The sequence below is a fragment of the Acinetobacter geminorum genome (genome assembly GCF_013009345.1).
Lineage (GTDB): Bacteria > Pseudomonadota > Gammaproteobacteria > Pseudomonadales > Moraxellaceae > Acinetobacter > Acinetobacter geminorum.
The window spans coordinates 1-57,089 of sequence record NZ_JABELE010000006.1 but is presented as its reverse complement, the minus strand read 5'-3'; the positions used below and the strand labels follow the sequence as shown (position 1 = coordinate 57,089).

General features: G+C 39.0%; 58 protein-coding genes, 4 tRNA genes, 1 other RNA gene and 1 riboswitch (1 of these 64 running past the window's edge). Of the genes, 36 read left to right on the top strand and 27 right to left on the bottom strand.

Annotated elements, in window-relative coordinates:
- Positions 1-637, top strand: partial view of an MFS transporter gene (locus tag HJG58_RS07135; protein ID WP_119685059.1) — the 3' portion only. 557 nt of this gene lie to the left of the window's left edge; 637 of the gene's 1,194 nt are visible here — the last part of the coding sequence; the start codon falls outside the window, past its left edge; its stop codon occupies positions 635-637.
- A 69-nt stretch (positions 638-706) separates the two neighbouring features.
- Here the strand turns inward: HJG58_RS07135 and HJG58_RS07130 are convergent, their stop codons facing one another.
- Together HJG58_RS07130 and otsB are read right to left on the bottom strand one after the other, a co-directional pair.
- Positions 707-2,140, bottom strand: a complete 1,434-nt coding sequence (locus HJG58_RS07130) for an alpha,alpha-trehalose-phosphate synthase (UDP-forming) (RefSeq protein ID WP_216076529.1) — start codon at positions 2,138-2,140, stop codon at positions 707-709.
- Positions 2,128-2,979, bottom strand: coding sequence for a trehalose-phosphatase (gene otsB, locus HJG58_RS07125; protein WP_170248388.1), 852 nt, complete (start codon positions 2,977-2,979; stop codon positions 2,128-2,130). Before otsB ends, HJG58_RS07130 begins: the two co-directional genes overlap by 13 nt.
- A gap of 356 nt (positions 2,980-3,335) precedes the next feature.
- On the opposite strand from otsB, the gene HJG58_RS07120 reads away from it, so the two are divergent.
- The 5 genes from HJG58_RS07120 (at position 3,336) to bioD (ending at position 7,991) form a co-directional block, all read left to right on the top strand.
- Positions 3,336-4,067: an alpha/beta fold hydrolase gene (locus tag HJG58_RS07120; RefSeq protein ID WP_170248475.1), complete on the top strand. Its 732-nt coding sequence runs from the start codon at positions 3,336-3,338 to the stop codon at positions 4,065-4,067.
- A gap of 93 nt (positions 4,068-4,160) precedes the next feature.
- Complete coding sequence (bioA, locus tag HJG58_RS07115) at positions 4,161-5,441, top strand: adenosylmethionine--8-amino-7-oxononanoate transaminase (protein ID WP_170248387.1); 1,281 nt, start codon at positions 4,161-4,163, stop codon at positions 5,439-5,441.
- 1 nt (position 5,442) lies between these two features.
- Positions 5,443-6,600 (top strand): 8-amino-7-oxononanoate synthase, encoded by a 1,158-nt coding sequence (locus tag HJG58_RS07110; protein ID WP_170248386.1) that lies wholly within the window; start codon positions 5,443-5,445, stop codon positions 6,598-6,600.
- Positions 6,597-7,346 carry a malonyl-ACP O-methyltransferase BioC gene (bioC, locus tag HJG58_RS07105; RefSeq protein ID WP_170248385.1) on the top strand — a complete coding sequence of 250 codons (750 nt, stop codon included), beginning with the start codon at positions 6,597-6,599 and terminating at the stop codon, positions 7,344-7,346. The genes HJG58_RS07110 and bioC overlap by 4 nt, the downstream gene beginning before the upstream one ends.
- Positions 7,347-7,991 (top strand): dethiobiotin synthase, encoded by a 645-nt coding sequence (gene bioD, locus HJG58_RS07100; RefSeq protein WP_170248384.1) that lies wholly within the window; start codon positions 7,347-7,349, stop codon positions 7,989-7,991. It begins immediately after the preceding gene.
- 60 nt (positions 7,992-8,051) lie between these two features.
- On the opposite strand, the gene rluB is transcribed toward bioD, so the two are convergent.
- The 5 genes from rluB to HJG58_RS07075 form a co-directional block, all read right to left on the bottom strand.
- Positions 8,052-8,975, bottom strand: a complete 924-nt coding sequence (gene rluB / locus HJG58_RS07095; RefSeq protein ID WP_016142048.1) for a 23S rRNA pseudouridine(2605) synthase RluB — start codon at positions 8,973-8,975, stop codon at positions 8,052-8,054.
- 41 nt (positions 8,976-9,016) lie between these two features.
- Positions 9,017-9,613: an SMC-Scp complex subunit ScpB gene (gene scpB, locus HJG58_RS07090; protein ID WP_086266038.1), complete on the bottom strand. Its 597-nt coding sequence runs from the start codon at positions 9,611-9,613 to the stop codon at positions 9,017-9,019.
- On the bottom strand, positions 9,610-10,401 hold the full coding sequence (locus HJG58_RS07085; protein ID WP_017387236.1) for a segregation and condensation protein A: 792 nt from the start codon (positions 10,399-10,401) through the stop codon (positions 9,610-9,612). The genes scpB and HJG58_RS07085 overlap by 4 nt, the downstream gene beginning before the upstream one ends.
- Positions 10,402-10,625: 224 nt before the next feature.
- The gene (locus HJG58_RS07080) at positions 10,626-11,243 is read right to left on the bottom strand and encodes an L-threonylcarbamoyladenylate synthase (RefSeq protein ID WP_170248383.1); all 618 of its coding nucleotides are present in this window, start codon (positions 11,241-11,243) and stop codon (positions 10,626-10,628) included.
- A 90-nt stretch (positions 11,244-11,333) separates the two neighbouring features.
- Entirely contained in the window at positions 11,334-11,996 is a 663-nt protein-coding gene (locus HJG58_RS07075) for an elongation factor P hydroxylase (RefSeq protein WP_171545249.1), read from the bottom strand.
- A gap of 96 nt (positions 11,997-12,092) precedes the next feature.
- Between HJG58_RS07075 and HJG58_RS07070 the strand changes: the two genes are divergently transcribed.
- From HJG58_RS07070 to lysM, 6 genes are all read left to right on the top strand, one after another.
- Positions 12,093-12,653, top strand: coding sequence for a YceD family protein (locus tag HJG58_RS07070; RefSeq protein ID WP_002120393.1), 561 nt, complete (start codon positions 12,093-12,095; stop codon positions 12,651-12,653).
- 74 nt (positions 12,654-12,727) lie between these two features.
- Positions 12,728-12,913, top strand: a complete 186-nt coding sequence (gene rpmF, locus HJG58_RS07065; protein ID WP_000290730.1) for a 50S ribosomal protein L32 — start codon at positions 12,728-12,730, stop codon at positions 12,911-12,913.
- 151 nt (positions 12,914-13,064) lie between these two features.
- The gene (gene fabD / locus HJG58_RS07060) at positions 13,065-14,051 is read left to right on the top strand and encodes an ACP S-malonyltransferase (RefSeq protein WP_170248382.1); all 987 of its coding nucleotides are present in this window, start codon (positions 13,065-13,067) and stop codon (positions 14,049-14,051) included.
- A complete protein-coding gene (gene fabG, locus HJG58_RS07055; RefSeq protein WP_002120395.1) occupies positions 14,048-14,782 on the top strand; it encodes a 3-oxoacyl-ACP reductase FabG in 735 nt (244 codons plus the stop codon). The genes fabD and fabG overlap by 4 nt, the downstream gene beginning before the upstream one ends.
- 84 nt (positions 14,783-14,866) lie before the next feature.
- The gene (gene acpP / locus HJG58_RS07050; protein WP_001279871.1) at positions 14,867-15,103 is read left to right on the top strand and encodes an acyl carrier protein; all 237 of its coding nucleotides are present in this window, start codon (positions 14,867-14,869) and stop codon (positions 15,101-15,103) included.
- Between the two features lie 186 nt (positions 15,104-15,289).
- Positions 15,290-15,763 (top strand): peptidoglycan-binding protein LysM, encoded by a 474-nt coding sequence (gene lysM, locus HJG58_RS07045; RefSeq protein WP_086266037.1) that lies wholly within the window; start codon positions 15,290-15,292, stop codon positions 15,761-15,763.
- A 44-nt stretch (positions 15,764-15,807) separates the two neighbouring features.
- Here lysM and HJG58_RS07040 read toward each other — a convergent pair whose 3' ends face one another.
- On the bottom strand, positions 15,808-16,575 hold the full coding sequence (locus HJG58_RS07040; protein WP_170248381.1) for a hydroxymethylpyrimidine/phosphomethylpyrimidine kinase: 768 nt from the start codon (positions 16,573-16,575) through the stop codon (positions 15,808-15,810).
- A 97-nt stretch (positions 16,576-16,672) separates the two neighbouring features.
- On the opposite strand from HJG58_RS07040, the gene HJG58_RS07035 reads away from it, so the two are divergent.
- Positions 16,673-17,347, top strand: coding sequence for an HAD-IA family hydrolase (locus HJG58_RS07035; protein WP_170248380.1), 675 nt, complete (start codon positions 16,673-16,675; stop codon positions 17,345-17,347).
- 58 nt (positions 17,348-17,405) lie between these two features.
- Here the strand turns inward: HJG58_RS07035 and ribB are convergent, their stop codons facing one another.
- Positions 17,406-18,065: a 3,4-dihydroxy-2-butanone-4-phosphate synthase gene (gene ribB / locus HJG58_RS07030; protein WP_005070969.1), complete on the bottom strand. Its 660-nt coding sequence runs from the start codon at positions 18,063-18,065 to the stop codon at positions 17,406-17,408.
- Between the two features lie 91 nt (positions 18,066-18,156).
- A riboswitch (FMN riboswitch) is annotated at positions 18,157-18,307 on the bottom strand.
- Between the two features lie 176 nt (positions 18,308-18,483).
- On the opposite strand from ribB, the gene HJG58_RS07025 reads away from it, so the two are divergent.
- Positions 18,484-20,268, top strand: coding sequence for a DUF2157 domain-containing protein (locus HJG58_RS07025; RefSeq protein ID WP_170248379.1), 1,785 nt, complete (start codon positions 18,484-18,486; stop codon positions 20,266-20,268).
- Positions 20,265-20,816 (top strand): GDYXXLXY domain-containing protein, encoded by a 552-nt coding sequence (locus tag HJG58_RS07020; protein ID WP_170248378.1) that lies wholly within the window; start codon positions 20,265-20,267, stop codon positions 20,814-20,816. Before HJG58_RS07025 ends, HJG58_RS07020 begins: the two co-directional genes overlap by 4 nt.
- A 55-nt stretch (positions 20,817-20,871) precedes the next feature.
- Here the strand turns inward: HJG58_RS07020 and panD are convergent, their stop codons facing one another.
- From panD to HJG58_RS06975, 9 genes are all read right to left on the bottom strand, one after another.
- Positions 20,872-21,252, bottom strand: a complete 381-nt coding sequence (gene panD / locus HJG58_RS07015; RefSeq protein ID WP_002120296.1) for an aspartate 1-decarboxylase — start codon at positions 21,250-21,252, stop codon at positions 20,872-20,874.
- Between the two features lie 131 nt (positions 21,253-21,383).
- Positions 21,384-21,965 (bottom strand): aminoacyl-tRNA hydrolase, encoded by a 582-nt coding sequence (gene pth, locus HJG58_RS07010; RefSeq protein WP_002120328.1) that lies wholly within the window; start codon positions 21,963-21,965, stop codon positions 21,384-21,386.
- Between the two features lie 20 nt (positions 21,966-21,985).
- Positions 21,986-22,282, bottom strand: coding sequence for a 50S ribosomal protein L25 (gene rplY, locus HJG58_RS07005; protein WP_002120443.1), 297 nt, complete (start codon positions 22,280-22,282; stop codon positions 21,986-21,988).
- A 96-nt stretch (positions 22,283-22,378) separates the two neighbouring features.
- Entirely contained in the window at positions 22,379-23,329 is a 951-nt protein-coding gene (locus tag HJG58_RS07000) for a ribose-phosphate pyrophosphokinase (protein ID WP_002120445.1), read from the bottom strand.
- A gap of 36 nt (positions 23,330-23,365) precedes the next feature.
- A tRNA-Gln gene (locus HJG58_RS06995) sits at positions 23,366-23,440 on the bottom strand.
- A 91-nt stretch (positions 23,441-23,531) separates the two neighbouring features.
- Positions 23,532-23,606: transfer RNA gene (locus HJG58_RS06990), tRNA-Gln, on the bottom strand.
- On the bottom strand, positions 23,605-24,438 hold the full coding sequence (ispE, locus tag HJG58_RS06985; RefSeq protein ID WP_032056901.1) for a 4-(cytidine 5'-diphospho)-2-C-methyl-D-erythritol kinase: 834 nt from the start codon (positions 24,436-24,438) through the stop codon (positions 23,605-23,607). Before ispE ends, HJG58_RS06990 begins: the two co-directional genes overlap by 2 nt.
- A gap of 18 nt (positions 24,439-24,456) precedes the next feature.
- On the bottom strand, positions 24,457-25,035 hold the full coding sequence (lolB, locus tag HJG58_RS06980) for a lipoprotein insertase outer membrane protein LolB (RefSeq protein WP_151747681.1): 579 nt from the start codon (positions 25,033-25,035) through the stop codon (positions 24,457-24,459).
- A gap of 4 nt (positions 25,036-25,039) precedes the next feature.
- Positions 25,040-26,749 carry a tetratricopeptide repeat protein gene (locus tag HJG58_RS06975; protein WP_216076537.1) on the bottom strand — a complete coding sequence of 570 codons (1,710 nt, stop codon included), beginning with the start codon at positions 26,747-26,749 and terminating at the stop codon, positions 25,040-25,042.
- Positions 26,750-26,837: 88 nt separating this feature from the next.
- On the opposite strand from HJG58_RS06975, the gene hemA reads away from it, so the two are divergent.
- Entirely contained in the window at positions 26,838-28,121 is a 1,284-nt protein-coding gene (hemA, locus tag HJG58_RS06970) for a glutamyl-tRNA reductase (protein ID WP_005803203.1), read from the top strand.
- On the opposite strand, the gene HJG58_RS06965 is transcribed toward hemA, so the two are convergent.
- Both HJG58_RS06965 and HJG58_RS06960 read right to left on the bottom strand, forming a co-directional pair.
- Entirely contained in the window at positions 28,118-29,986 is a 1,869-nt protein-coding gene (locus tag HJG58_RS06965) for a DNA primase (RefSeq protein ID WP_170248377.1), read from the bottom strand. The genes hemA and HJG58_RS06965 overlap by 4 nt on opposite strands.
- Positions 29,987-30,144: 158 nt before the next feature.
- On the bottom strand, positions 30,145-31,308 hold the full coding sequence (locus tag HJG58_RS06960; RefSeq protein ID WP_170248376.1) for an outer membrane protein assembly factor BamD: 1,164 nt from the start codon (positions 31,306-31,308) through the stop codon (positions 30,145-30,147).
- 71 nt (positions 31,309-31,379) lie between these two features.
- On the opposite strand from HJG58_RS06960, the gene rluD reads away from it, so the two are divergent.
- The 3 genes from rluD (at position 31,380) to HJG58_RS06945 (ending at position 33,920) form a co-directional block, all read left to right on the top strand.
- Complete coding sequence (gene rluD, locus HJG58_RS06955; RefSeq protein ID WP_057076694.1) at positions 31,380-32,432, top strand: 23S rRNA pseudouridine(1911/1915/1917) synthase RluD; 1,053 nt, start codon at positions 31,380-31,382, stop codon at positions 32,430-32,432.
- Positions 32,433-32,442: 10 nt separating this feature from the next.
- The gene (pgeF, locus tag HJG58_RS06950; RefSeq protein ID WP_170248375.1) at positions 32,443-33,180 is read left to right on the top strand and encodes a peptidoglycan editing factor PgeF; all 738 of its coding nucleotides are present in this window, start codon (positions 32,443-32,445) and stop codon (positions 33,178-33,180) included.
- A gap of 188 nt (positions 33,181-33,368) precedes the next feature.
- Positions 33,369-33,920 carry a flavodoxin family protein gene (locus HJG58_RS06945; protein WP_170248374.1) on the top strand — a complete coding sequence of 184 codons (552 nt, stop codon included), beginning with the start codon at positions 33,369-33,371 and terminating at the stop codon, positions 33,918-33,920.
- A gap of 49 nt (positions 33,921-33,969) precedes the next feature.
- Here the strand turns inward: HJG58_RS06945 and smpB are convergent, their stop codons facing one another.
- Positions 33,970-34,446, bottom strand: a complete 477-nt coding sequence (smpB, locus tag HJG58_RS06940) for an SsrA-binding protein SmpB (RefSeq protein WP_002120348.1) — start codon at positions 34,444-34,446, stop codon at positions 33,970-33,972.
- A gap of 134 nt (positions 34,447-34,580) precedes the next feature.
- On the opposite strand from smpB, the gene coaD reads away from it, so the two are divergent.
- The 5 genes from coaD to HJG58_RS06915 all read left to right on the top strand — a co-directional run bounded on the left by coaD (position 34,581) and on the right by HJG58_RS06915 (position 37,194).
- Positions 34,581-35,072 (top strand): pantetheine-phosphate adenylyltransferase, encoded by a 492-nt coding sequence (gene coaD, locus HJG58_RS06935; RefSeq protein WP_005070938.1) that lies wholly within the window; start codon positions 34,581-34,583, stop codon positions 35,070-35,072.
- A 1-nt stretch (position 35,073) separates the two neighbouring features.
- Positions 35,074-35,337, top strand: coding sequence for a YfhL family 4Fe-4S dicluster ferredoxin (locus HJG58_RS06930; protein WP_086266024.1), 264 nt, complete (start codon positions 35,074-35,076; stop codon positions 35,335-35,337).
- 27 nt (positions 35,338-35,364) lie between these two features.
- An RNA gene (gene rnpB, locus HJG58_RS06925) (RNase P RNA component class A) lies at positions 35,365-35,720 on the top strand.
- Between the two features lie 64 nt (positions 35,721-35,784).
- Positions 35,785-35,861: transfer RNA gene (locus tag HJG58_RS06920), tRNA-Met, on the top strand.
- A gap of 148 nt (positions 35,862-36,009) precedes the next feature.
- A complete protein-coding gene (locus HJG58_RS06915; protein WP_170248373.1) occupies positions 36,010-37,194 on the top strand; it encodes a porin in 1,185 nt (394 codons plus the stop codon).
- 53 nt (positions 37,195-37,247) lie between these two features.
- Here HJG58_RS06915 and HJG58_RS06910 read toward each other — a convergent pair whose 3' ends face one another.
- Complete coding sequence (locus HJG58_RS06910) at positions 37,248-38,228, bottom strand: LysR family transcriptional regulator (protein WP_170248372.1); 981 nt, start codon at positions 38,226-38,228, stop codon at positions 37,248-37,250.
- A 103-nt stretch (positions 38,229-38,331) separates the two neighbouring features.
- Here HJG58_RS06910 and HJG58_RS06905 point away from each other — a divergent pair, with 103 nt between their 5' ends.
- The 7 genes from HJG58_RS06905 (at position 38,332) to HJG58_RS06875 (ending at position 46,014) form a co-directional block, all read left to right on the top strand.
- Positions 38,332-39,444, top strand: a complete 1,113-nt coding sequence (locus tag HJG58_RS06905; RefSeq protein ID WP_170248371.1) for a tartrate dehydrogenase — start codon at positions 38,332-38,334, stop codon at positions 39,442-39,444.
- 20 nt (positions 39,445-39,464) lie between these two features.
- Positions 39,465-41,117 (top strand): BCCT family carnitine transporter, encoded by a 1,653-nt coding sequence (locus tag HJG58_RS06900; RefSeq protein WP_080631146.1) that lies wholly within the window; start codon positions 39,465-39,467, stop codon positions 41,115-41,117.
- A gap of 11 nt (positions 41,118-41,128) precedes the next feature.
- Positions 41,129-42,103, top strand: a complete 975-nt coding sequence (locus HJG58_RS06895) for an alpha/beta hydrolase (RefSeq protein WP_170248370.1) — start codon at positions 41,129-41,131, stop codon at positions 42,101-42,103.
- Between the two features lie 42 nt (positions 42,104-42,145).
- Entirely contained in the window at positions 42,146-43,261 is a 1,116-nt protein-coding gene (cntA, locus tag HJG58_RS06890) for a carnitine monooxygenase subunit alpha (protein WP_002120432.1), read from the top strand.
- A 63-nt stretch (positions 43,262-43,324) separates the two neighbouring features.
- Positions 43,325-44,776: an NAD-dependent succinate-semialdehyde dehydrogenase gene (locus tag HJG58_RS06885; RefSeq protein ID WP_170248369.1), complete on the top strand. Its 1,452-nt coding sequence runs from the start codon at positions 43,325-43,327 to the stop codon at positions 44,774-44,776.
- A 47-nt stretch (positions 44,777-44,823) separates the two neighbouring features.
- Entirely contained in the window at positions 44,824-45,780 is a 957-nt protein-coding gene (gene cntB, locus HJG58_RS06880) for a carnitine monooxygenase, reductase subunit CntB (protein WP_171545247.1), read from the top strand.
- Between the two features lie 157 nt (positions 45,781-45,937).
- A tRNA-Met gene (locus HJG58_RS06875) sits at positions 45,938-46,014 on the top strand.
- A gap of 43 nt (positions 46,015-46,057) precedes the next feature.
- Here the strand turns inward: HJG58_RS06875 and HJG58_RS06870 are convergent.
- The 5 genes from HJG58_RS06870 to HJG58_RS06850 all read right to left on the bottom strand — a co-directional run bounded on the left by HJG58_RS06870 (position 46,058) and on the right by HJG58_RS06850 (position 51,508).
- Positions 46,058-47,086 carry a hypothetical protein gene (locus tag HJG58_RS06870; protein WP_086266018.1) on the bottom strand — a complete coding sequence of 343 codons (1,029 nt, stop codon included), beginning with the start codon at positions 47,084-47,086 and terminating at the stop codon, positions 46,058-46,060.
- The gene (locus tag HJG58_RS06865) at positions 47,079-48,704 is read right to left on the bottom strand and encodes an NAD+ synthase (protein ID WP_170248368.1); all 1,626 of its coding nucleotides are present in this window, start codon (positions 48,702-48,704) and stop codon (positions 47,079-47,081) included. The genes HJG58_RS06870 and HJG58_RS06865 overlap by 8 nt, the downstream gene beginning before the upstream one ends.
- Positions 48,705-49,089: 385 nt before the next feature.
- Positions 49,090-49,650 (bottom strand): hypothetical protein, encoded by a 561-nt coding sequence (locus HJG58_RS06860; protein WP_170248367.1) that lies wholly within the window; start codon positions 49,648-49,650, stop codon positions 49,090-49,092.
- Between the two features lie 157 nt (positions 49,651-49,807).
- Positions 49,808-50,260, bottom strand: coding sequence for a protoporphyrinogen oxidase HemJ (hemJ, locus tag HJG58_RS06855; protein ID WP_002120291.1), 453 nt, complete (start codon positions 50,258-50,260; stop codon positions 49,808-49,810).
- An 18-nt stretch (positions 50,261-50,278) separates the two neighbouring features.
- Complete coding sequence (locus tag HJG58_RS06850) at positions 50,279-51,508, bottom strand: beta-ketoacyl synthase N-terminal-like domain-containing protein (RefSeq protein WP_002120440.1); 1,230 nt, start codon at positions 51,506-51,508, stop codon at positions 50,279-50,281.
- 300 nt (positions 51,509-51,808) lie between these two features.
- On the opposite strand from HJG58_RS06850, the gene HJG58_RS06845 reads away from it, so the two are divergent.
- The 5 genes from HJG58_RS06845 to HJG58_RS06825 form a co-directional block, all read left to right on the top strand.
- Positions 51,809-53,128 carry an EcsC family protein gene (locus tag HJG58_RS06845; RefSeq protein ID WP_171545246.1) on the top strand — a complete coding sequence of 440 codons (1,320 nt, stop codon included), beginning with the start codon at positions 51,809-51,811 and terminating at the stop codon, positions 53,126-53,128.
- A gap of 200 nt (positions 53,129-53,328) precedes the next feature.
- On the top strand, positions 53,329-53,703 hold the full coding sequence (gene rpsL, locus HJG58_RS06840) for a 30S ribosomal protein S12 (protein ID WP_002050319.1): 375 nt from the start codon (positions 53,329-53,331) through the stop codon (positions 53,701-53,703).
- A gap of 160 nt (positions 53,704-53,863) precedes the next feature.
- Positions 53,864-54,334 carry a 30S ribosomal protein S7 gene (gene rpsG / locus HJG58_RS06835; protein WP_001138055.1) on the top strand — a complete coding sequence of 157 codons (471 nt, stop codon included), beginning with the start codon at positions 53,864-53,866 and terminating at the stop codon, positions 54,332-54,334.
- 177 nt (positions 54,335-54,511) lie between these two features.
- The gene (gene fusA, locus HJG58_RS06830; RefSeq protein ID WP_002120436.1) at positions 54,512-56,650 is read left to right on the top strand and encodes an elongation factor G; all 2,139 of its coding nucleotides are present in this window, start codon (positions 54,512-54,514) and stop codon (positions 56,648-56,650) included.
- Positions 56,651-56,745: 95 nt separating this feature from the next.
- The coding region (locus tag HJG58_RS06825; protein WP_170248366.1) for a GTP-binding protein at positions 56,746-57,089 on the top strand (344 nt) is incomplete at its 3' end.

Here is a 57,089-nt window from a genome sequence, read left to right as displayed (position 1 = left end):
CGTTGCTATTCCTTCTTGTTTAACGTCTTTTGAACAGGATGAAAAGCCACATGAAGATACAACTCAAGCACCGAAAAAATTTTATCGTCCTGATGGCATTATTCTGCTTATTGGTATGATGTGCTTTATTGCCTTTTTATCAGAAGGTGCAGCAATGGACTGGGGGGGTATTTATTTAACAAGTAAATATCAGCTTAATCCTGCTTTTGCTGGTCTAGCTTACACTTTCTTTGCGCTTAGTATGACGACTGGTCGTTTTGCAGGTCATATCTTGCTTAAGCAATGGGGTGAAAAAAATATTGTGACTTATAGTGCAATTGGAGCCGCTATTGGTATGGCTGTTATTGTAACGGCACCCGTATGGCAAGTGGTTGTATTGGGCTATGCATTATTAGGACTAGGCTGTTCTAATATTGTACCCGTGATGTTTTCTCGTGTTGGTCGACAAAACAATATGCCTAAAGCAGCAGCACTTTCTTTAGTATCAACAATTGCCTATACAGGTTCATTAAGTGGGCCAGCTTTAATCGGTTTAATTGGAGAATGGACTGGTTTAAGTACGGTTTTAACAGGAGTAGCTGTATTACTATTTATTATTGCTTTACTTAACCGTTTTACATTAGTAAAGACAAATTAATTTATAAATAATAATCACCAAATAGCGAACCTCGAGAAATTTAATTTCTCGAGGTTCTTTTATTTAGATTTATAGAACCTGATAAATAGATTGATAATTATCTTGTAATAAGCGCTGAGGCTTCATTAGTAAAGTTGGTGTCTTTTCTAAATCATCCAAGAAATTGTTTCGCCAATTGGTAAGATCAGATGATGTTAATCCCTCTATCAATTGTTGATAACGATTAATACGCTCAGTTTTAGACATTTCTAAAGCCATTTTTAAAGTATCCATCATTGCGGCTCTATCTTGCGGATCAACAATCAATGCTTGAGACATCTGTTCAGCAGCACCAGCATATTTAGATAAAATGAGCACACCTGGATTTTCTGGGTCTTGTGCCGCAATATACTCTTTAGCGACTAGATTCATACCATCACGTAGTGAACTGATCCAGCAAATATCTGAATGACGATAAATGTGCATGAGATTATGGTGTTGTACCGTATCATAGCAGCAATCTACAGGTCTCCAGTCTTCATGTGCAAACTCTTCGTTAATTAACTCTAGCTTGGTTTTAAAACGTTGGTATAAGCGTTGATAAGCTGGAATATCGGTACGAGAAGGAATTGCCACTTGAAGATGTCGAACTAAGCCATGATATTCGGGGCTGGTTTCCAAAAAGGTTGCAAAGGTATTAAATCTTTCAAGTAAACCTTTTGAATAATCAATGCGATCAACTCCAATAATTGTCTTTTGACGTGGTATTTCTTCAAAATTAAACACCGAAGAGGTTGCCAAATCTTGTTGGGCTTGGTTTTGTATAAGTTCAGGCTGAACACCAATTGGGTACGATTTAATTAATATTTGACGTTTTTTGTAGCTAATACTGTTGCTTTGAATTTTTTGAGCTTCGAGTAAATTCAGACAAGTCTGCATGCAGGCATTTTGGTCAATCTGAGTTTGTAAGCCAATAACATCATATTGACTCAAGTCTTGAATTAACTCACGGGCTACCGGAATTTTGTGCCAAATATTTAGACTGGCAAAAGGAATATGTAAGAAGAAACCAATTTTGTTTTGCATGCCTAATTCACGGCAATAGCGAGCCACACTAAAAAAGTGGTAATCGTGCACCCAAATAAGATCTTCAGGCTGAGCAAGCTCTTTTAGCTTTTGAGCAAATAAGCGATTAACCTTTTGATACGTCTTATATTCTTCTGCATCATATTCAATTAGATCATCTCTATGATGCATTGCTGGCCACAAAACTTTGTTAGCAAAACCACAATAATATTGGGCATATTGCTGATGAGTGAGGGGACAGGTAATGTAGTCAATTCCTTGAGAATAAGCCTGCTCAAATTCTGGCGCTTCGCTATCGGTAATTTGCTGCCCATTCCAGCCTAACCAGATGCCGTTACTATCATTTAGTGCATCTTGTACAGCTACAGCAAGACCACCTGCCGAAGCTTTACCCGATGGCATACTTATTCTGTTCGATAATACGATTAATTTAGACATAATTTTTCTCCATTCTGATTTTGGCTAATTTTGACATATAAGCTTTTTATTTTGTTTTGAAATAAAAGAAGAAAATCCGCGACACTATCGATATCTTTTAATCTATATTTAGCTTGTGTTTCGCCTGGACCTACTTTAATACTAAGGCCAGCTTGCTGATTAATGTAAGTGAAACCAGATTCATCTGTTAAATCATCACCTATAAAAATAGGTAATACACAGGGTAAATTAAGGTGATTTAATATAGTCTCAATTGCTCTACCTTTATCAGCTTGGTTTGGAATTAATTCAATAACAAATTTTCCTCTATTTATTTTTAAGTGGGGATAATTGAGATTAATTTGCTGCATAATATTAATAGCATTATTTTCTAAATTAGGATTTTTACGATAATGTAAGGCAATAGAATATCCTTTGTCTTCGATTAATAATTCGGGGTGTTTATCACAATTTTTGAGAATATCTTGTTTTAATTTTTTGAAATTAATACTGCTTAAATCTGGTCGAATATAATTTCCTGAATCAAAATAAATATCTAAACCATGTAAACCAGCAATTGGAACTTCAATAGGATGTAGTAGTTTTCTTGCAGTATCTACATCACGACCTGTTACAGCAATAACAGGTATATTTAATTTAGTAATTTTTTTTATAACTTCTAATGTAGTCTGTGGAATAAAACTATGCTCAGGATTAATTTGAAAGGGTGCTAATGTGCCATCAATATCCAAAAATAAGCAGTAATTTTTATCGAAAGATAAGTTATTTATAATATCGTTGGGTGTAACAAAAGATGTATTTTTTTCTCTCCCATCAAATATTGTGTTTTGACTGTTCATATTAGCCTTCCTAATACTTTTTGATCAATAATTAATCTTCTAGCATTAAAATGAATTGATGAGTCATTTCTTTTAATAAAAAAACATAAGTATTAACATTAATTACATTGCATAATGGATTTATAGGTGAAGTGTGGAGTATGTTGTTTTTTGATTGGCTTCAATGTTTAGATAATTAAATTTTTGTATGTTTACTATGAATAATGCAGGTCTTGTTTATCAATATATTTCAGAATATTAAATACTCATAAATAGTTGATTTTACTTTTTGAAATCTAATTTTTATGTTGATTTTAAAAGATATTTTAAATCGATATTATTATATAATCCTTATAAAATCGGCTTTGAGCAGGCATATGAAGTTACAAAATAAAATTTTATTAATTACAGGTTGGGGAGTAGGTGTCGAACCTTTGCAATCCCTTAAATTGCATTTGGAAAAAATGGGTTTTGAGACGCAACTTATTAATATTTTTAATATTTTAGATAGTAACTTTCAAGCACAGCTTGATTTAGTGTCTGAGGTTGATGTAGTAATAGGTTGGTCTTTAGGTGGACAGTTAGCAACTCAACTGGTTGACAACTTTTATCAACGAACAGGGCAAACTAAAACGTTAATTACACTTGCTTCAAATCCTTGTTTTGTTGCACACCCTGATTGGCAAACTGCAATGCCTACTGATGTGTTTAGTCAATTTAAAGCTTCTTTTTTTCAAAACCCGCAAGTCACTTTAAAGCGTTTTTATTATTTAATTACACTCGGTTCATCTCAGGCCAAACAAGATTGGGTAAGCATACAAAACATAGCAAATCCTCCTTCAAGTGAATTGCTATCAGTGGGTTTGAAAATGCTTGAACAACTAAATTTGGTAGATAACATAAAAAGCTACCCAGGTCCGCAGCTTCATGTGTTTGCCGAGCAAGATAATGTTGTTCCTTGCAAAATTATTGAAAATTTCAAGAATATCACAACAGAAAACATGAATTATAAAGTGCTAGAAGGCGCTACTCATGCTTTTCCATATCTAGAAATGGACCGAACAATTGAAGAAATCTGCCAATTTTTAACAATTCATCAGCAAAGTTAATAAGCTTTGGTGGATCTCGCAATTTTCTTTCATTCTTAACAGGTTTAACATGTGCTAAATGAAAGATTTAATTGCTGTAAAAGGGTATAGAGGATGACCGATAATTTTGATTTGGAACATATTTGGCATCCATATACCTCAATGACCCAACCTTTACCAACATTTAAAGTTAAACGTGCCTATGGGGCAACGATTGAACTAGATGATGGTACAACTTTAATTGATGGTATGTCGTCATGGTGGTGTGCAATTCACGGCTATAACCACCCTGAACTCAATCAGGCAGTGACGGATCAATTACAGAACATGTCGCATATCATGTTTGGTGGTTTAACTCATGATCCTGCCATTGAACTTGGAAAAATTCTTTTAAAAATTACTCCACCGAATCTCGATAAAATTTTCTATGCAGATTCAGGTTCGGTTGCCGTTGAAGTTGCTTTGAAAATGGCTGTGCAATTCTGGACAGCACAAGGCCAACCACAAAAAACAAATTTTATTACTACGCGTTCTGGTTACCACGGTGATACATGGAATGCGATGTCTGTTTGTGATCCAGTGACAGGCATGCATCAGATTTTTGGTACAAGTTTACCGAACCGTCTTTTTGTAGCAGCACCGCAAACCAAATTTCATGAAGAGTGGAATCAAGAAGATATTGCTGACCTAGAACAAGCTATTCAGCAAAATCATGAAAACCTTGCTGCACTGATTATTGAGCCGATTGTACAAGGTGCAGGGGGTATGCGTTTTTATCATCCTGAATATTTACGTCAGGCGAAAGCACTTTGTGAACAATATAATCTGTTATTAATTTTCGATGAAATTGCGACTGGTTTTGGTCGCACGGGTAAGCTTTTTGCTTGGGAACATGCACAAGTTGAGCCAGACATTATGTGCATAGGTAAAGGGCTAACAGGCGGCTACATGACGTTATCTGCTACCTTAACGACAAAGCAGGTTGCAGAAACCATTAGTCGCGGTGAGGCTGGGGTGTTTATGCATGGCCCAACCTTTATGGCCAATCCACTTGCCTGTGCCGTTGCCTTGAAAAGTACGCAATTGTTAATTGAGCAAGATTGGCAGGCTAATATTGAGCGAATTGAACAACAGCTTAGCCAATATTTAACGCCTTTAAGTCAGCTTGATTATGTTGCCGATGTGCGAGTGCTGGGTGCAATTGGTGTAGTAGAACTCACCTTTAATGTTGATATGAAAACCTTACAGCAACAATTTGTAGACCGCGGAATCTGGATCCGTCCTTTTGGAAAATTGGTTTATGTGATGCCACCGTATGTCATCACGCATCAAGAGTTAAGCTATTTGCTCGAACAGTTGGTTGAAGTTGTTCAAACGATGCAGGGAGCGAATTAAGATGTCATTGCTTGATCATTTTTCTGCCGAATTAGATGAGTTAAAGCAACAAGGTAACTTTAGACAATTTACCCCAAATGTGCAGCACGGACGTTTTATTACAATTCAAAATAAAACGATGCTCAACTTAGCTTCAAATGACTATCTTGGGTTGGCTGCTGATATCAATCTTCGTCACGAGTTTTTAGATAGCTTTCCAATTGAGCGTAGCTATTTTAGTTCTTCATCTTCACGTCTATTAACGGGAAATTTTGACGAATATGAACAATTAGAAAATAGCCTAAGCCAAGCATTTAGCGGTCGAGCGGCACTATTATTTAATAGTGGCTACCATATGAATATTGGTATTTTGCCAGCTATTGCTGATAGTAAAACTTTAATATTGGCGGATAAGTTAGTTCATGCCAGTATGATTGATGGGATCCGTTTGTCTGGTGCCCAGTATGTGCGCTATCGACATAATGATTTGCAGCATTTAGAGCAACTTCTACAAAAGTATCATGATGATGACCAGATTGAACGAATCATTGTGGTCACGGAAAGTATTTTTAGTATGGATGGCGATGAAACAGATTTAACCGCTTTAGTCCAGCTTAAAAAACGCTTTTCTAAAACCATGTTATATGTCGATGAAGCGCATTCAATTGGCGTACGTGGACAGCAAGGTTTAGGGTGTGCCGAACAATATAATGTAATTCAGGAAATTGATTTTCTAGTTGGTACCTTGGGTAAAGCGCTAGCAGCAGTCGGTGGTTATATTATTTGCCATCCAATTATTAAAGATTATCTCATTAATAAAATGCGCCCGCTTATTTTTAGTACTGCTCAACCTCCGATTGTTATGGCTTGGGCAAATTTTATTTTTCAAAAAGTATTAAACGCTCAATCTCAACGTGAACATTTAAAAAATATTAGCCAATATCTTCAACAAGCAGTGGTGCAAAAGGGGTATGTGAGTCCATCGACCAGCCATATTATTCCAGTGATTGTGGGAGAAAGTCAGGCTGCTATCGATAAGGCGAAACAGGTTCAGGAAAGCGGTTTTTATGCCATGCCTGTACGTCCACCAACAGTACCTAAAAATAGTTCGCGTTTGCGTATTTCCTTAACATCAATGGTTGAGCAACATGAACTTGAAGCATTGGTGGGTTTTCTGTGAGTTTGAATAAAAACTTAGTTGCCCAGCGTTTTGCCAAAGCAGGACAAACCTATTCAGAGCATGCAATTGTTCAAAAGCAGATTTGCCAAAATTTAACAGGTTTAGTTCAGCAGTTCTGCCCGCGTATGATGTCGCGTGTTTTTGAAATTGGTTGTGGTTCTGGCAATTTAACTCGTCTTCTTGCTACATCTTTTCAGTTTGAAGAGTTAATTTTGAATGATCTATATGCAGATGTGCAGCAGCACTTTAGTCATCAAGAAAATTTAAAATGGTTGATTGGGGATGTTGAAACTTTAGACTTTCCCCAGCAGCTCGATATGATTGTTTCAGGTTCAGCTTTACAGTGGATGCAAGATTTACCGCACTTACTCAAACGTTGTAATGAGGCTTTAACTGAGCGAGGTTGGTTGTGCTTTTCAACCTTTGGATCTAAAAATTTATTAGAGATTAAAGAATTAACAGGACAAGGTTTAAGTTATTGGTCAGTTGAAAATTGGAATAGTGTCTTAATTCAGGCTGGTTTTGAGATTTTGCATTTGTCAGAATCAGAAACTCAACTCTATTTCGATTCACCTAAAGCCGTATTGCAACATTTAAAAGCAACAGGTGTAACAGCAACGGCGCAGCATCGTTGGACTAAGCAAACTTTACAACAGTTTTATCAAGATTATGATCGGTTTAAGTGTGTCGAGGGATATTCCCTAACATATCATCCGATTTATTGTATTGCCCGGAGAATGAAGTAAATGAGTGGCCAGATCTATTTTGTGAGTGGGATTGATACCGAAATTGGTAAAACCTACGCGACAGGTTTCTTAGCAAAATTATGGACTGAGCAGGGTAAAAAAGTGATTACCCAAAAACTCATTCAAACAGGTAACGCTGATATTTCTGAGGATATTGAAAAGCATCGTGAAATTATGGGGCAGGGCTGGTTTCAAGAAGATCATGACAAGCTAACCATGCCTGAAATCTTCAGTTATCCTGCTTCACCTCATCTTGCAACACGTCTTGATAACCGAGAAATTGATTTTCAAAAAATTGAAGATGCGACCCAAACATTGGCGGAGCGTTTTGAAATTGTATTGTTGGAAGGTGCGGGAGGCTTAATGGTGCCATTAACCACCAGTCTGCTGACCATTGATTATGTTGCTCAGCACCAGTTTCCCGTTATTTTAGTAACATCGGGTCGTTTGGGAAGTATTAACCATACTTTGCTTAGTCTTGAAGCACTTAAGTCTCGTGGGTTGAAATTACAAGCCTTGGTATATAACCTAAAAGATGAATCAAAAGATCCATTAATTTCTCAAGATACTTCAAATTACTTGAAAGACTATTTAACAATTCATTTCCCCGAAGCTGAATGGATTGAGCTGGCAAAAATGAATTAAGTCAAACGGCTATAAAAAACCGCTCAAATTTGAGCGGTTTTTTTACATCTTATGAATATTTTAGAATTTCTTCGAACCGCGGTTAAAACCAGTCGCTTTACGTTGGTTCCCTGTGTTAACAGGAGCTTCTTTTTCATCATCACGACGTTGTTGACGTAAGTAACCGCCACGACGTGCTGCCATTGGTTTTTCAGTCATACGATCAGTACGGCGTTTTGCCATACCAAATAGACCTGTACCTTGGCGTGGCTTTAACTCAACCGATTTGGCTAAGTTATCGATGTCAGTTTTGTCGAGTTCCATCCAACGACCAGTACGTAATTCGCGCGGTAAAATAACTGTACCGTAGCGTGTACGTAATAAACGGCTTACTTTAAGATCTTGCGATTCGAAAATACGACGTACTTCGCGGTTACGACCTTCTTTTACTACAACTTGGTACCAGCGGTTAATACCTTCACCACCAATTTCAGAGAATGATTCGAATTTGGCAGGACCATCTTCGAGCTCTACTCCGTTAACCATGTTTTGGCGTAGTTTTGGCGTTACCTCACCCATTACTCGAACAGCGTATTCACGTTCGATTTCATTAGATGGGTGCATTAAGCGGTTAGCAAGTTCGCCATCATTTGTGAATAGTAATAAACCAGTACTGTTAATATCCAGACGACCTACCATTACCCAGCGGTCATTGGCAATTTGTGGTAAATGATCAAATACGGTTGGGCGTTTTTCAGGATCATTACGTGAACAGATTTCACCCTCAGGCTTATAATAAATCAGTACGCGACGACGAATTTCGTCTTCAATCTGAAACTGAACTTTACGGCCATCAATGCGTAACTCATCGCCTGGTTCAATGCGCTCACCCACTTGGGCAACACGACCGTTTACACTCACGCGTCCTGCGGCAATAACCTCTTCCATATATCGGCGGGAACCTAATCCGATTCTCGCTAATACTTTTTGCAATTTTTCACTCATGACAGCACAACCTTAGACATAATGATCAACAGTCCACCTCTTTATGATTTCGGTGCATTTGCATCGAGAGCCATAAAGGCTTCCTTGGCGTTCTGTAGGGGAGGCAATTGGCCTAGAGAGGCTAGACCAAAAGCATTCAGAAACTGAGGCGTTGTAATTAGCAACGCAGGTCTTCCGGGTAAATCTCTAAAACCGGCTTCTTTAATCCAGTTCCAGTCAAATAGTGTTCTAAGAATCTGACTATTATTAGATACACCACGAATTTGTTCAATATCAGCTCGGGTAACCGGTTGATGATAAGCAATGACAGCCAGGGTTTCTAGTAATGAAGGCGACAGTTTTGTTGGTCGCTCTGGCCAAATTTGCGCAATAATACTACGATATTTAGATCTTACCTGAAAGCGAAACCCTTGTGCTGTTTCAATCAGCTCAATAGACCGACCATGTTGTAATAGCGCGAGCTGCTGCAAAAGCTGACGAAGCTGTTGTTTATTATATTGATTGTTAAATGCTTCTTTTAAGCGGGCAATTGAAACAGGTGCTTCACTGGCAAAGATAATTGCTTCAAGTTGTAATAAGACTTCATGATGAATGTCAGCTAATGACAAATCATTATTATTTTGTTCAAAACTACTCATATTGAAGATCCTTGAATTGCTAACGGGGCTTCAATACCAGTGGCAATAATTTTAATTTTCTGTTGGCGAGTCAATTCTAAAACTGCCATAAATGTAACAACCATTCCCATACGACCTTGCTGGGGATTGAGTAATTCTTTAAAACTTAACACATCACCAGACTCTAATTTCTCTTCAATATATGCAATACGTTCTTCGAGCAAAACAGGTTCTTGAGCGACAACATGGGTAATAGGTTCAGGGCGATTAAATACACAGAACAACGCATCATGTAGCGCTGAGATATCGTAACCTTCATAAACAGGAGAGATATGTCCTAAGCTTACATTGGCACTAAATGTATCGCGCTCAAGAATTGGCATTTGCCCTAAACGCTCAGCTGCTTGCTTAATGCGTAGATAGGTTTCAAGACGATCAATAAGCTCCTGCTTAGGGTCTTTTTCAATGCTTATAATTGTAGGTTTTGGTAAAAGTAGGCGAGACTTCAAGTCAGCCAATAAAGCAGCCATCACCATATAATCTGCTGTCAACTCGATATTTAAAGATTTCATGCTATCCATATAGGCCAAATATTGAGTCGCTATAGGAGCAATATCGAGTTGAATTAAATCGAAACCGTTTTTCTGAATCAGATAAATTAAAAAATCTAATGGACCTTCAAACCGCTCGAGTAAAATCTCAAATGCAGCTGGAGGTATATAGAGATCTTCTGGAATTTTGTCATGCCACTCATCTAAAACACGGATGTGTGGAGCGTCTTCCATGGATTGATGAAGTGATTGATTCATTACGATTATAAGCCACGCGAATTTTCAAAAGCATGAGACTTGTTATTCAAGTCCTAGACAGCTGTAAGTAGAAGAACAGCAGATAGTGAAAATCATTCTAAATGAATTGTGTCTTTTAATAAATTACTTAACGACTAAAGTGTAAAAAAAATCCAAAATAAATAAAGAGTATTTTTTTGAGTGATAATACTTTTTTTAAAACTATTGGTAAAAAATGTAAGTGCTTATTCAAAAGCACTTACGTTGCCAACACCACGACGGATAATTTCAGGATGTTCACCCGATAAATCAACAATACTTGTACTTGTTAGAGTTCCGAAACCTCCATCAATAAATACATCAATTCGTTTATCTAACTGATTTTCAATATCGTAAGGGTCATCTAGAGGATCTTCTTGACCTGGTAAAATTAATGTACTGGTAAGTAGAGGTTCACCAAGTTCTTTTAATAAAGCCTGACAAATTGGGTTACTCGGAATACGTAAGCCAATTGTTTTCTTTTTAGGGTGCATCAATCTACGAGGAACTTCACTTGTTGCAGGTAAAATGAACGTAGTAATAGCCGGTGTATTCGCTTTCAATAAACGATATGTCGCATTATCAACTTTTGCATAAGTTGCAATATCAGATAAGTCACAGCACATAATGGCGTATTGATGTTTAGGCCCTAAACCACGAATCTGTGCAATACGTTCCATGGCATTTTTATTACCGATTTGACACCCAATCGCATAGGCAGCATCGGTAGGGTAGACCACAACATCTCCTGCTCGGATACGTTCAACCGCTTGGGCAATGAGGCGTTGCTGTGGATTTTCAGGATGTACATGTAAATGCATCATATTTTAGAGACTCCATCAGGCCAGTGTTAAAAATAATTATTAGGCTTTTTAAATGGCCTAGGCAAGTAATTAACGTAGCTTTTTTGTCAATTAATCAAGGAGTTCACGTTTAAATTCATTTAATTGTAAAGATGTTCCCGAACGTGTACATTGGCAAATAAAACCAATAAATGCTGATGCATCACGTGGCAACTTGGCTTCACCCGAAAAGTAACGTTGCACTTGAGCATAAACGTTATCTTTAAATAGTTTGCCATCACCGCTATCACCTGTAAGGTTATCGAGTGAAACTCTAAATTTTCGACCAAAAGATTGTGCAAATAACCATTCAATTGCTTGAGGCTTAATTTCTACTTGTTCAAATAAAATTTGCTGTTCTTGGGTGCGACCATCAGGTGCATACCAATAACCTAAATCTGGTAATAGACGTCTTTTTTCGCCTGCAATAGACCAATGACTAATTTCATGCAAAGCACTATTAAAGAAACCGTGAGCAAATTGGATCTTGGCTGGTTCTTTATTTGTCGCTGGGAAATATTCAGGTTCAAAATCACCACGAACTAATGTCACATTATGGTGGGAAAACCAGTGATTAAAGTGTAAAATAAGCCAATCAACTTGCTCAGACTCCGATTTTGAGCTTGACCATGGTGAGAGTTGCACTAGGTCAGGTACAAGAGTGTTCTGATGAGTTGAATGGGTGCAAACGAGTAATGAAGTGTTAACTTCAGGTTGCGGCTGCAACAGGTGCATTGCTTAATTTACCCCGAGTTCTGTCTAAAGAAGTGCAAAATTGTATCTTAATCTTTGACAGAGTACCGATGAATTTGTAGAATTGCCGCCTTAATTATGTCAGCAAATACCTTTCCGGCACAGATTGAGCCGTTTAAATGGGCTGAACAAGGCTTTACATGGTCAGGTCAACTGCCCTTGTCTCGCTTTGCTCGTATCGCTCGTGAAGCTGTTGGATCAATTGATAACCAATTGATCAACATAGACTGTAAGCTATCAATGGATGCATATCATCGCATTGTGTGGATGGACGGTCACATGGACACGAAAGTTCCAATGGAGTGCCAACGTTGTTTGGAACCTGTTGAAATGCCTCTTGTCTTAGACTTCCATATTGCATTAGTGGATGATGAGTCACTGATAGAGCGCTTGGATGAGGATGCTGATTTCATCGTTTTAGGTGAAAGTGAGTCTTCGACGAAAGGCGATTATGATACGCCTGCCTCGATTAACTTACTCGCATTACTAGAAGATGAACTGTTATTGTTGATGCCTTTATCTCCCAAGCATGATGCTTGTGAACATAAACATCAACCTACCATTCAGAATGTTGTCGAAGAAAAACGGGATAATCCGTTTGATGTTTTGGCAGGTTTGAAGGGTAAACTTAACTCATAATTTGTGTTATAATTGTGAGATAAGACAACTGAATTTGTTCTGATCCATTTTTTCGATCTTTGTAAGGAGCCATCATGGCCGTTCAGCAAAACCGTAAAAGTCGCTCTCGCCGTGACATGCGCCGTTCACATGACGCTTTAACCGAGAATGCATTAACAGTAGACCAAGCAACTGGTGAAACTCATCGTCGTCACCACGTGACTAAAGACGGTTTCTACCGTGGTCGTCAATTATTCGCTAAAGCAGCTGATGCTGAATAATTGCATGATATGCATTAAGCGTGATGCTTAAGTATAGAAAAAATGGGAGCGAAAGCTCCCTTTTTTTGTTGTTTTTCGCAATTATAAATATATAAATAACATGTTAAATTTCCGCTCCAGAAATGAGTGAAAACCCAAAAAAGGATTTCTTATGTCTGCTAAACGTCTTGAACAAGTAGCTTTAGCCACAAAAACTGCGTTTGTGTTTCCTGGTCAAGGTTCACAAAAAGTCGGTATGCTTGCTGAACTAGCAGAACAGTTTAGTGGGGTCGGGCAAACTTTTGCAGAAGCTTCAGATGCTCTTGGATTTGATCTTTGGCATATTGCGCAAAGTGGCGAAGGTCTTGACCAAACAGAAAATACCCAACCTGTGTTATTAACTGCCAGTATCGCTTTATGGCGTGTATGGCTTGATTTAGGTGGTCTGGCACCTAAATTCCTTGCAGGACATTCACTAGGTGAATACAGTGCATTGGTAGCTGCAGGCTCTATGAGCTTGGCGGATGCAGTTAAATTGGTTAACTTGCGTGGCAAACTCATGCAAAGTGCTGTACCTCAAGGTCAAGGGGCTATGGCTGCAATCCTTGGTTTGGCTGATGAAAAAGTGGTTGAACTTTGTCAAACCGTGAGTGCGTCAGGTGAAGGTTCTGTAGAAGCTGCAAACTATAATTCACAAGGTCAAGTTGTGATTGCAGGAAGTACAGCTTCTGTACAAGAAGTCATGGCTTTGGCAAAAGAGCAGTCAGCTAAAGCAATTGCTTTACCAGTGTCAGTTCCTTCTCATTGTTCGTTGATGAAACCTGCCGCTGAGAAATTTGCAGAAGCTTTGGAACAAACTGCCATTGAGCTACCTACCATTCCTGTAATACAAAATGTCAACGCGGGAATAGCTACCGATGTTGCTCAATTGCGTCAGGCATTAACTGCACAATTGTACCAATCAGTACAATGGACACGTACCATGCAGTCTCTACAAGACCAAGGTATTCAATACATTGTTGAATGTGGTCCAGGTACAGTATTGAGTAACCTCGCAAAGCGTTTACCAAATATTGAAAAAGCTTTTTCTATTGATAGTAAGAGCAAAATGGAAGATGCCCTAAATGCTGTTTTAGTGGCAGAAGGAAAAATTGCATGACACAAGAACGCAAAGTTGCATTAGTAACGGGCGCGAGTCGGGGTATTGGCGCTGCCATTGCCCAGCAACTTATTCAAGACGGTTATTTTGTTGTAGGTACTGCGACTTCTGAATCTGGTGCACAAAAGTTAAGTGATAGCTTTGGTGAACAAGGTGCAGGTTTGGCGCTCGACGTGCGTAATCTCGACGAGATTGAAGCAGTCGTTTCTCATATTGAACAGAACTATGGTCCTGTACTTGTTCTAGTGAACAATGCAGGTATTACGAAAGACAATTTGTTGCTTCGTATGTCTGAAGATGATTGGGATGACATTCTCAACATTCACCTTAAAGCAGTTTATCGTTTATCTAAACGTGTGCTTAAGGGTATGACGAAGGCACGTTTTGGTCGAATTATTAATATCAGTTCTGTTGTAGCTCATTTTGCAAACCCAGGCCAAGCGAACTATTCTGCTGCTAAAGCAGGTATTGAAGCATTCAGCCGTAGCCTTGCAAAAGAGATGGGTAGCCGCCAAATTACTGTAAATAGTGTGGCGCCAGGTTTTATTGCAACAGAAATGACAGATGCACTTAGTGAAGACATTCGCAAAAAAATGAGTGATCAAGTGGCTTTAAATCGTTTAGGTGAGCCACAAGATATCGCAAATGCGGTGAGTTTCCTTGCAAGTGATAAAGCAGGTTACATTACCGGTACGGTATTACATGTAAATGGTGGTTTATACATGGCCTAACGCCGATGTATAAACTTTTAAAAATTTTTATATTCAATTAAACTAGTGGCAAATTAAACGCCACAAGCAATGAGGAGAATTCCTGTGAGCGATATCGAACAACGCGTTAAACAAGCGGTTGCAGAACAACTTGGTCTTAAAGCTGAAGAGATTAAAAACGAAGCATCTTTTATGGATGACTTAGGTGCTGACTCTTTAGATTTAGTTGAACTTGTTATGTCTTTCGAAAACGACTTCGACATCACTATCCCTGATGAAGATTCTAACGAAATCACTACAGTTCAATCTGCAATTGACTATGTAACTAAAAAACTTGGTTAATTCGCATATTGCTGAATAAAAAGAAGGCCACCGTAAGGTGGCTTTTTTTATTTTAGAAAAAATTTAAGAGATACATAATTTTACAAGATCAACCTCAATTGATAGCAGAGGCATAACTTTTTTGAAGTATAACAATAAGGGTCAGTTTAATGACTTTACTATAAACAATAATATGAGGACTAAAAGATGGGTCTTTTTGATTTTGTAAAAGGTATTGGCAAGAAAAATACCGCACCAGCAGAACCACAACCAGCTCCGGCAACACCAGCAGAACCTTCTGCACAAGAAGTTGCAAATAAATTATTAGGTTTAATTAAGAGTTTAGGCTTAGGGGTAGACGGCTTATCTGTAACCTATAACGGTACTACTGATACCGCAATTATCAAAGGACAGGTAAAAAGCCAAGCAGATAAAGAGAAAATTATTCTTATTGTTGGAAATATTGATCATGTTGCGCAAGTAGATGATCAGATGACAGTGGCAACTCCTGAACCAGAAAGCAAATTTTATACTGTGAAATCTGGTGATAATCTTTCAAAAATTGCTAAAGAATTTTACGGTGATGCAAATCAGTATCCAAAAATCTTTGAAGCAAATAAACCAATGCTAAAAGATCCAGATGAGATTTTCCCAGGACAAGTTTTACGTATTCCTCAATAATTGCGGTTAATAAAAAAGGCGCTTAAAGCGCCTTTTTTGTGTTTTTAAAAACGCTTTGGAATCTTTTGTCCATTTTGTACAGGGGCTTCTGCATTTTTTAAAACACCGAATAACCATGTTTCAGCATGTTGTACAGCAATTTTTAAAGAATCACCTAAAGCTAAGCGCCCTGCGATAAAGCTCGCTAAAGAACAACCTGAGCCATGATATTCACCTTCAAGGCGAGGACAGCTACTACTCGCTGCAAGCTCACCATTAATATACAAACTATTTTTAATATGATCTGGAGTATCTTCGTGTCCACCTTTAACTAGAACAGCTTTAGCACCCATTTCAAAGAGCTTTTGAGTGGCTTGATCTAAATTAGTAATACCTGTTAAAGCCCTTAATTCAACGGTATTTGGAGTAATAATTGTGGCTAGAGGAATAAGCTCAACAAAAGCTTTAACGAGAGTTGCCTGATCACCTAAAGAGCCGCCACTGTTTGCGACTAAAACAGGATCAAGTACATATTGATAGTCAGGGTGAGCACGTAAAAATTCAGCTAGTGCAGCAATATTATCTGTCGTACCTAGCATGCCAGACTTAACACATTTAATGGGTAAGTCACCTACAACTGCATTTGCTTGTGCTAATAAAAGTTCTTTTGAGGTTGCTTCAAAGCCAAATACTTGTTGTGAGTTCTGAATGGTGAGGGCAGTACATGCAATTGCTGCATGGGCTCCACTTTGTCCAATTGCTTCGATATCGGCTTGTAAACCTGCACCACCTGAAGGGTCTAAACCCGAGAAACAAAGTACGGTTGAACGCACGGTTATTTCCTTTTCAATTTAAATTTACGTTAGTATAAGAGAGTTTGATTAAACTCTCGACCAATTGAATTAAATACTTTACTGGGTTAGTGATTGAATGGCTATAAAACATATTTTGATTGATTTAGACGGAACCTTAACAGACCCAAAAGTTGGAATCCATACTTCAATTCGCTATGCAATGGAGAAATTAGGCTATCCATTGGCTGCCGATTTAAATATTGACTGGACAATTGGCCCACCATTAAAGCCATCACTAGCAAAATTATTGGCTACTCAAGATGATACTTTAGCTGAACAAGCTTTACTTGCTTATCGCGAGCGTTTTTCGGTGGTTGGCCTGTTTGAAAATGAAGTATATCCATCTGTTGCAAAAACACTTAGCGCATTAAAAAAAGAAGGATATCGGCTATTTGTTGCAACTGCTAAACCAACGATTTATGCCAAACGTATCTTGGACCATTTTGAATTAAGCCAATATTTTGTACATATCTATGGGAGTGAGTTAACGGGGGAGCGCACTAATAAAGCTGAACTCATTCATTATATTCTTGAGCATGAGCAATTAAACCCAGAAGAGTGTTTAATGGTCGGCGACCGCCAATATGATATTCTGGGTGCTCGTCATAATGGTATTGAGGCAGTAGCAGTATCTTATGGTTATGGAACACCAGAGGAACTTGCTCAAGCCCAACCAAAAGCAATGATTACGCAATTTTCTGAGCTTTTGGACTATGTTGAAGAACTGGCAGCACAAAAGAAAGTTTCTTAAATATTATTAAATTTTAATTTGAAGGTTTGGCTTTGATCTAAAGCCAAACCTTTTTTATTTAAATACCGTGTTGTTGGCGGTATTGAACAAGTTCTTCAATCGTAATCACCGTTAAGTGATGAGTTTGAGCATATGCTAAAACCTGAATGCCCGAAGCCATCGTGCCATCTGGATTGGTTAATTCACATAATACGCCAGCCGGTTTAAGCCCTGCTAGTCTCGCTAGATCAATTGTTCCCTCAGTATGACCACGACGAGTAAGGACTCCACCATTACGTGCACGTAATGGGAAAACGTGACCCGGGCGATTTAAGTCACTTGCCACAGCGCCATCTTTAATAGCAGTTTGAATAGTTGTTACACGGTCTTTAGCAGAAACACCAGTGGTAACGCCTTGAGCTGCCTCAATGGTCACTGTAAAAGCGGTATGAAACTGGCTTGAGTTTTGAGAAACCATCGGAGGAAGTTCTAGGTGATCTGCTAGCTCTTCTGTAAGGCATAAACATACAATACCTGAGCCATCGCGAATCATCCGTGCCATTGTTTCTACCGTTAAAGTTTCGGCTGCAACGATGAGATCTGCTTCATTTTCACGATCAAAGTCATCCATAACCAAAACAGGTTTGCCTTGACGGATATCTTCTAAAGCTTGTTGAATGCGTTGTTCAGCAGGAGAGAGGGCTGAGAAAAAAAGTTCTGGTTGAATTAAGCTAGACATAATGAAACGCTCTCGTAAAAAATACGGTTGAACATTTCAGGACTGATGTAAAAACAGGCTGGTACTGAAATAAAACGGATTTATCCCAGTTCGTCGTCTTCTTTCATCCGGACTATACCGTCGGCTTTGGAGTTTCACCAAATCTGCTCAAATTACACAATTTAAGCTCGTGGGCTTGTTAATCTATTTATAAAAATTAACTTTACCACCGGTGGGGAATTACACCCCGCCCTGAAGCGATGAGTTTTATTATAGCGCGCTTGATAAAATTGGCTAGATGCTTTTATAGAATGCTAAGTTTCTTTATGAATAAGCATTTTCATAAATCGAAATAGGCTTTTTAACAAGAGCTTACTTGTTGATATGAAAATGGAATGCTATGTTTTTTATAGAAAATTATAAATACAATAGGTGTTTCATGCAGATAAGAGATGATTACCCTCTTACCAATAGCTTATTTATTCAGCACCTCCATATTTTCAGTTATGTATTTATGGCGGTAAGTATTCTGTATTTAATTGCTGCTAACTGGTTGATGCTTCCACACAGTATTCAACTCGCTATCCCGCCAGTTATCTTGTTTGTGACAGCATGGTTTAGCATAAAAGATACTGTAAGTGATGGGGTTAGGCAGACCTTACATAGCGTTTGTGGTTTGATGATAGGTTTAAGCTTGGCTGTAATTGGACAAGTTTATCAAACTGGTGCAGACAGTTATTTGCTTTTTTTAATTTGGACATTGCTTTTACTACCGTGGTTATACAGGCCAAATATTGGAATCTTTGCTTTAATTTGTATTACTAGTCAACTTACACTTTTTTTATTTTTTAAACAGACTTTTTGGTCAGAAAAGTTTCCTTATTTATATCTATTCGCTCTAAATTTATTAAGCCTTATCGAGTTTTGGGTATGCATAAAGAAATATCGTGCATTAAGATTTATTTTCACCGCTTGGTTCGCCGTTATTTCGATTATTGGAATGGTTCAATATTTATCGAATGAGAATATTCCTTATCTAATTTCTGCTTTCTTTTCAGGAATAGTCGCTTTTTATTATTTCTTCAAAAAAGATGATCAGCTATGTGCCAGTTTGATGGCTGCTGTTCTAGGCGTGACCGCAACCATATGGCTTGTAGATGGGATTAATAACTTATTTAAAGATTCTAATGAGTTCATTTTTTTATTGATTGCAGGCATTATTTTTATTTGGTTTGCGCTGATTAGCTGTGTTTTGATAAAAATTTTTCGTCAAAGTCGCTTTTATATCATTCCATTGGCAATTGGTGCTTGGCTTGCTGGTTTAGCACTTGCAGCTTTTACACTCGTGTTTTGGGAGACTATTTCTTTAGTTATTGGAGTTGTTTTTGTTGGATTGGCGTTTATTTTTTTAAAGAAATCAAAAGGCTATTTCTTTCGTCAATTTGCATATTGCTTATTTATCAGTGGGCAGACTGCTTTCTTATTTCATCTTGGTTCAGAAACAGACCAAATTCTATGGGTTTTAATTGCTCAGATTTTTATTCTATGTATTAGTTATTTCCTTAAACCTCATTGGTTCTTCATTTTAATTCAAATGCTTGCTACGTATGGCATAGCTTTTATCTATTTGCTACAACTGGACCATTCATTGTGGTCACAACATTCTACTCAGACTTATTTAAATTTAACTTTGCTCAGTTACTTGGGTTTTAGTTTGGTGCTCTTACCTAAGAGAAAATCAATAGCTCTATATGAGCGTAGTATTTTTTTATGTGTGCTGGTCGTAATAGTAGTAGCTTCATTTTTTGATACTTTTATAGGTTTAGCTCTAGAAAGTTCGGTAGATCAGCAGTTATGGGTTTTATATTTGCTGCCTAGTGTCTGGCTACTTTGCTTTAGTGGTTTTCATTTATATAGGCAACTGCAGGGAGTCACTTTTTTCGCCTTTTTTATTTTTGGCGTGTTACTTATTGTATTGGGATATTTTGAAATTTTCATCCTGTTTATTATTTTAACGTGGGCATTAAAAAAGAAAGATTATATTGTGTATGGAGTGAGCTTAATTGTATTCGTTTTTGTGTTCTGGCAGCTCTATTACAACCTACAAATAACTTTCCTCGCTAAGAGTACATCAATTTTTATTACTGGCGTTCTTCTATTGGTTCTGTCATGGTTACTTCAACATGAAAATAAAAATGAGATTGTTAAGGGGGAGAAAGAATGAAAAAGTATTTTTCTCTTATTCTTGCCTTGATCACGTTATTATTTTTTGCAGGTTTAGTGGCGAAAAATGAATGGCATTTGCACCATAGTAAAAGTATTTTCATTGAGCTTAAGCCAGTTGATCCTCGTTCAATTTTACAAGGTGATTATATGGCATTGGCTTATGAATTAAATTTACAATCTCTTAAAGCTCTTGTTGGAAGTGAAGGTGAGGCTCTGGAACAGGTGATTTTTAATCGTCCTTCCGTTCCCGCAAAAGTTATTTTGGATTCACAAAATCGCGTAGTTCGTACCATTTTAGATATCAATAATTCATTGGCTGGACAGAGGTTAATTTTAAAAAATCCTGAAAATCGTTTGCAGGCTTTATATCCTGCCTCTCGCAGTTTCTTGTTTGCAGAAGGCTTGGCTCAATGTTATGAAAAAGCCAAATATGCTGAATTTAAGGTAAATCCTAAAGGAGAGGCGATACTGTTCGAATTACGAGGAGAACAGCTTCAACCATTAAATTGTGAAAAACAAAAGAACTGGTGGGAAGGAGCGATTTAGGATTTATAAAATGATAAAAGCCCGTCAATGCGGGCTTTTTTATTCTTGGAATAATTTAGGCAACTTGAACAGGAATGCAATTCGCTGTGTGGTTGACTGTATTATTTGGGTTAGCATATACCAAACGTGGTTTATGAATATTTGCTTCAGCTTCAGTAAAATCACCAAATGTAGCAATAATTACTAAATCGCCAACGTCTGCTTGATGTGCAGCACCGCCGTTTACTGAAATAATTCCAGAGTTATCTTCACCACGAATCGCATAAGTTGTGAAGCGTTTGCCATTGGTTACATTCCAAACATGAATTTCTTCATATTCACGAATACCAGCTAAGTCCATCAATACGCCATCAATTGCACAAGAACCTTCATAGTGAAGTTCAGCATGGGTTACAACTGCACGGTGAATTTTGCATTTTAATAAACGAGATAGCATGGCTAGCGTCTCCTGAGTAGACCTAAGATGTAGATCTTATGGTGAAATCTTTAGCTTTTGCGGTTGGCAAAGTGGCTGATGGGCATTTTGCTCCTAAAAAAGCAAGATAGCAAGCATGATTGTTCAACAATTTAAGTGGGTTTATATGCATTAATTTGATTCATGGCCTGTGGAACTTGTCCTTGAACAAGTAGCTTCACTTTAGAAAGGGCATGATCAATTGCTGCATCCATCAGACTTTGTTCACTACTTGGTGCTTTTCCAAGTACGTGACCTGAAACTTTCTCTTTCGAGCCAGGATGTCCGATACCAATACGTAAACGGTGAAAATTTGGACCAATATGAGGGACAATGTCACGTAAACCGTTATGACCACCGTGTCCACCGCCTGTTTTAAGACGAATTACACCTGGGTTCATGTCAAGTTCATCATGAGCAATCAAAATTGCTTCGGGAGCAATTTGATAAAATTTTGCAAATGGAACTACACTTTGTCCAGAACGGTTCATAAATGTAGTGGGTAGAAGTAGACGGACATCGTGTCCTTCTATATTACCACGTCCACTGATTCCGTGAAATTTCGGATCATTTTTTAATGTAATGCCATATTTATCAGCAAGCTGTTCAATGAACCAAAAACCTGCATTATGGCGGGTTTGGGCATATTCTGAACCAGGATTGCCCAAACCAACAATTAGCGAAATATTTGACACTAATCTACGCCTTTAAACACTTATGCGCGTTTGAAGTCAGCGTGCATAGGAGTGTTTTTAGATGGGTGACGTTGTAACGCTTGGATTTTAACGTTTTCAACTTTGTCGCCCACTTTGATTTCTACAACTTCTTCAAAGAAAGCATTGCTTTCTAAAGCTTTTACAAGCTCACGAAGTTCTAAAGTAACAGTTACAGGCTCAGCGTTGCCACCATAAATGATAGCTGGAATTAAAGCTTCGCGACGAAGGCGGCGGCTCGCACCTTTCCCTTGTTTGTCTTCAGCACGCGCTTGAGCGTTTAATACGAAGTTTGCCATGAGTAAATCCTCATTAAAGTTTAAAAGACTAAACTTGCGACCAGTTTAGTGATAGAAAACCCCAGCCAAGGCTAGGGTTTATAAAAAGCTGCAATATTATAAACTATCGAACATTGCACTGATAGACTCTTCGTTATTAATACGACGAATCGTTTCAGCAACCATGCTAGCAACAGAAACCTGACGGATCTTGCCTAAGGTCAATGCTTCTTCAGAAAGAGGAATGGTATCAGTCACAACCAGTTCATCAATAACTGAATTACGTAAGTTTTCAATAGCCTTACCTGATAGTACAGGGTGAGTTGCGTATGCAACTACACGACGTGCACCAAATTGCTTAAGCGCATCAGCTGCTTTACACAATGTACCAGCAGTATCAACCATATCGTCTACGATAACGCAATCACGATCTTTTACGTCACCAATTAAGTGCATAACTTGCGACTCGTTGGCTTTTTGACGACGTTTATCAATAATTGCTAAATCGATGTCACCCATCTGTTTGGCAACAGCACGAGCACGTACTACACCGCCAACGTCAGGAGAAACCACCATAAGGTTGTCATGTTGTTGTTGACGTAAGTCAGCAAGCAAAGCAGGAGTACCGTAGATGTTATCGACTGGAATATCGAAGAAACCTTGAATTTGGTCAGCATGTAAGTCGATCATCACAACACGGTCAATACCAACAGTGGTAAGCATGTCTGCAACAACTTTAGCTGTAATCGGCACACGTGCAGAACGTGGACGACGGTCTTGGCGAGCATAACCAAAATAAGGGATAACAGCGGTAATACGACCAGCACTTGCACGACGCAAAGCATCTGCCATAACCAAGATTTCCATAAGGTTATCATTGGTAGGGGCACAAGTAGGCTGAACGATAAATACGTCTTTACCACGAACATTTTCAGTAATTTCTACTGAAATTTCTCCATCAGAAAAGTGACCGACTGATGCAGCACCTAGAGGGATATGTAAGTGACTTACGACTTTTTGAGCGAACTGTGGATGAGCATTTCCACTAAAAACGACAAGATTGGGCATGAAGCACCCTTGGCGGTTGGTATGTAATGAAATAGATGGCAGGGGCGGCTGGATTCGAACCAACGGATGCCGAGATCAAAACCCGGTGCCTTACCACTTGGCGACGCCCCTAATGCGGCAGAACTTTAATATTTTTGCAATGCAATGTCAAGATTAATCAACAAAAAGCATAGCAATTAAGTCTGTCTTTAAAATAAGAGAATGGCAGGGGCGGCTGGATTCGAACCAACGGATGCCGAGATCAAAACCCGGTGCCTTACCACTTGGCGACGCCCCTAACGTGTAACTTTAAAATGATTAAGAGGAGATTCTTTTAAACTATTTACCAAGTAAGATTTACATGGTGAATGGTTAAGAATTTCGTCAATATTCATTTCATTTGTTACTTCAGTAAAAACACAAGCACCTGTACCTGTAAGCTTTGCTTGACCAAACTGATCTAAATATTGCATTGCTTCTTCTACTTTAGGGTATAACTGTCGAGCCAGTGGCTCAAAGTTATTTCCAAAATTAGAAGGCTCTAACTGATAGGCGCAAAATTTAGTGGTCTTAGAGTCTCTTGTCAATGTTTTTTGTGAAAAAAGCAATTGAGTGCTGATAAAACAATCAGGTTTTAAAATAATGAACTGTTTTTGATCTAAGTCTATGAATGATAAATGTTCACCGATGCCTTCGGCCCATGCGTTTTTACCATAAATAAAAATAGGAACATCAGCACCGAGCTTAACACCGTAGTCCGCAAGTTGTTCTTGCTCCAGACCACATTCCCATAATTGATTTAACACAATAAGCGTGGTGGCGGCATTGGAAGAACCACCGCCTAGACCTGCGCCCATTGGAATATTTTTTTCAATTTTGATGTGTACACCACAAAACTTTTTTGCATGTGGCTTTAGTATTTGCGCTGCCCGATAAATCAAATTTTCTTCAGGACGAATTTCACTTAACCCATCAATTTTGATTTCTTCATTTGAAGTCAGGGTAAATGTCATCCAGTCATATAAATCAATAAGTTGGAAAATGGTTTGTAGCTCATGGTAACCATTTTCGCGTCGGCCTGTAATATGTAAAAACAGGTTGAGCTTAGCAGGGGAAGGAACTCGAATCATAGATTTATATAATTAGACTTAGCGGTTTTGGATGACCATTGTAATACGGTTTTCTTTATCTTCAGCAAGAGCTTGCTTTAAAACCAGTTTGTTTGGCAAAGTTTGTTCACCATCGTAACTGAAATTAACCGTCCAGCCATCTTCAATGAGTTGGCTCACTCGATTTGCAGCGTCTTTCGTAATTTGAGCATTTAGCGTTGCTGGTTTTGCTAAAATCCAGCTCGTTAAGTGTGTAATCGGTGCTTGCCAACCCGTTGCACGTTCTAAAAGTTCTTCTGGAGAGGCAGCGGTAATAAGTCCTGTTTTAGAACTGTTTAAAGTTACTTCGCCTGGTTTACCCTGAATTTGGGTTTTTCCGACGCCTAAAATGCCGCTTAACTCGATATCAAAATTATCTTGCTGTTGAAGCCAAGTAAAAAAAGCACTACCGGTTTGTTGTGGTGTGCGGACTCCAATCTTACCTTGCAAATTAAAGTGTTTTTCATCTTGAACTTGTTGGGTAACCGCTGGCTTGGGTTGAGTAAAATGCTGACAACCGGTTAGAAATAATACACTTGATCCACAAATCGCTGTGCACAGTTGGGCAAATTTGCTCATATATTTAACTCTTTTTTGCAGATGTAGGTAAAATTAACGCATCAAGCTGTTGTAATTGTGGATCATTGGCATGTTTTTGTTTCAGTTGTTGTAACACTGCGCTAAATTGCGTGAGTGACCCTTGCATATACAAAGCTTTAGCATAACGAACGCCAATATTTATATTATGGCTAAGTTCATATGCTTTGCCTAAGGCTTCCGCCGCAGCTTCATAATCGTTCTGTAAAAATGCAATATAACCTAGCGTATCAAGGATTGAAGCTTGTTCAGGTGCATATTCTAATGCTTGCTCTGCATACTGACGTGCTTCTTTTAAACGACGGTTTTGCAGTGCCAGTGTATAAGCGTATGCATTTAGGTACGTTGGGCTGTTGGGCTCAAGTTGTAATAATTGTTTTAATGTTTTGTCCAGCTTGTCACGATCCGTATATGGATCAAGTAATAAAACTTCCGCATAAATCAGTTCCGGATCGTCGGGTAAGTTTTTAATTGCTTCATCTAATAGATTTAGTGCAGCTTTTTTATTTCCCATTTTCTTTAAGATTTCAGCTTGGGCTTGATATAAGAAACTTGCATGTTGAGGATAATTTACTCGTTCTTGAGTAAGGAACCGTAAAGCATCGTGTAAGTTTTCTTGTTTATCATATATTGCGATCAAATTTCGTCTCGATACCACATATAAACTGCCATCAACTAAACGATAGTAAGCTTTTGCAGTTTCATAATGCTGTTTACGCTCTGCATTAATGGCTAAGTAGTAATACGCTTCATTTTGATATTTTGCCGAGTTTCGTAGGTCAACAAGATATTGTTCCGCTTTGTCATATTGCTTTAAATCAATACTTGTTAAGCCTGCAATAAATAAGGCTTCTTCAGCTTTAGGGTTGGTTTCTATAATCTTTTCAAGTTTTTCTAACGCAAGCTGAGATTGGTTAATTTGTATGAGATAGCGGATTTCAGCTAATCGAATATCTAAATTTTTCTTATTTTTACGACTCGACTTTGCATACCATTTAAGCGCGCCTTCTTGATCGCTGAGAGCAATAAGTAAGTTTGCTTTCATTAAAATAAAGCTCGTTACTTTAGGACGTCGATGTAATGCTTTGTTAATGTTGGTTAGCGCAGTTTGTAATTGGCCATTTTGAGCTTCTAAATTGGCGATGAGTGCCAAAATAGAAGGATTGTCTTTTTCTGCGCTAGAACGTAAAGCTGTTAATAATACTTCTCGATCTTGCGCATTTTCTGGAGCAATGCTAGCTAAAATTTGTTCTAAATCGGCAGTGGGATCTATCTTTAAAATTTTATCTAATGTCTCAGCAGCAAGCTGATATTCGTGCGTTTTTAAAGCAATATGTGACAAATAAAATAAAGCTGGTACATCTTTAGGTTCTTGAGCTACCCAGTGTGTAGCAATATTTAACGCAGCTTGTAAATCATTATATTCAAGTGCAACGTCTAAAGCTCTCTGCTTAATTGATGTAGAGTTGCTTTTAATTGCGAGCACTGTGTAATTATGCAAAGCGTTTGGAATATCGTCATAAGCTAGAGCAAATTCAGCGACCATCGTTTGCTCTAGTGCCTGATCAAATGAATGCACGGCATAGGTCTCTTGCACAGGACGTGCATAGACATACGAGGACATGCTACCTAACAACAAGAATGTGGTAGAATACTGTCTTATCGAAGCACCGTTAAAATTAATACGGCTATTCATTTGACGCAATTTTTATTGATCCAAAGTAATGCTTTTTATGACACCGATGTTGCACAATAGCATAAATTTAGCGAAATGATGATCTGATATGTCTTTCTTTGCATTGGGTGTCAACCATCAAACAGCTTCTGTAGAACTCCGCGAACAAATTGCTTTCAATGCAGAGCGATTAAGTCGTTTGCTTGCCGAACAACGCCATCACCAAAACTTAAAGGATTTGGTGGTCGTCTCGACCTGTAACCGTACAGAAGTTTATGCCATGGCAGAAAACGCCGAAAGCCTTCTAAAATGGTTAGCCGATGCCAATAATATTGATGTAAAGCAGTTAATTCATCATGTTTATCGTTACGAGAATACGCAGGCGATTACACATTTAATGCGAGTGGCGAGTGGTCTAGACTCTCTCATGCTTGGTGAGCCACAAATTTTAGGGCAGGTCAAAAGCGCTTTGGCATTGTCTAAAGAAGCGCAAACGGTCTCTCCTGAATTAAATAGTGTTTTTGAATACGCTTTCTATGCAGCTAAACGGGTACGTTCCGAAACAGCGGTAGGTAGTCATGCTGTTTCAATGGGTTATGCGGTTGCACAACTGGCTTTACAGGTTTTTAGTAAGCCTGAAAAACTTACCGTAATGGTTGTTGCTGCGGGTGAAATGAATAGCTTGGTTGCTAAGCACTTGGCTGAAATGGGTGTCGCGAAGATTATTATTTGTAATCGTAGCCGTGAGCGTGCTGACCAGCTGGCTCAGGAGATTGCACATCAGGTTGAAGTTGAAATTATTGAGTTTTCAGCATTAGCAGAAAATTTATATCGTGCTGATGTCGTGTCGAGCTGTACTGGTAGTTTATATCAAGTTATTGCTTATTCTGATGTTAAGGCCGCATTGAAAAAACGTCGCTACCAACAAATGTTAATGGTTGATTTAGCGGTACCACGTGATATAGATCCTAAAGTTGAAGCACTTGATGGGGTCTATTTATATGGTGTTGATGATTTACAAAGTGTGATTGATGAGAACCTTGCCCAACGTCGTCAGGCGGCTGTTGAAGCAGAGGTCATGGTTAATCAATTAGCTACTCAGCTTATTACGCATCAAAAGGTTAAAGAGGCGGGTAGTACAATTCATGCTTACCGCCAGCACAGTGAAGAGATTAGTCAACAAGAGCTTACACATGCGTTAGAAGCTTTGCATCATGGTGAGAATGCCGAACAGGTGTTACAGCAATTTGCTCACCGTTTGACGCAAAAACTTATGCATCCCACATCTATCTTGTTACGTGAAGCTGCTAAAGCAGAAAATCCTGATTATTTTGAATGGTTACAACAGCATTTACAGGATGTATTTGATCATGAGCGTAAGCCAAAACATTAAGACAACAACTTTAAGCTAATTTGTTTTGTTAATTCATTCAATTGTTGTCTTAGATTTCTTGATTCAATTAAAGAAATCGGTGATTTCAGCTTCTGACGTAAATATCTTTCTTGCAGACTTAGCGAATATTCCTTAGCTAACTTGTCAGCTACCTCAGGTGCCTGTGTTAATGCCTGAATATTGGTTCTTTGCATAATATCGGCGATTTCATGACAGTAACTACTACAAGCACCAAGCACATAATAAGTTGCCAGCTCTTGGTCATCTGGTAAATCATCAAAAATACGATTTAAGATAGCCAGTACTTTGGCTAATAATTCATCTTGGTGAATATAAGCCCGTAATCCTTCAAAATGAATATAAAGAAAAGGATGATGCATTAAAATTGCAATCGCAAAGTCTTCATCTTTTGTATGGATGTTAAATGAGAGCGAGGCATCGTGGCTGATTTGTGGGGTAAAACGTTTACCTAGTCCGAGTTTTTCACGGAAAGATTGAGTAAGTAAGTAACGGAAAGAACCTTGTTTTGGCAATAACTCAGTGAGTTCTCTGAGTTCTCCCATGACTAAGCTTTTCCCTTCAGGCGTACTGATATCGTGTTGACCTGTTAAGTGCGCAAAAACGAAATCGGACAGAAGAGGAGCTTGTTGTAATAGTTTTTGGAAATTTTCGAGTCCTTCTCGACGGATGAGAGAGTCGGGGTCATGATCATTCGGTAGAACAAAAAATTTAAGTTCGCGACCATCATTGAGAAGGGGTAAAGCAATTTCTAAAGTTCTACGTGCAGCTTTTTGACCTGCTGTATCACCGTCAAAAGCAATCGTAATACGACTATTTTGTTTAAATAAAATATTAAGGTGTTCAGTATTACTTGCAGTCCCTAACGTTGCTACAGCTCCAGTAATGCCATATTGCTGAAGCGCAATGACATCCATATAGCCTTCAACCATTAACCAATCGCTAGATTTAAGCTTTCTACCTTCATAAAGTCCATAAAGTAGCTGATTTTTATGAAAGACTTCTGAGTCCGGCGAGTTAATGTACTTAGGTTTAATTTCGTCATTTAAGGCGCGCCCACCAAAACCAACTACTCGGCCTTTAGGGTCGCGAATTGGGAAAATGACACGATCACGTAATAAATCAAAATCACGACCATTATCGCTTGAGCGGATAAGTCCAAGTTGTTTTAAGCCGTCAATGTCATAAGGAAAAGCTTTTTCTAAGTGTTGCCAGTCTTCTGGAGCATAGCCTAAGCGCCAAAACTGAATCGTCTGATTGGTTAGTCCACGCTGTTTAAAGTAATTTTTGGCTTTTTGACTATGAGGTAATTGTTGTTCATAGAACTGCGCAACATTTTCCAGTAAGTCATATAAATTACCTTCTTGAACTGGCTCATCAAAGCTAAACGGCTGTTCGAACTGAGCAAAAGGGTCATCAAAAAATACAGGTTCAAGTGTGTTGTAGCTCTCATCACTTGGTTGTTGTGGAGTTACAGGCTCTGCCGCATTTGTTTTAGTAACGGGTGGCTTTGTAACCTGACGGGTATAAGATAGTTTTTTATTTTCAGTATTATCTTTAGGTAATTCAATTCCGGTACTGCTCGATAACTCTTTCATTACCTCAATAAAGTTTCGGTTATCAATATCCATAAGAAAACGGATTGCATTTCCGTTAGCCTGGCAACCAAAGCAGTGATAATACTGCTTGTCGCGATAAACATGGAATGATGGCGTTTTTTCTTGATGAAAAGGGCAACAGCCGGAATATGTACGTCCGGTTTTTTTCAATTTCACACGCTGACCAATCAGATCGACAATATCTGTGCGATCTAGAATTTGATCAATCGTATGTTGTGGAATTGCCATAATTCAGATAACCGTATTAAAACTTGATGAGACAGCGAGTCAGAATATTCTGACATGATGAATCGAGATATGCCCAATAAATATTTTAATATTTTATAAAAACAAACAGGCAAGTGATATCACTTGCCTGTTTGTTGATGTTTTTTTAAAGCTTAAACTTATTGAGCAGCGTTATCCGCACCTTGTGTTGCCTCATCTGATTGAACATCGGTTGAAGCTTCAGTAGAGGTGACAGCTGGCGCAACAGTTGTATTTTCTGCTGCTTGTGGTTCAGGTTTGTCTAATAAACCGAAGCTTAAACGGTTTGTCCAACTACGTTCAGACTTAGGAGCTTCAACAGGTGCTTGTTCTGGTGCTTCAGTTTCTTCTTTATCTGAATTACCAATTAAACCAAAGCTAACACGGTTGAGGAAACCACGTTTTGGAGCTTCTGCTTCAGTTGTGCTCTCTGGCGTTGCAGCAGTCGATTCACGACCAAAAATACCTAAAGTTGCACGGTTGATCCAGTTGCCTTCTTTACGAGCAGCACGCATGTTAACTGTGCCGTCTTTTTTCACAAGGCTTGGGTAATTAAGCTTTAAAACTTCAATATATTGTTGCGACGTAGCTTTATCACCTAACTTGTCATAGCTATATGCCAAAGTGGCTAAAGCTTCTGGAATTTGAGGTGTTTGTGGATAGTGTTCAATCACCCATTGCGAACGTTCTGCAGCGGCGATCCAAGCTTTACGTTTAACGTTGAAGCGGGCAGCAGTCATTTCATTTTCGGCAAGTTCTTGCCCAATGAATTTCATACGCTGAGCAGCATCAACAGAATATTGGCTACTTGGGAAACGACGAATTAAATCAACAAAGTTTTGATACGCAACTTTTAAATAACTCACATCACGATGTGACTGTTGCAAAGACGTATAGCGCAGCAAGCTGTCGTAGTTTTGCTCCATATTGGCAACAGCACGAACATAATAAGCATAATCCACATTTGGATGTTGAGGATTTAAACGAATAAAACGTTCTGCTAAGGCAATGGTGCCTTCATAATCTTTTTGTTTAAATTTCGAATATAGAAGTTCAAGTTGTGCTTGTTGAGCGTATTGTCCAGTCGGATAATAAGTATCGATTGCCTCTAAAGACTTGGTCGCATCAAGATATTGACCACGGTCAAGCGACTTTTGGGCCTTTTCGAAGTAAGCTTGTTCACTAGATTGAGGGCCAGTATCGACCACTTCTTTTTTACTTGGATTGCTGCTACAGCCCACAAATGCAGACGCTACGCCTAAAGATAAGGCAAGCATCGTAATTTTATAACGTGGTAGCGACATAAAAACTCCTCTGTTATGTTGGGCAATGAGCTACAATTGCGCTATTAAACCACTTTTATCTCAATGATCAAATGACTTCAGCACAATCTTCAAACACAAACTTCTCTGAAACCGACTTCAATTTACTTGAAGATTCTGAGGATGCAGATAACCATACTTCTGATACAACTGCAACACGTTTATCGTTGCAAGTTCAGCTAGATGAAACCTATCTGGGACAACGTATCGATCAGGTAGCAGCCTTGGTATGGAGCGAGTTTTCACGTGAAAAGCTCAAGCAATGGTTGAAAGATGGCCATCTGTTGGTGAATGGTAACATTGTCAAGCCTAAACACCGTTGTGAAGGAACTGAGCTGCTTACGCTCGAAGTAGAGCTCGAAGCCCAGACGACGAGTCAACCTGAAAATATTCCACTTAATATTGTCTATGAAGACGATGATATTTTAGTTATTAATAAGCCGGTAGGCATGGTGGTACATCCAGGAGCAGGCAATAGTTCTGGAACTTTAGTGAATGCTTTGCTTTACCACTTCCCAAAATTGGCAGAACTTTCGCGTGCTGGTTTAGTACACCGTATTGATAAAGATACCAGCGGTTTACTGGTTGTCGCTAAAAGCCTAGAAGCTCAATTTTCTTTAAGTAAACAATTGGCGAATAAATCGGTTTACCGTGTATATGACTTGATTGTTTATGGAAATATTATTGCTGGTGGTACGATTGATGAACCAATCAAACGCCATCCAGTTGATCGTGTAAAAATGGCAATTTTACCGGGTGGGCGAGATGCAGTAACTCACTACAATGTAAAAGAACGTTTTAAAGATTTTACCCGTGTACAAGCTCGCCTTGAAACAGGACGAACACATCAGATCCGTGTGCATTTTAGTTACATTGGTTATGGCTTAATTGGTGATCAGGTTTATATGAACCGTGTGCGTGTGCCAGCTGGTGCATCTGAGCTGCTCATTGAAACTTTACGTGGTTTTAAACGTCAGGCATTGCACGCAGCTAAATTGGGCTTAAAACACCCTCGTACTGGTGAAGAAATGCTATTTGAAGCGCCGTGGCCTGAAGATTTCACACATTTAGTGAATGTGTTACGTTCAGAAAACGCTGCATATTAAGGACGTGCATATGGAATTTGTTCAAGGTTTACCTCAAGGCGTATTTGTAGGGCAGACACGTGTTCAGCATCCTTTGGCATTGCCAACAGATCAGGTTGAGTTATCTGGCTTTAATCTGGCTTTACATGTCAAAGATGAGCCACAGCGTGTTCAACAGCATCGAATGATATTGTTAGATGAGTTTGCGAAATTTGGTGTTAAAAAAATGACATGGATGACCCAAACGCATAGTACGATTTGCCATACTGTAAATGAACAAATTCCTTTTAAAGCTTTAATCGGCGATGGTTTGGTCACCCAAACAAAAGGTCATGCTTTAATGATGATGACGGCTGATTGTTTACCTGTCGTTTTGGGAAATGCCGAAGGAACCGAAGTCGCTAATTTGCATGCCGGTTGGCGTGGTTTAGCAGGTGGCATTATTGAAAATACGGTTACGGCTATGCAAAATCCTCCAACTTGGGCATGGTTAGGAGCTGCAATTAGTCAACCTTGTTTTGAAATTGGGGCCGAAGTAAAAGCTGCCTTTTGTGATAAATATCCAGAGTTGGAAACAGCTTTTGTTGAGGGCGTGGCTCCAAATAAATTTCATGCAGACTTATATGCCATTGCACGCTTTATTTTGCAAAGTCTAGGTGTGCAAAAAGTCTTAGGTGGAGATCAATGCTCTTATCAACAGGATGAAGAGTATTTTTCTTATCGTCGTGATGCGAAGACAGGACGTATGGCTACGTTTGTTTTTATGTAAGTTTTGATCACCGTCTTAAATGACTCTCTTATTTTATATTCATTAGAATAAGAGAGTTTTTTATTTAATTTGAAAATATTTCTATAGTATGCGTTAGTGAAAGCCTTATATTTCATATTTATAGATGAAGGTTTAGCAAGCGTTAATAAAATGATAAAATAGAAAAAATCGCTAAAAATTTTAAACTTATGTCTTTGCCTGAAAAACATCTCTCTATTGTTTACCACAGTCCATATGGTCATACCGCGAAGGTAGCTTCCGCTATTGCTGCTGGTGCAGAGGTAATGGGGGTAAAAGTATATTTAATGAATATTGAACATATTGATTGGGATGCGCTTGATGCATCGCACGGTATTATTTTTGGTTCGCCTACTTATATGGGAAGTATGACTGCCGACTTTAAAAAGTTTATGGACAGTACTTCTAAACGTTGGAAAAATCGTTTATGGCAAGGCAAGCTTGCAGCTGGCTTTGCAAATTCAGGTGGATTGAGTGGCGATAAACTAGCGGTTTTACAACAATTAAATATTTTTGCGATGCAACATGGCATGCTTTGGTCCGGGTTACCTTTGATGACTACAGGTCATAGTGAAAAAGATTTAAATCGATTATCGAGTTGTTTGGGTTTAATGACGCAGTCAGATAATGCACCTGTTGAAATTACTCCTCCACAAGGCGATTTAGATACGGCTAAATGGTTTGGTGAATATCTTGCTGGACTCTTATATAGATTAAATTAATAAAATTCAAAATGTAAAAAAGCCTCTAAAGAAGAGGCTTTTTATTTAATTACTTATGAAATATACGAGCTTTATCACGCTGCCAATCGCGATCTTTTTCAGTCGCACGTTTATCGTGAAGCTGTTTACCTTTCACAAGCGCGATTTCAAGTTTAACCAAGTGACCTTTCCAGTAACATGCCAAAGGAACACATGAGTAACCTTTTTGGTTAACTGAACCTGTTAGCTTTTCTAGTTCTCGGCGCGATAATAATAATTTACGTGTACGTGTAGCTTCAGGTACTACATGAGTAGATGCTGAAAGGAGCGGTTGAATTTGTGCACCAAATAAAAACGCTTCACCATTCTTAAAAATGACATAACTTTCTGTCAAACTCATGCGACCAGCACGTAAAGACTTTACTTCCCAACCTAGTAAAGACATACCAGCTTCAAATTTTTCTTCGATAAAATAATCATGGCGGGCACGTTTGTTTTGTGCGATGGTTCCGCCATTATGTTTTTTCACTACTGTCGCTTTCGCCATAATTCAAACTTCCACAATTATGCCTATTGTGCCGTAAACTGATGCTAAGGTGAAGTTTTTCCTGCACGTCAATATTTCGCCTGATGTATAACTTTTGCTAAAATAGGTTCACAATACAATTAGAGTACTAGCGGATGTCTAAAACGCGTGTAATTTATCCTGGAACATTTGACCCCATCACGAATGGACACGTTGATTTAGTTACTAGAGCATCAAGAATGTTTGATGAGGTTGTAGTAGCAATTGCAATTGGACATCATAAAAACCCTTTGTTTAGTCTAGAAGAGAGAGTTGAACTGGCCCAAACTTCATTAAGCCATTTATCAAATGTTGAATTTGTCGGCTTTGATGGGCTGCTAGTTAATTTTTTCAAAGAGCAGAAGGCAACAGCAGTACTTCGTGGTTTAAGAGCAGTTTCTGATTTTGAATATGAATTTCAACTTGCCAATATGAACCGTCAACTTGACCCACATTTTGAAGCAGTATTTTTAACGCCATCTGAGCAGTATTCATTTATTTCTTCGACATTGATTCGGGAAATTGCTCGTTTAAAAGGGGATGTAACCAAGTTTGTTCCGCAAGCTGTGGTTGAGGCCTTTGAACGTAAACATCAACAAGGTTGGTAAAGTGTCGTTATATATCACCGATGAATGCATAAACTGTGATGTTTGTGAACCAGTTTGCCCAAATGAAGCTATTTTCATGGGTGAAGTGATTTACGAAATTCATCCAGATTTATGCACTGAATGCGTTGGTCATCATGACCAGCCGCAATGTCAGTTATTTTGTCCAGTAGACTGCATTCCTAAAGATCCGCAGCATGTGGAAACGGAAGAACAGCTATTAGACAAATATAAAAGATTAATTGCTCAAAAAAGCACAAGCAATTAGTAAATAAATTTGTTAATATGCGCCCCTGAGGTGAGCTGGATGGTCGCTGCTGTGGAGGTCTTCGTGACTGAAGCAGGGGAGGAAAGTCCGGGCTTCATAGGGCAGGGTGCCAGGTAACGCCTGGGCGGTGAAAGCCGACGGAAAGTGCAGCAGAGAGTAGACCGCCTCATTCGTGAGGTAAGGGTGAAAGGGTGCGGTAAGAGCGCACCGCGTGTCTGGTAACAGTTCACGGCATGGTAAACCCCACCAGAAGCAAGACCAAATAGGAATCCTGAGGTACGGCCCGTACTGGATTCGGGTAGGTCGCTTGAGCGTATGAGTGATTGTACGCCTAGAGGAATGACCATCCTCGACAGAACCCGGCTTATAGGCTCACTTCACCTCATTTTATTTAAAATTTTTCTTGACGTGCGTTAAAGAAGTTAAGATAATGCGCGCACAGTTTTCGGCTATGTAGCTCAGTTGGTTAGAGCACCGCACTCATAATGCGGGGGTCACAAGTTCAAGTCTCGTCATAGCCACCATTTTATAGACCACGCTCCTGCGTGGTCTTTTTTTATGCTCATTTTTTGATTAAACACAGTTTGTAAAGACCGACTTTATAGTTGTGGCATTGTTTGTCTAGACCAATTTCTTCATGTTCTTATAACACTTAACAAGGATGTTGAAGACATGAAAAGGTCATTATTATTTTTAGGAATTTTAAGTTTAACTGCGGGAGTAGAGGCTTCTGCGGCTGATTTGAGTTGGGGAGATCCAACTTTAGATTCGGGTCAATTTAAAGTGTCTGGCGCAGTACGTTCTCGTTATTTGCATAAAGATTATGTGGTTGATGCAAATGAAGGGTCCCAAAATGATGATTGGCGGTTAACTGATATTAAATTAGTATTAGGTTATGAAAATCCAGATTGGATTGCAGGTGCGGATGCCCGTTGTTATCAATATGATCGCTTGTGTGATGCGATTTTTCTAAAAAAAGCTTGGGTAGGTTATAAATTATCTGATCAGCAGAGAATCACGGCAGGTTTGCAACCCGTTGATTTTGGCTTTGGCGAATTTTGGGGAAGTAGCTATTACGAAACTCTTTTAAATACTGGCGGTTTAGAAGATATCGATAATCTGGGGATTAAATATAAATTTGCAGATGATAAATATAATTTGACCCTAGGATTCTATCCCACTGATGGCGGAAATTATAAGGGAACTTCAAAGGACTCAAGCAGATACAGTGGTAACTTTGTGGAAGCTGATGATTTAACCACAGGTACTAATATCGAAGAAAAGAATATGTGGATTGCTCGAGGATCTAGAAAATTTGAACTTGATAAAGCTCAAAAATTTTCGACCGAGTTAGGTGGTTCAGTTTGGTACTCTGATTTAGAAAATAAAAGAACTGATGAAGACGGTCATCGCAAATCATGGAACATTTTTGCTCAAACGCAATATCAGGCATGGCAATGGATGTTTTTAGCTGGTAAGCAAGATGTGACGAATGGGGATGATTTATTGCCAAATAGCTCAACCATTGGAGCATTTGATTATCCATATCAAGTTGCCAATAAAGGTAAATATTTGGTTAATGAAATTAACTATACCTTTGCTAAGCCATTCCACAAACTTGAAAATATTAAGCCTTATATTTCTCATAGCCGCTTTTTTAAAGACGAGAATGGCTATAAAGATTCTGAACGCTTAATAGCAGGGGTTTATTTTAATTACAAAGCCATTGGTATTCAGGGGGAATATATTATGAGTAAAAACGACCCAATGGTTGGTGGTGGGGCTGATGGCCTTGCACAAGGTATTAGTAATCATTGGGATAAATTATTTTATCTTTCAATCGGGTACTATTTTTAAAATTTAAAAGCAATTTATTGCCCTAAGTGAACAGGCGTAACTTAGGGCTTTTTTTATAGAAAGACTTTTTCTGGCGGTGGTTCTCGCTTAACTGCCGGAGAAATGAGTTGTCCTCGGGTTAGGTTTTGAATGTGCTGTAAACGATTGAGCAATTCGTTTTGAATAAACAAAATACAGGTTTGTAATTTAGATGAGCTTTTGAGTCGTGATGGATAAACCGCCCATATATCTGCATCTTGCCAATATTCAGGCAAAATATGCTGGAGTTGACCTGTAATTAATTCATCTGCTACATCCCAAATTGAACGGAAAATAATGCCATGACCTTCTATAACAAGCTGATGAATAATTTCGCCGTTGTTAGAAACAAAGCGTGGTTTGATATGTACTGCGACATCTTCAGAGGCATGCCTAAATTTCCATAAAACTGAAGATTGATCGCGTTCACTAATCGTTAAGCAATCATGTGACTGCAAGTCTTCAATACAGTCCGGTACTCCGTGTTTAAGTAAATAACTTGGCGCCGCACACAAAATTCTAAAATTAGACGCCAGCTTCTTCGCAATCATATTCGGTGCGATTTCATTACCAATTCTAATGTCCAAATCAATACTGTGTTGAATCAGGTCTTTGGTATTGTCGATGGTGTCAAAATGAATTTGAAGCTTTGGATAGAGCATCATTAATTTAGACAGAATCGGTGCGATATGTTTTCTGCCAAAACCAAAGCTACTAATAATATCCATACGACCCGTAGGTGTACTCAGTGGGTTATTCACCAGTTCGCATACTTCATCAAATTCTTCAAGAATATTTGAAACTCTTTCAAGGATGAGTTTGCCATCTTCTGTCAGACTAACGTGACGCGTACTGCGATGAAAAAGTTTGCAGCTCAACGTGTTTTCTAAAATATTAATTCGCTTGCTAATAAAAGCTGGCGAAGTCCCGAGTTCCTCAGCAGATTCGACAAAACTTTTTAGTTTGGCGACTGTGCAAAAAACCTTTAAATCCGATAGGTTAGGTAGATTATTCACGATCCGTGTCCATTGGAGTGATAGTTCTGTTGTTGATCATTTTTGCTTAAAACATCATGTTTAAGCCATACAAGGATATTAGTCGAAGGTGTGAAGGAAGCTTATGGCAAAAAGATATAAAGTTGCCACGATTGCAGGCGATGGCATTGGTTTAGAAGTTCTACCAGAAGGCATTAAGGTTGTAAAGGCAGCAGCAGAGAAGTACGGCATTGAGCTTCAGTTAGATGCATTTGAATGGGCAAGCTGCGATTACTACCTTGAGCACGGCAAAATGATGCCAGATGACTGGTTTGAAACTTTGCAGGGCTACGATGCAATTTATTTTGGTGCTGTAGGCTGGCCAGATAAAGTACCTGACCATATTTCACTTTGGGAGTCGCTACTCCAGTTCCGTCGTGGTTTTGACCAATATGTGAATTTACGTCCAGTGCGCTTAATGTCGGGTGTTAAATGTCCCTTAGTAGGTAAAAAACCGGGCGACATCGACTTTTACGTGGTCCGTGAAAACAGTGAAGGTGAATATTCAGCTATTGGTGGTAAGGCTTTTGAAGGAACAGATCGAGAGTTTGTTTTACAAGAAGCTGTATTTACACGTCATGGCGTAGATCGCATTTTGCGTTATGCATTTGAGTTTGCAAATCAGCGTGATGCGAAAAAACTTACCGCAGCGACCAAGTCAAATGGTATTGCCGTTAGCATGCCGTACTGGGATGAGCGTGTTGATGCGATGGCAAAACAATATCCACAAATTCAGGCCGATAAACAGCACGTTGATATTTTAGCAGCTCGTTTTGTTTTACAACCTGAACGCTTTGATGTGGTTGTAGCATCGAATTTATTCGGCGACATTCTTTCCGATTTAGGACCTGCATGTACGGGAACTATAGGTTTAGCGGCTTCGGCAAATTTAAACCCAGAAAGGAAATTCCCATCATTGTTTGAACCGGTCCATGGTTCAGCACCAGATATTTACGGTAAACAAATTGCCAACCCAATCGCTGCGATTTGGTCGGGTGCCATGATGTTCGAGTTCTTTGGTGAAGAAGACGAGCGTTGCATCCAAGCAGGTCAGGACATTATGCAGGCGATTGAGCATGTATTAATTAATGGGCCAAAGACAGCCGATATTGGTGGTCAGGCAAAAACTTATGAGGTAGGAGATGCAATTGCATCGTGTGTAGCCCAAATTAAAATGGACGTGTTCGCTATGGAATAACGCCATCCAAAAATGGATGTATGGATATGGATAATCAAAACACAAAAATTTATACGGATAAAGTTCTTGCCGTAACCAGTTTACTGTTTGTATTTATTTCAGTTGCTGGTTTGGCGATTTATTCGCAAGAGTCGATAAAGATTGCTGCAACATGGATGCAGTGGACGACATCGGTATTTACAACTCCAGTATTACTGTTTGCTTTTTTAGCCATTATTTTTACTTTTGGTCTAGCTTTTAGTAAATACGGCAAAATCAAACTAGGTGAAGGGAAACCTCAATACACCACGATGTCATGGATTTTTATGTTCATCTTGTCTGGTATTGGGTCTTCTACATTGTACTGGGGCTTTTTGGACTGGGCCTACTATTATCAAACTCCGGGTTTGAGCTTACCGCCTGAGTCAGCAGAAGCATTGAAATATAGCGTGGCTTATTCATTTTTTCACTCAGGTTTAAGTGCATGGGCAATTTATGCTTTGGCATCAATTTCTTTGTGCTACAGCTACCATGTGAGAAAAAACAAAGGCTTAAGTTTAGCTTCTGTAATTGAGGCTGTAACAGGCTTTAAATCAACCGGTGTGGTTGGGCGTTTAGTCGACTTAATGTTCTTGCTTTGCATGTTTGGTGCATTAACGATTTCGCTTGTACTCACTGCCGTGACATTTACCAATATTTTGTCTCAGCTCACGGGTATTCCAAATACCTTTATGACCAAAGTCATCATTATTTTGGGTGTTTCGGTTCTGTTTGCACTTAGTTCGTATGTAGGTATGGATAAAGGCATGCAGCGTTTAAGCCACATGGTGTGCTTGGGTGTAGTGCTGTTTGCAATTTATGTACTTTGCTTTGGTCCGACTCAATTCATTTTGAATAATTCATTAATGAGTTTTGGGTTAATGGCAACCAACTTTGTTGACATGAGCTTGTTTACCGACCCAATGGGCGATGGCAAGTTTACTCGTGAATGGACTGTATTTTATTGGTTGTGGTGGATTTCATATGCACCCGGTGTGGCACTGTTCGTAACGCGTGTTTCTAAAGGCCGTACTATTAAAGAAGTGATCTTTGCCATGGTAATTGGCGGTAGTGTTGGTCTTTGGTTCATCTTTGGTGTGTTTGAAAACTACAGCGTTTATAGCTTTATTCATGGGGCTGTAAATGTGCCACAAATCTTAAGCCAACAAGGTGGTGAGGTTGCGATTGGTCAATTGCTCAGCCTGTTACCTGCTGGAAAACTCATGATGTGGATTTTCCTAGGCATCATGGTGGTATTCTTGGCAGCACATATGGATGCGGTCGGATATGCGGTTTCAGCAACATGTACACGAGGTTTAAGTGAAGGGCAAGATCCATCACCAAATGCCCGTTTGTTCTGGTGTGTCATGCTGACTTTGGTTCCAATTGCCATGATCTTTAGTAAAGCACCGTTAGACACCATGAAAACTGCAACCATTGTTACAGCTTTACCATTCATCGTGATTATTCTGATTCAAACCTATGGCTTAGTGAAATGGCTGATTCAGGATTATGCCAAAGTTCCATCGCATTTAATTGAGCAACAAGGTTATGATGATGCGGAAATTGGTTTAAACCAGTCTCAAGATGAACATGCAAAACGGATGCAGCTTGAGCTTGCAAGCTCAATCAAACTGGACAGAAAAACCAGCTAGAGGGAACGGTAATGACGACACGTGAACAGACTACTTATGCCTTAAGTGAAGAAATGCAAAGTCTAGTGTACTGGAGCAGCATTTATTCACCAGCAGATGCAGGTATTGACTCAGTTCGTGCAGCATATGACGCAATGTGTCGACACTATACTTTGCCTCGTGATGGCAAGATCGAAGTCGAAGATCGAGTTGTTGCAAATGCAGAGCATTCAGTACCTATTCGCATCTATTCACCAAAAACTAAAGGACCTGAAGCTGGTTGGCCATGTGTGTTGTATTTACATGGTGGTGGTTGGATGGTGGGTGGGCTCGATTCACATGAGTTTATTACCAGTTATTTATGTCAGGACTTAAATGCAGTTGTCATTGGTGTGGATTACCGCATGGCACCAGAGCACCGCTTTCCAGTAGCTTTTGAAGATTGTTTAGCAGTCTATCAATGGCTTAAACAGCATGGTTTTGATTGGCAAATAGATAGTGAAAATATCGTTCTAGCAGGCGATAGCGCTGGGGGTAATTTAGCAGCAGCCCTTGCAGTGCATCTACAGCATAGTGGTTTGCAAGCTCAAGGGCTGGCATTGGTTTATCCATGTTTAACGACAGCATTTGATACCCCAGCCGTGCAAAAGCACGCCCATGCGCCGTTGTTAACGGCTGAAGATATGCATTTTTATTTAAAGGAATATGCACCGAATTCACAAGATTGGCAGGATTTACGTCTAGCACCTTTATTGGCAACTGATTTTTCAGATATGCCTGCCAGTTTTGTAGCCGTTGCAGAGTATGACCCTTTAAGTGATGACGGTTATTTCCTTACCCAAAAATTGCAACAAGCAGGTATCCCGAGCGAGTTCCATTTAGGCAAAGGTTTATTACATGGCAGTTTACGTCTCATGCGTGACTGCCCAGAAGTTCAACAGTTATATCAAAACATGCTTGGTGCGATACGTCGCATGTTTGGCAGTGTCGAAAAGACATCAATTTAATATCGAGTCATTTGGACGAAAAGAATTTAATGGAGTAAAAACATGAGTGCAGTTGAAAAATTACCTGAAGATTTTTGTGCAAACCCAGATGTTGCATGGACTTTTCCTAAAGTTTTCTATACTTCATCGCAAGTTTTTGAGCATGAGAAAGAAGCAATCTTTGCTAAAAGCTGGATTTGTGTTGCACATGGCAGTGAATTGGCACAACCGAATGATTATATTACCCGTAAAGTAATTGGTGAAAATATTGTCATCATTCGTGGTAAAGATAGCGTTTTACGTGCGTTTTATAATGTATGTCCGCACCGTGGTCATGAACTTTTAAGTGGCAGTGGTAAAGCAAAAAATGTAATTACTTGTCCATATCATGCTTGGACTTTTAAGCTAGATGGTAGCTTAGCTTTGGCACGTAATTGTGATCATGTTGAATCTTTCGATAAAGAAAACTCAAGCATGGTGCCTTTAAAAGTCGAGGAATATGCAGGCTTTGTTTTCATTAATATGGATGAAAATGCGACATGCGTAGAAGACCAACTTCCGGAATTTGCTGAACGTTTAAATCAAGCATGTAGTGTAATTAAAGATTTAAAACTGGCAGCACGTTTTGTGACAGAAACTCCAGCAAACTGGAAAGTGATTGTTGATAACTATCTAGAATGTTACCACTGTGGGCCTGCACATCCTGGTTTTGCTGATTCGGTACAAGTTGATAAATATTGGCATACCACACATCAAAACTGGACATTGCAATATGGCTTTGCTCGTTCATCAGAGAAATCATTCAAGCTTGATCCATCAGTAACAGATCCTGAATTTCATGGTTTCTGGACTTGGCCTTGTACCATGTTCAACGTACCACCGGGCAGCAATTTCATGACTGTGATCTATGAGTTCCCAGTTGATGCAGAAACGACTTTGCAGCATTACGATATTTACTTCACCAACGAAGAACTTACTCAAGATCAAAAAGATTTGATTGAGTGGTATCGCAATGTATTCCGTCCTGAAGATTTGAACTTGGTCGAAAGCGTACAACGTGGTTTGAAATCACGTGGTTATCGTGGTCAGGGCCGTATCATGACGGATAAACAACGCTCTGGAATTAGTGAGCATGGTATTGCTTACTTCCAGCATTTAGTGGCGCAGCATCACAAATAAAACAAATGGATTTATTCAGGTGTAAAGATGACTTACACCTGATTCTTCAGTTAGGAAGATGATATGTCGAGTTTACAAAGTACTGAATTATTTCAGCAACAAGCCTATATTAACGGGCAATGGCTAGCTGCACAGTCAAATGCAACGGTTCCGGTGAGTAACCCTGCAACAGGCGAAGAAATTGGCACAATTCCAAATATGGGAGCGGTTGAGGCGACTCAAGCAGTTGAGGCTGCTTATACGGCTTTACAAAGTTGGAAAGCTTTAACTGCCCAAAACCGTGCAGATATTTTATTAGCTTGGTACAAACTGGTTCTCGATCATACCGATGAACTTGCTTTAATCATGACCATTGAACAAGGTAAACCTTTGGCAGAAGCGAAAGGTGAGGTGCGTTATGCTGCATCATTTATTCAATGGTTTGCCGAAGAAGGCAAACGTATTTATGGTGATGTAATTCCAACCGTAAATAACCAGCAGCGTTTTATTATTAGTAAAGAACCTGTTGGTGTGGTGGCTGCAATTACGCCGTGGAATTTTCCAATTGCTATGATTACGCGTAAAGCAGCACCAGCTTTAGCAGCGGGTTGTACGATAGTGATTAAGCCAGCGAATGAAACGCCTTACTGTGCTTTAGCGATTGCGAAACTTGCCGAAAAAGCAGGTATTCCAGCTGGTGTGATTAATATTGTTACTGGTAAATCTCAAGAAATTGGTTCGGTATTTACTTCACATGAAAAAGTGAAAAAATTAACCTTTACTGGCTCAACTCCAGTAGGTCGCCTACTGATGCAGCAGTGTTCAAGCACCATTAAAAAATTAGCGCTTGAGTTAGGCGGTAATGCTCCTCTGATTGTCTTTGATGATGCCGATTTAGATAAAGCTGTACAAGGTGCGATTTTTGCAAAGTTCCGTAATGCGGGCCAGACCTGTGTTTGTGCTAACCGCATTTATGTCCACGACAATATTTATCAAGCTTTTGCCGAGAAGTTTGTACAAGAAGTACAAAAGTTTAAAGTCGGTAATGGACTTGAAGATGGCGTGCAAATTGGCCCATTAATTAATGAAAAGGCTGTTTTGAAAGCACAGCAGTTGATTGATGATGCAGTTAGTAAAGGCGCTAAAGTCGCTTGTGGTGGCAAACAGCATGCTTTAGGGCAAACCTTTTATGAACCATCTGTTTTAACTAACGTTGATCGTACGATGGAAATTGTCCAAGAGGAAATTTTTGGTCCAGTTGCACCCCTCATTCGCTTTACTGATGAGGCTGATGTTGTTGCTCAAGCAAATGACACCATCTTTGGTTTGGCTGCTTATGTTTATAGTGAAAATATCTCACGTTTATGGCGAGTATCAGAACAGCTTGAATATGGAATGGTCGGTATGAATGCTACAGCAATTTCAAATGAAGTTGTACCATTTGGCGGTGTGAAACAATCAGGTGTTGGGCGTGAAGGCTCAAAGTATGGTCTTGAAGAATTCATGACCATTAAATACATGTGTTTAGGGCTTTAAGGATAAGCCCTAACAACAAGAATATGCGGTAAAAGAAGGATTCTAATATGGCTAATCATTATGAAATGTTCCCAGCGGTTGTTACTCAAGTGGAACAGCTAACCCCTTTAATCAAACGGTTTACGTTCAAACGTCAAGATGGGCAGAACTTTCCTCGATTTAGTGGGGGAAGCCATATTATTGTCAAAATGAATGAACAACTTTCAAATGCGTATTCACTAATGAGCTGTACGCAAGATTTATCGACTTATCAAGTCTGTGTTCGTAAGGATGTAGAAGGTAAGGGCGGTTCAGTTTTTATGCATGATCAATGCAATGAAGGCTGTGAAATCCAGATTTCAGAACCAAAAAATTTATTTCCATTAGCTGAAACAGGGAATAAACATATTCTAATTGCAGGTGGAATTGGCATTACACCATTCTTACCTCAAATGGATGAGCTTGCAGCGCGTGGTGCTGAGTATGAACTACATTATGCTTATCGCTCACCTGAACATGCGGCCTTGTTAGATGAGTTAAAGCAGAAACATGCAGAACATGTGTTTAGTTATGTTGACTCAGAAGGTTGCTCATTAAATCTGGATGAACTGCTTTCATCACAACCTAAAGGCACACATGTCTATGTTTGTGGGCCGAAACCCATGATTGATGCTGTGATTGATTGTTGTAACAAGCATCGTTACCGCGATGAATACATTCACTGGGAACAATTTGCCTCAACAGTTCCTGAAGATGGTGAAGCATTTACGGTGGTACTTGCTAAGTCTAATCAAGAAATTGAAGTACAAAGTAACCAGACGATTTTACAAGCCATCGAAACATTAAATATTGATGTGGAATGTCTATGCCGAGAAGGGGTTTGTGGTACATGTGAAACTGCTATTTTAGAAGGCGAAGCAGAGCATTTCGATCAATACTTAAGTGATGCCGAAAAGGCTTCACAAAAGAGCATGATGATTTGTGTATCAAGAGCTAAAGGTAAGAAACTGGTATTAGATCTTTAATATATTTCTGTGGACGATCAATTGCTTAAAGTATAAGTTTGCTAAAAAACGAACAAATAATGATGATCTGAATCTTATTTGTTCAATTGATGGACATTAAGGGTTTTTACCTATTGACCTGCTATATATAACTATAGATAATGCGCACACAGTTTACGGCTATGTAGCTCAGTTGGTTAGAGCACCGCACTCATAATGCGGGGGTCACAAGTTCAAGTCTCGTCATAGCCACCATTTTAAAAACCACGCTCCTGCGTGGTTTCTTTTTATCTACTTCTTACTCATTGAAATGTTTTTCAATTATATCGAGTGTTTTTGAGCTTTGATAAAAAGGAGCTAGTAGTGCTTGAAGTAACGGTTCTAAAATACCGTGCTCATTGAAGGCATCCATAACCTTCGGATAAAAACGTAAAGCTTCTGTTTGTAAGTCGCTTTCGGTTAAACCAATTTCACTTAATACTTCAAATAAACTTTGGTCTTTATAAAAATCATAAAAAACTTCAACGCCATACAAAATAAGATCTTGCATAAATTCTGATTGACGTAATTCTTTCCAGTATTCGTATATTAAAACAAAGAACTCTTCAACATCGAGAGGAGTGAGTTGTTTCATAAACTCATACATTTTTTTATGTCTGATATCTTCCCAAACATGACGCACTAGACTTTCTAAATCTTCACTCGATAAAAGACTTAATTCTGTAAGTTGCTCGTGAATAAAACTGGCAATCCAGGTTTCAAGTTTATGCTCAAGACGTTGCTGCTGCAAAAAGGAAAATTTTTTGAGTTTATGTTGCCATTCAAAATGATAGTCATCCACTCTAGAGGCAGTTAGAAGTTTTGGTAATTTTTGTTCTAGAGTCGAGGTTGCAATATATTGGCAAAGCTGTTGTACAGAAGGGCTAGTTCTTAAAAACTGGTTGAGATAATGAGGAATATGTTCCATTTCCAAAAATTTGGAGAGCCACATTTCAAATTGGTGGTCAGAGACCAAATCTTGTAACTGAATTGGCGATTTCATCGCAGATAAATAAATACGCTGCGCGATTTCCCCAATAAACTCAAGTAAACCAGCACCTAGCTGCATTTCAAAAGCATAGCGTTTCACAACGGCTTGTAGTTGCTCTAAATCAACAACTTCATGAAGCTTGATTTCGTCAGCATGTTGCATAAACAACTGAATGAATTGCTGGAAATAAATAGGTGAGTTTTCTATAGATAATTGTTTTTTGAAAAATTCCACCTGCTCAAGCAAAAGTGCTTGAGCAAGTGCTGTAGTTTTTGATGAGTTTTTCTGCTCAGTCATTCGCTGTCCAACCGTTGACAATCGGATAACGTCGTTCGCGACTAAATGCACGAGAGGTAATTCTCGGGCCAATCGCACCTTGACGACGTTTGTATTCATTACGATCAACTAAACGGATGACTTTTTCAACAACTTCTTTATCAAAACCTTTGGCAATAATATCGGCCTGACTTAAATCTTCTTCAATGTATGCGTAAAGGATGGCATCCAATACATCATAAGCTGGTAAAGAGTCTTGGTCTTTTTGATCTGGGCGAAGTTCTGCAGAAGGTGGGCGGGTAATCACACGCTCAGGAATCACAGGGGTTTCGCTTAAGCTGTTACGGTATTTTGCTAATTCAAATACGATAGTTTTATAAACATCTTTTAGAACAGCAAAGCCACCAACCATATCGCCATAAAGCGTACAGTAGCCAACTGAAAGTTCAGATTTATTCCCTGTAGCAAGGACTAAATTACCAAATTTGTTTGATAAGCCCATAAGCAATGTGCCACGAGCACGCGCTTGTAAATTTTCTTCAGTTGCGTCAGCTGGTGAATTACCAAAGAAAGGATACAAGGTTTGCATGAAGCTATTTACGATTGAGTGAATTTCAGCAATACCGAAAGTCACACCCATACGGCGAGCTTGTTCAGCCGCATCTTCTACACTAATTTGAGAAGTATAAGTGTAAGGCATCATTACAGCTTGCACTTTTTCTGCACCGATTGCATCAACAGCAATCGCAAGTGTAAGGGCAGAGTCGATACCACCAGAAAGACCCAAAATCACACCAGGAAAGCCTGAGCGCTCTACATAGTCACGAGTTGCCATGACTAAACCTTGATAGATTTCTGCAAAGGTTTCTAAAGCAGGAGCAGACTCAGTGACTTTATATAACTTTGTATCACGATCAAATTCAGCAATATAAATGTCTTCTTTAAAGCTCGGTGCTTGTAAGGCAATTTCACCATTTTGATTGCTAACAAAACTTGTGCCATCAAAAATTAAATCATCTTGTCCACCTACTTGGTTAACATAAACAATATTTAGATGAAGTTGTTTTGCAAGTTCACTTAAGGTCTGTATACGGTGTTGTGGTTTGCCGACTTCATATGGTGATGAGTTGAGTACAAGAGCAGTATCAACATTTAATTGGCTTAACTGTTTTACAGTATTAATTGACCAGATATCTTCACAAATTAATACACCAAACTTATGCCCAAGATATTCAAAAACTAAGTGCTGATGGCCTTTTTGGAAATAGCGTTTTTCATCAAAGACGCCATAGTTTGGTAAATTGTGTTTGTTAAAAACACCCAAAACCTGACCGTCTTTCATGACAGCAGCAGAATTATAACGTTGACCATCTTCTGCCTGGTTTACAAATCCGAAAACCATAACAATATCTTTAACTTCGGCAAGTTGCGCAAAAGCCTTTTGCATACGTTTATTTAAATTTGGACGTAACAATAAGTCTTCAGCTGGATAACCAATAACAGAAAGTTCGGGAAAAATAATCAGGTCAGCGTCTTGTTTTTTCGCCTGATTTACTTGCTCAATCATCTTTTGGGTGTTTGAGTCAATATTGCCAATATGCGGAGAAAACTGAGCAAGGGCAACTTTAAAACTTTTCATTCAAACCTAATCCTAGATCATAACGAATATAGATACACATAGCGTTGATTTTTATGGATATAATTTTTCAACGATGTGTATGGTACGATAGTAAACAATTAAAATAGTAAACAAAAATGTCAAGATCAATAATATATACCAATCCCATATTTTCTGCGTAAAAATAACGAGATTTTCTGTGTAGAATAGAAACACGCTTCATTATTTTTATTGTTTGTATACTGCCTTATCACAAGCTAATTTGGAATAAGGCTGTTCTATTTTTTTCAATAATTTGAATTGAATAAGCGTAATTTTATAGTTTAGATAAGTATTTCTGATTTATAAGAATTCTCATTTACATCAGGCAAAAAATGTTACGTTTAAAGCAACATGGATTATTTAGTTACAAATGAAGCTGAGGTGAACAGATAATATTCGGGATTTTTCCTGTGCAAATGTCACGAGCAATTTCGCCTTGCTGTTCAATATTATAAGTACTAAATGCCTTGTCAGGGTGATAGGTATATTTGTAGGGGTTGTAACTTTTAAGGCTGAGGTAATAGGCTGATTGTAGTAAGGCACCTTTAAGTAGGACATGAATACCTTTTTGATATTGCATGACGTGTGTGAGTTCATGGATAAAAATACCCTGCATAAACTTAGACTCTAGAGCATAATTTTCGCTGTAATCAGAAGGATTGACATAAATATTACCATTTGGGGCCATAAAAATACCGCAAGACTGCCAAGGGAGATAGCGAGTAGCAATAATTTTAGGTTGTTCACAATCGAGCAGATCGCCGAAGACCATTTGAGCTAATAGTTTTTCTTGAGGAGTCAAATACCTAATCGGGTAGTTTTTTAAGTGACGGAAAATAAAAAGTGTAAGAAGAATAAATGGTGTATGGATTAAGCGTTTAAGCACATTAAAAGTTAGCATAGCTTTGCCATTAGATGAGTTCATCTATTTGTTTAGCATAGTATAGATCATGTGTTGCTAAATAAAGAGCCATGGCTATTCATTAATTTTATAGTTCTGTTTTCATAAAACTTTAAATGAATTTCATATTTTTATTATTGTGAATACAAGACTTCTTAGAGAAGAAAAGCAAAAGCCCCAGTTAGAACTGAGGCTTTACAACAACTAGAATCACAACAGCAAATAAAATTAAGGTTGGCATTTCATTAAAAAAACGCCAGAACTTATGTGATTTATAGTGAGCATTTCCGATGAGCTTTTTACGATAATAGCCACATACCAAATGATAAATCACCAATAAAGCCACTAATCCAACTTTGAGGTAAAACCATGTGGCTTGATGATAATGTCGAGTTGCATCACCCCATTCTACAAGGAAATGGGCGGTAATTAATGTAGCAATCATCGAAGGCCACATAATTCCTCGATACAACTTGCGTTCCATTACCTCAAAGCGTTGATGACTTGCAGCATCTTCACTCATAGCATGATAAACATATAGACGTGGTAAGTAGAACAAAGCTGCGAACCAACAAACCACGGCAATAATATGTAATGCTTTTACCCACAAAAAAGCATCAGAAGGTGCATCCATCGATAATCCTAGGTGGGATTATGCATCCCACTTCTTGAAAATAAGGCAAGCGTTAACACCGCCAAAGCCAAAACTGTTACTCATTACAGTATTCAATTTTGCATCACGTTTTTCAAGTACGATATCAAAAGGTTTTGCGCCTTCATCAAGCTCAGTTACGTTGATGTTTGGTGCAATAAAGTCATTCTGCATCATTAGCACAGAGTAAATAGCTTCTTGTACACCAGCGGCGCCCAAGCTATGGCCAGTCATAGATTTGGTCGAGCTAAGAGGAGGTACATTACCTTCACCAAATGCACGCTCCATTGCTTTAAGTTCTGTAATGTCACCAGCTGGAGTAGAAGTACCATGTGTATTTACATAGTCAATTTTTTCTACGCCATGTTGCTTAGCTTCTTCAAGTGCCATTAATACACAACGTGTAGCACCTTCACCGCTTGGAGCAACCATGTCTGCGCCATCACTGTTCGCAGCATAACCAACGACTTCAGCTAAAATATTTGCACCACGAGCTTGTGCGTGTTCAAGTGATTCAAGTACTACGAAACCGCCACCGCCAGCAATAACGAAGCCGTCACGGTCTGCTGAATATGGGCGAGATGCTGTTTCTGGAGAGTCGTTATATTTCGAGCAAAGTGCGCCCATTGCATCAAACAATAAACTTTGAGACCAGTGATCTTCTTCACCGCCACCAGCAAGCATAAGGTCTTGCTTGCCAAGTTGAATTAAGTTGTATGCATAACCAATTGCATCTGCAGAAGTTGCGCAAGCACTTGTAATAGTATGTGAAATACCTTGTAGTTTAAATGCAACACCTACGTTAGCAGTAATGGTGTTTGACATATTACGCGGTACAAAGAATGGACCCACTTTACGTGCGCCTTTAGTCTCTAATAATTCTGTCATTTCAACAACAGAAGCAGTTGAGCCACCACCTGATCCACCTGCAATACCATAACGTGGATTACCAGCAAGTTGTTCAGGAGTAAGTCCTGCATGTTCAACTGCAGCTACAGCAGCGTTGTATGCATACATCGCACATACGCCCATGAAGCGTTTTAATTTACGGTCGATATTATCAAAGTCTTGTTCTGCAGCAGCGCTGACATGACTTTTGAAATTAAGTTCAGCATAAGTTGGGTTAAAACGTGTCCCGGAGATTCCATTTTGAAGTGAGTGAGTAACTGCTTCTAAAGAGTTACCGATACATGAGTTAATACCCATACCAGTGATTACAACACGTTTCATCTACAGGTCCCTTTATGGTGATATATAAGAGTCTATCGTGTTCAACAGCTATGAAAATGAATAGGAGAATATAGCTGTAAGAAAACGAGACCAATGTTTTTCGTTGTGAACATGATAGCAGAAAGGATTTTTATTTCTTATGGCAAATCTTTATGACAATTTTACATTTAAAAAAAATAACCAAATACATAGTATGTTGCATGTAGGGTTAACTAAAATACACACTTTCAAGTTGAGATAAATCCACATTCCACCTAGTATTTATCTCTAATTAGATAAATTAAAAAATCGAGGTACTTGATGACAAAATTTAATAATAATCAATCTGACAATTTGTTTTCTCAGGTCTTCGGAGTGGCTAAAAAGCTCAGTTCTACAGGATTGAGTATTTTACAACAGAACCAATCAGGTGATGTAAGTAAGGTTGTTGAACCAATCCCAACTGGTAAAACTGTTGAAGGTAAATCACGAACAAAAAGCCCATTTGAAGTTGAGCAATATGAAAGTCCTCAACAAATGCTACGAGAGCATTTACCAAAAGTCACACGTCAGGTGTTTGGGCGCCATTTCAAAAAAGTAAACGGCGTTGCTACATTTCTTTCACCTGATTGGGACGAAAAAATCTCAGGCCATTTATTTAACTGGTTAAATGACTTTAGTTCAAAAAGTACCTTAACTGAAAAAATCCTAGAAGAAGCGGGTGCTAAAGATTTATTTGAATTAACTAAAGACACAGGACGCTCTCAACGTTTAAGTCAGGCACTTATTGAACAAAACAAGCTCATTGCGACTGTACAAGGTGCAATTACAGGTGTATCAGGTGTCGTTGGTGCGGCTGTAGATATCCCAGTTTCATTAGTTTTGGTTTTAAGAACTATTTATCAGACAGGAAGATCACATGGCTTTGATTTATTGGAAGCTACTGATCAAGATGTTGTCGAGTTTATTTTTAAAGAAGTTGATATTAGCCTGATTGCTGAGAAGCAAACCCTGTTGTTGGCTTTAAAAACATTAAGAAATATGTTGGAAACACAAGATATTCATCAATTTCAGCAAGTGCTAGGTTCAACCACAGATATAGAGACTCTAAAGAACTGGTTGGTAGATGAAGATGGGGAGTTCAAATGGGAATGGTTGAATCGTATTCCGAAACTCTCAGCTTTTGGGAAATTTACCCCAATTGCAGGTGCGGTTTTAAGCGCAGTGTATAGTTGGAAGCTGCAAGAAGATGTGGGGCATAAAGCTCAAGCAATTTTTGGAGCGGCAAGACATTATTTAAATGAACACCCTAGCGAGCATTTATCTCCGCTGCAAGCCTATTATGCTGCGGTTACACTCATTCAAAAAGCAAGTCCAAGACTTTTAAATATAGGTGAAGATGGTAATATTCATTCTGCTCATCATCATAAAGTAGAAAATCATGAGGTGATTTCAAAAGTTTCTATTGTGTTAAAGCCTACGGAACGCGAAAAGAGTGAAGAAAAAATTCAGGAAAATGTTCATCAAGGTTTAGAACAACTTGCTGACAAACATGTGACAGAACATGAGCATACTGAGCAAAAACCTGCTTTAACACCAGAGGATGATGACGAGATATTGGAAGATAAAAAATACTCTTAACAATACACTTACAAAGTAGAAGTTTAAAAATTGAAAATAGACTCTATTTAAATTTGTAAATCGTCCTGTCAAACATTGATATGGTCAACATTTGGTAAGTATTGCCGTGTTGACCATTTTTGCATCTTGGCTTACAATTATGTGCCCTTAAAAAGAGGTATTTTCTTTTTAAGGTTTTTTAATAACGGGAGAATTGCCATATGGCAACAACGAATCAGTTGATCCGTAAGGGTCGTACGACTTTGGTTGAAAAATCCAAAGTTCCTGCGTTGAAGGCTTGTCCACAACGTCGTGGTGTTTGTACACGTGTTTATACAACTACACCTAAAAAACCTAACTCAGCTATGCGTAAGGTTTGCCGTGTTCGCTTAACTTCAGGTTTTGAAGTATCTAGCTACATCGGTGGTGAAGGCCATAACTTACAAGAGCACAGTGTTGTTCTTATCCGTGGTGGTCGTGTTAAAGACTTACCGGGTGTACGTTACCATACCGTTCGTGGTTCATTAGACTGTGCTGGTGTTAAAGATCGTAATCAATCACGTTCTAAATACGGTACTAAGCGTCCTAAGAAGTAATTCTAGGAAACTAGTCGAATAAGCCCTTTAGCGTTTCGCTTGTTTGAATTCTTCATAGATTTGTAATTCAAGCGACGTATAGTAAGGCCAGCGTCGTGTACATGACACTTGTACAAACTGCTGGATCATCCTGAAGTGTCATATTATTAGGTGTATTAAAATGCCAAGACGTCGCGTAGTCGCTGCTCGTGAGATCCTTCCAGATCCAAAATTTAGCAGCCAAACAATCGCTAAATTCATGAACCACGTAATGCAAGATGGTAAAAAATCTATTGCAGAAAGTATCGTTTACGGTGCTTTAGAACGCGTTCAAGAAAAAAATAAAGTAGACCCAGTTGAATTTTTCGAGACTACTCTTGAAAAAGTTCGTCCTATGGTTGAAGTAAAAGCACGCCGTGTTGGTGGTGCTACTTATCAAGTACCTATGGAAGTACGCCCATCCCGTCGTACTGCCTTAGCTATGCGTTGGTTAGTAGATGCTGCTGCTAAGCGTTCTGAAAAAACGATGGCTTTACGTCTTGCTGGTGAGTTGCTTGATGCAGCTGAAGGTAAAGGTGCAGCAATCAAAAAACGTGAAGATGTGCACCGTATGGCTGAAGCTAACAAAGCCTTCTCTCACTACCGTTTCTAAGCGGATAAAACAGGCCTTATTCAGGAGAATATTCATGCGTACAGCAGCTCGATTCAACATCGCTCTCTATCAAAGTGGGGGCTTTGCAGGTATTTAAGTTGCCTGTTTGGATATTCGCGCGCATCAATTTAATTGGTGCGTCCTGTTTTAAATATAACATTTAGGAATGTAGACATCATGGCTCGCCAAACCCCAATTACTCGTTACCGTAACATCGGTATTTCTGCGCACATTGACGCAGGTAAAACAACTACAACTGAACGTATTTTGTTCTACACAGGTGTATCTCACAAAATTGGTGAAGTACACGACGGTGCAGCAACAATGGACTGGATGGAACAAGAGCAAGAGCGTGGTATTACAATTACCTCTGCTGCTACAACTTGTTTCTGGTCTGGTATGGGTAACCAATTCGAACAACACCGTATCAACGTAATTGACACCCCGGGACACGTAGACTTCACAATCGAAGTTGAACGTTCTATGCGTGTTCTTGACGGTGCGTGCATGGTTTACTGTGCTGTAGGTGGTGTACAACCTCAGTCTGAAACTGTATGGCGTCAAGCGAACAAATATAAAGTGCCTCGTTTAGCATTCGTGAACAAGATGGACCGTACTGGTGCAAACTTCTTCCGTGCTGTTGAGCAAGTTAAAACTCGTTTAGGTGGTAATCCTGTTCCTATCGTTGTGCCAATTGGTGCTGAAGATACATTCCAGGGTGTTGTTGACCTTATCGAAATGAAAGCGATTATCTGGGATGAAGCATCTCAAGGTATGAAGTTTGAATATGCTGATATCCCAGCTGACCTAGTTGATACGTCTAACGAATGGCGTACAAAAATGGTTGAAGCTGCGGCTGAAGCTTCTGAAGAATTAATGGACAAGTACCTAGAAGAAGGTGATCTTTCTAAAGAAGACATCATCGCTGGTTTACGTGCTCGTACATTAGCTTCTGAAATTCAAGTAATGCTTTGTGGTTCTGCATTCAAGAACAAAGGTGTTCAACGTATGTTGGATGCTGTAATTGAATTCTTACCATCACCTACAGAAGTTAAAGCGATCGAAGGTATCCTTGACGACAAAGACGAAACTAAAGCGTCTCGTGAAGCATCTGACGAAGCTCCGTTCTCTGCGCTTGCGTTCAAAATCATGAACGACAAATTCGTAGGTAACTTAACATTCGTACGTGTTTACTCTGGTGTTCTTAAACAAGGTGATCCGGTTTATAACCCAGTTAAAGCTAAGCGTGAACGTATCGGTCGTATCGTGCAAATGCATGCGAACGAACGTCAAGATCTTGATGAAATCCGTGCAGGTGATATCGCAGCGTGTGTAGGTCTTAAAGACGTTACAACTGGTGATACATTATGTGATGAGAAAAACATCATTACTCTTGAGCGTATGGAATTCCCAGAGCCAGTAATTTCATTGGCTGTTGAACCAAAAACTAAAGCAGACCAAGAAAAAATGTCTATCGCTTTAGGTCGTTTGGCTAAAGAAGATCCATCGTTCCGTGTTCGTACAGACGAAGAATCTGGTCAAACAATTATTGCTGGTATGGGTGAACTTCACCTTGACATCATTGTTGACCGTATGAAGCGTGAATTCGGTGTTGAAGCTAACATTGGTAAACCAATGGTTGCTTACCGTGAAACGATCAAAAAGTCTGTTGAACAAGAAGGTAAGTTCGTACGTCAAACTGGTGGTAAAGGTAAGTTTGGTCACGTATATGTACGTCTTGAACCGCTTGATGTTGAAGAAGCTGGTAAAGAATACCAATTCGTTGAAGAAGTTGTTGGTGGTGTAGTACCTAAAGAATTCTTTGGCGCGGTTGACAAAGGTATTCAAGAACGTATGAAGAATGGTGTATTGGCTGGTTACCCTGTTGTTGGTATTAAAGCGACATTATTCGACGGTTCTTACCATGACGTCGACTCTGACGAATTATCGTTCAAAATGGCAGGTTCTTATGCCTTCCGTGATGGTTTCATGAAAGCGGATCCTATCCTTCTTGAACCTATCATGAAAGTTGAAGTAGAAACTCCAGAAGACTACATGGGCGATATCATGGGTGACTTAAACCGTCGTCGTGGTATGGTTCAAGGTATGGACGATCTTCCTGGTGGAACAAAAGCAATTCGTGCAGAAGTTCCTCTTGCTGAGATGTTTGGTTACGCGACTCAAATGCGTTCTATGTCTCAAGGTCGTGCGACTTACTCTATGGAATTTGCTAAATATGCTGAAACTCCACGTAACGTGGCTGAAGGCATCATCGCTAAATTCCAAGCTGGCGGTAAAAAAGGTGACGACGAGTAATCTTTCGATTACTATAAGCCCAAACTAATTTCTTAGTTAAAAACCAAGTGCTCATGGGGTGACCCTCCATGAGTAGTTTATAAAGGAAGATCATCATGGCTAAAGCCAAGTTTGAACGTAATAAGCCACACGTAAACGTGGGCACAATCGGTCACGTTGACCATGGTAAAACAACTTTAACTGCTGCGATTGCAACAATTTGTGCAAAAACTTACGGCGGTGAAGCGAAAGATTACTCACAAATCGACTCAGCACCTGAAGAAAAAGCACGTGGTATTACAATTAATACTTCACACGTAGAATACGATTCTCCAATTCGTCACTACGCGCACGTTGACTGCCCGGGCCACGCCGATTACGTCAAAAACATGATTACTGGTGCTGCTCAGATGGACGGCGCGATCCTTGTGTGTGCTGCGACTGACGGTCCAATGCCACA

What these genes read in the sequence shown, in the direction of transcription:
- otsB (WP_170248388.1), bottom strand. Translation starts at nt 2,979, where the DNA reads ATGAACAGTCAAAACACAATATTTGATGGGAGAGAAAAAAATACATCT.
- ispE (WP_032056901.1), bottom strand. Translation starts at nt 24,438, where the DNA reads ATGATTCGAGTTCCTTCCCCTGCTAAGCTCAACCTGTTTTTACATATT.
- rluD (WP_057076694.1), top strand. Translation starts at nt 31,380, where the DNA reads ATGACTTCAGCACAATCTTCAAACACAAACTTCTCTGAAACCGACTTC.
- HJG58_RS07120 (WP_170248475.1), top strand. Translation starts at nt 3,336, where the DNA reads ATGAAGTTACAAAATAAAATTTTATTAATTACAGGTTGGGGAGTAGGT.
- HJG58_RS06885 (WP_170248369.1), top strand. Translation starts at nt 43,325, where the DNA reads ATGTCGAGTTTACAAAGTACTGAATTATTTCAGCAACAAGCCTATATT.
- ribB (WP_005070969.1), bottom strand. Translation starts at nt 18,065, where the DNA reads ATGTCTAGCTTAATTCAACCAGAACTTTTTTTCTCAGCCCTCTCTCCT.
- HJG58_RS07070 (WP_002120393.1), top strand. Translation starts at nt 12,093, where the DNA reads ATGTCAGCAAATACCTTTCCGGCACAGATTGAGCCGTTTAAATGGGCT.
- HJG58_RS07110 (WP_170248386.1), top strand. Translation starts at nt 5,443, where the DNA reads ATGTCATTGCTTGATCATTTTTCTGCCGAATTAGATGAGTTAAAGCAA.
- rpmF (WP_000290730.1), top strand. Translation starts at nt 12,728, where the DNA reads ATGGCCGTTCAGCAAAACCGTAAAAGTCGCTCTCGCCGTGACATGCGC.
- HJG58_RS07025 (WP_170248379.1), top strand. Translation starts at nt 18,484, where the DNA reads ATGCAGATAAGAGATGATTACCCTCTTACCAATAGCTTATTTATTCAG.
- HJG58_RS06965 (WP_170248377.1), bottom strand. Translation starts at nt 29,986, where the DNA reads ATGGCAATTCCACAACATACGATTGATCAAATTCTAGATCGCACAGAT.
- hemJ (WP_002120291.1), bottom strand. Translation starts at nt 50,260, where the DNA reads ATGGATGCACCTTCTGATGCTTTTTTGTGGGTAAAAGCATTACATATT.
- HJG58_RS06915 (WP_170248373.1), top strand. Translation starts at nt 36,010, where the DNA reads ATGAAAAGGTCATTATTATTTTTAGGAATTTTAAGTTTAACTGCGGGA.
- HJG58_RS07020 (WP_170248378.1), top strand. Translation starts at nt 20,265, where the DNA reads ATGAAAAAGTATTTTTCTCTTATTCTTGCCTTGATCACGTTATTATTT.
- bioA (WP_170248387.1), top strand. Translation starts at nt 4,161, where the DNA reads ATGACCGATAATTTTGATTTGGAACATATTTGGCATCCATATACCTCA.
- fusA (WP_002120436.1), top strand. Translation starts at nt 54,512, where the DNA reads ATGGCTCGCCAAACCCCAATTACTCGTTACCGTAACATCGGTATTTCT.
- lolB (WP_151747681.1), bottom strand. Translation starts at nt 25,035, where the DNA reads ATGAGCAAATTTGCCCAACTGTGCACAGCGATTTGTGGATCAAGTGTA.
- cntA (WP_002120432.1), top strand. Translation starts at nt 42,146, where the DNA reads ATGAGTGCAGTTGAAAAATTACCTGAAGATTTTTGTGCAAACCCAGAT.
- coaD (WP_005070938.1), top strand. Translation starts at nt 34,581, where the DNA reads ATGTCTAAAACGCGTGTAATTTATCCTGGAACATTTGACCCCATCACG.
- HJG58_RS07085 (WP_017387236.1), bottom strand. Translation starts at nt 10,401, where the DNA reads ATGAATCAATCACTTCATCAATCCATGGAAGACGCTCCACACATCCGT.
- HJG58_RS07130 (WP_216076529.1), bottom strand. Translation starts at nt 2,140, where the DNA reads ATGTCTAAATTAATCGTATTATCGAACAGAATAAGTATGCCATCGGGT.
- HJG58_RS06960 (WP_170248376.1), bottom strand. Translation starts at nt 31,308, where the DNA reads ATGTCGCTACCACGTTATAAAATTACGATGCTTGCCTTATCTTTAGGC.
- bioD (WP_170248384.1), top strand. Translation starts at nt 7,347, where the DNA reads ATGAGTGGCCAGATCTATTTTGTGAGTGGGATTGATACCGAAATTGGT.
- smpB (WP_002120348.1), bottom strand. Translation starts at nt 34,446, where the DNA reads ATGGCGAAAGCGACAGTAGTGAAAAAACATAATGGCGGAACCATCGCA.
- rpsL (WP_002050319.1), top strand. Translation starts at nt 53,329, where the DNA reads ATGGCAACAACGAATCAGTTGATCCGTAAGGGTCGTACGACTTTGGTT.
- fabD (WP_170248382.1), top strand. Translation starts at nt 13,065, where the DNA reads ATGTCTGCTAAACGTCTTGAACAAGTAGCTTTAGCCACAAAAACTGCG.
- lysM (WP_086266037.1), top strand. Translation starts at nt 15,290, where the DNA reads ATGGGTCTTTTTGATTTTGTAAAAGGTATTGGCAAGAAAAATACCGCA.
- rpsG (WP_001138055.1), top strand. Translation starts at nt 53,864, where the DNA reads ATGCCAAGACGTCGCGTAGTCGCTGCTCGTGAGATCCTTCCAGATCCA.
- HJG58_RS06975 (WP_216076537.1), bottom strand. Translation starts at nt 26,749, where the DNA reads ATGAATAGCCGTATTAATTTTAACGGTGCTTCGATAAGACAGTATTCT.
- HJG58_RS07035 (WP_170248380.1), top strand. Translation starts at nt 16,673, where the DNA reads ATGGCTATAAAACATATTTTGATTGATTTAGACGGAACCTTAACAGAC.
- HJG58_RS06945 (WP_170248374.1), top strand. Translation starts at nt 33,369, where the DNA reads ATGTCTTTGCCTGAAAAACATCTCTCTATTGTTTACCACAGTCCATAT.
- HJG58_RS06850 (WP_002120440.1), bottom strand. Translation starts at nt 51,508, where the DNA reads ATGAAACGTGTTGTAATCACTGGTATGGGTATTAACTCATGTATCGGT.
- panD (WP_002120296.1), bottom strand. Translation starts at nt 21,252, where the DNA reads ATGCTATCTCGTTTATTAAAATGCAAAATTCACCGTGCAGTTGTAACC.
- cntB (WP_171545247.1), top strand. Translation starts at nt 44,824, where the DNA reads ATGGCTAATCATTATGAAATGTTCCCAGCGGTTGTTACTCAAGTGGAA.
- rluB (WP_016142048.1), bottom strand. Translation starts at nt 8,975, where the DNA reads ATGAGTGAAAAATTGCAAAAAGTATTAGCGAGAATCGGATTAGGTTCC.
- rplY (WP_002120443.1), bottom strand. Translation starts at nt 22,282, where the DNA reads ATGGCAAACTTCGTATTAAACGCTCAAGCGCGTGCTGAAGACAAACAA.
- HJG58_RS07000 (WP_002120445.1), bottom strand. Translation starts at nt 23,329, where the DNA reads ATGCCCAATCTTGTCGTTTTTAGTGGAAATGCTCATCCACAGTTCGCT.
- HJG58_RS06870 (WP_086266018.1), bottom strand. Translation starts at nt 47,086, where the DNA reads ATGACTGAGCAGAAAAACTCATCAAAAACTACAGCACTTGCTCAAGCA.
- HJG58_RS06860 (WP_170248367.1), bottom strand. Translation starts at nt 49,650, where the DNA reads ATGAACTCATCTAATGGCAAAGCTATGCTAACTTTTAATGTGCTTAAA.
- HJG58_RS06845 (WP_171545246.1), top strand. Translation starts at nt 51,809, where the DNA reads ATGACAAAATTTAATAATAATCAATCTGACAATTTGTTTTCTCAGGTC.
- fabG (WP_002120395.1), top strand. Translation starts at nt 14,048, where the DNA reads ATGACACAAGAACGCAAAGTTGCATTAGTAACGGGCGCGAGTCGGGGT.
- HJG58_RS06900 (WP_080631146.1), top strand. Translation starts at nt 39,465, where the DNA reads ATGGATATGGATAATCAAAACACAAAAATTTATACGGATAAAGTTCTT.
- scpB (WP_086266038.1), bottom strand. Translation starts at nt 9,613, where the DNA reads ATGAGTAGTTTTGAACAAAATAATAATGATTTGTCATTAGCTGACATT.
- HJG58_RS06865 (WP_170248368.1), bottom strand. Translation starts at nt 48,704, where the DNA reads ATGAAAAGTTTTAAAGTTGCCCTTGCTCAGTTTTCTCCGCATATTGGC.
- HJG58_RS07080 (WP_170248383.1), bottom strand. Translation starts at nt 11,243, where the DNA reads ATGATGCATTTACATGTACATCCTGAAAATCCACAGCAACGCCTCATT.
- HJG58_RS06895 (WP_170248370.1), top strand. Translation starts at nt 41,129, where the DNA reads ATGACGACACGTGAACAGACTACTTATGCCTTAAGTGAAGAAATGCAA.
- HJG58_RS06905 (WP_170248371.1), top strand. Translation starts at nt 38,332, where the DNA reads ATGGCAAAAAGATATAAAGTTGCCACGATTGCAGGCGATGGCATTGGT.
- hemA (WP_005803203.1), top strand. Translation starts at nt 26,838, where the DNA reads ATGTCTTTCTTTGCATTGGGTGTCAACCATCAAACAGCTTCTGTAGAA.
- HJG58_RS07075 (WP_171545249.1), bottom strand. Translation starts at nt 11,996, where the DNA reads ATGCACCTGTTGCAGCCGCAACCTGAAGTTAACACTTCATTACTCGTT.
- pgeF (WP_170248375.1), top strand. Translation starts at nt 32,443, where the DNA reads ATGGAATTTGTTCAAGGTTTACCTCAAGGCGTATTTGTAGGGCAGACA.